General features: G+C 68.3%; 59 protein-coding genes, 1 tRNA gene and 1 pseudogene (1 of these 61 only partly in view). 8 read left to right on the top strand and 53 right to left on the bottom strand.

Annotated elements, in window-relative coordinates:
* The 3 genes from ACIRPX_RS32545 to ACIRPX_RS32535 form a co-directional block, all read right to left on the bottom strand.
* On the bottom strand, positions 1-331 hold the beginning of the coding sequence (locus ACIRPX_RS32545) for an ATP-binding protein (protein WP_404201962.1). The gene continues 2,234 nt to the left of window position 1, outside the view; 331 of the gene's 2,565 nt are visible here — the first part of the coding sequence; it begins with the start codon at positions 329-331; the stop codon falls past the left edge of the window.
* A gap of 267 nt (positions 332-598) precedes the next feature.
* Positions 599-922: an STAS domain-containing protein gene (locus ACIRPX_RS32540; RefSeq protein ID WP_404201960.1), complete on the bottom strand. Its 324-nt coding sequence runs from the start codon at positions 920-922 to the stop codon at positions 599-601.
* 170 nt (positions 923-1,092) lie between these two features.
* On the bottom strand, positions 1,093-1,941 hold the full coding sequence (locus ACIRPX_RS32535; protein WP_404201958.1) for a 3-hydroxyacyl-CoA dehydrogenase family protein: 849 nt from the start codon (positions 1,939-1,941) through the stop codon (positions 1,093-1,095).
* A gap of 304 nt (positions 1,942-2,245) precedes the next feature.
* On the opposite strand from ACIRPX_RS32535, the gene ACIRPX_RS32530 reads away from it, so the two are divergent.
* Positions 2,246-2,818, top strand: a complete 573-nt coding sequence (locus ACIRPX_RS32530) for a cob(I)yrinic acid a,c-diamide adenosyltransferase (RefSeq protein WP_404201956.1) — start codon at positions 2,246-2,248, stop codon at positions 2,816-2,818.
* Between the two features lie 56 nt (positions 2,819-2,874).
* Here the strand turns inward: ACIRPX_RS32530 and ACIRPX_RS32525 are convergent, their stop codons facing one another.
* From ACIRPX_RS32525 to ACIRPX_RS32510, 4 genes are read right to left on the bottom strand one after another with little or no spacing between them, the layout of a single operon-like run.
* A complete protein-coding gene (locus tag ACIRPX_RS32525; protein ID WP_404201954.1) occupies positions 2,875-3,099 on the bottom strand; it encodes a hypothetical protein in 225 nt (74 codons plus the stop codon).
* Entirely contained in the window at positions 3,099-3,533 is a 435-nt protein-coding gene (locus ACIRPX_RS32520) for a hypothetical protein (RefSeq protein WP_404201952.1), read from the bottom strand. Before ACIRPX_RS32520 ends, ACIRPX_RS32525 begins: the two co-directional genes overlap by 1 nt.
* Positions 3,534-3,587: 54 nt before the next feature.
* The gene (locus ACIRPX_RS32515; RefSeq protein WP_404201950.1) at positions 3,588-5,051 is read right to left on the bottom strand and encodes a sensor histidine kinase; all 1,464 of its coding nucleotides are present in this window, start codon (positions 5,049-5,051) and stop codon (positions 3,588-3,590) included.
* The gene (locus tag ACIRPX_RS32510; RefSeq protein ID WP_404201948.1) at positions 5,048-5,740 is read right to left on the bottom strand and encodes a response regulator transcription factor; all 693 of its coding nucleotides are present in this window, start codon (positions 5,738-5,740) and stop codon (positions 5,048-5,050) included. The genes ACIRPX_RS32515 and ACIRPX_RS32510 overlap by 4 nt, the downstream gene beginning before the upstream one ends.
* A 150-nt stretch (positions 5,741-5,890) precedes the next feature.
* Between ACIRPX_RS32510 and ACIRPX_RS32505 the strand changes: the two are divergent.
* Both ACIRPX_RS32505 and ACIRPX_RS32500 read left to right on the top strand, forming a co-directional pair.
* A pseudogene (locus ACIRPX_RS32505) lies at positions 5,891-6,004 on the top strand (DNA-binding response regulator); the annotation flags it as partial.
* Between the two features lie 122 nt (positions 6,005-6,126).
* A complete protein-coding gene (locus ACIRPX_RS32500; protein ID WP_404201946.1) occupies positions 6,127-7,953 on the top strand; it encodes a glycosyl hydrolase family 18 protein in 1,827 nt (608 codons plus the stop codon).
* A 401-nt stretch (positions 7,954-8,354) separates the two neighbouring features.
* Here the strand turns inward: ACIRPX_RS32500 and ACIRPX_RS32495 are convergent, their stop codons facing one another.
* The 25 genes from ACIRPX_RS32495 to ACIRPX_RS32375 form a co-directional block, all read right to left on the bottom strand.
* Entirely contained in the window at positions 8,355-8,801 is a 447-nt protein-coding gene (locus tag ACIRPX_RS32495; protein ID WP_393870144.1) for a DUF2550 domain-containing protein, read from the bottom strand.
* 142 nt (positions 8,802-8,943) lie between these two features.
* On the bottom strand, positions 8,944-9,318 hold the full coding sequence (locus ACIRPX_RS32490) for a F0F1 ATP synthase subunit epsilon (protein WP_404201944.1): 375 nt from the start codon (positions 9,316-9,318) through the stop codon (positions 8,944-8,946).
* 113 nt (positions 9,319-9,431) lie between these two features.
* Positions 9,432-10,868: a F0F1 ATP synthase subunit beta gene (atpD, locus tag ACIRPX_RS32485; RefSeq protein ID WP_404201942.1), complete on the bottom strand. Its 1,437-nt coding sequence runs from the start codon at positions 10,866-10,868 to the stop codon at positions 9,432-9,434.
* Entirely contained in the window at positions 10,868-11,809 is a 942-nt protein-coding gene (locus ACIRPX_RS32480) for a F0F1 ATP synthase subunit gamma (protein WP_404201940.1), read from the bottom strand. Before ACIRPX_RS32480 ends, atpD begins: the two co-directional genes overlap by 1 nt.
* A gap of 21 nt (positions 11,810-11,830) precedes the next feature.
* The gene (gene atpA, locus ACIRPX_RS32475; protein WP_384264140.1) at positions 11,831-13,423 is read right to left on the bottom strand and encodes a F0F1 ATP synthase subunit alpha; all 1,593 of its coding nucleotides are present in this window, start codon (positions 13,421-13,423) and stop codon (positions 11,831-11,833) included.
* A gap of 149 nt (positions 13,424-13,572) precedes the next feature.
* A complete protein-coding gene (locus ACIRPX_RS32470) occupies positions 13,573-14,388 on the bottom strand; it encodes a F0F1 ATP synthase subunit delta (protein WP_404201938.1) in 816 nt (271 codons plus the stop codon).
* A complete protein-coding gene (locus ACIRPX_RS32465) occupies positions 14,385-14,933 on the bottom strand; it encodes a F0F1 ATP synthase subunit B (protein WP_404201936.1) in 549 nt (182 codons plus the stop codon). Before ACIRPX_RS32465 ends, ACIRPX_RS32470 begins: the two co-directional genes overlap by 4 nt.
* 34 nt (positions 14,934-14,967) lie before the next feature.
* Positions 14,968-15,213, bottom strand: a complete 246-nt coding sequence (atpE, locus tag ACIRPX_RS32460; protein ID WP_232652291.1) for an ATP synthase F0 subunit C — start codon at positions 15,211-15,213, stop codon at positions 14,968-14,970.
* Positions 15,214-15,300: 87 nt separating this feature from the next.
* Complete coding sequence (gene atpB, locus ACIRPX_RS32455) at positions 15,301-16,107, bottom strand: F0F1 ATP synthase subunit A (RefSeq protein WP_404201934.1); 807 nt, start codon at positions 16,105-16,107, stop codon at positions 15,301-15,303.
* Positions 16,108-16,401: 294 nt separating this feature from the next.
* Entirely contained in the window at positions 16,402-16,854 is a 453-nt protein-coding gene (locus ACIRPX_RS32450) for a hypothetical protein (RefSeq protein WP_404201932.1), read from the bottom strand.
* Positions 16,855-17,185: 331 nt separating this feature from the next.
* On the bottom strand, positions 17,186-18,502 hold the full coding sequence (locus tag ACIRPX_RS32445; protein WP_404201930.1) for an MraY family glycosyltransferase: 1,317 nt from the start codon (positions 18,500-18,502) through the stop codon (positions 17,186-17,188).
* Between the two features lie 150 nt (positions 18,503-18,652).
* Positions 18,653-19,894: a serine hydroxymethyltransferase gene (glyA, locus tag ACIRPX_RS32440; protein ID WP_404201928.1), complete on the bottom strand. Its 1,242-nt coding sequence runs from the start codon at positions 19,892-19,894 to the stop codon at positions 18,653-18,655.
* A 137-nt stretch (positions 19,895-20,031) separates the two neighbouring features.
* Positions 20,032-20,712, bottom strand: coding sequence for a protein-tyrosine-phosphatase (locus ACIRPX_RS32435; protein ID WP_404201926.1), 681 nt, complete (start codon positions 20,710-20,712; stop codon positions 20,032-20,034).
* On the bottom strand, positions 20,709-21,356 hold the full coding sequence (locus ACIRPX_RS32430) for an L-threonylcarbamoyladenylate synthase (RefSeq protein WP_404201924.1): 648 nt from the start codon (positions 21,354-21,356) through the stop codon (positions 20,709-20,711). Before ACIRPX_RS32430 ends, ACIRPX_RS32435 begins: the two co-directional genes overlap by 4 nt.
* Positions 21,357-21,408: 52 nt before the next feature.
* Positions 21,409-22,254, bottom strand: coding sequence for a peptide chain release factor N(5)-glutamine methyltransferase (prmC, locus tag ACIRPX_RS32425; RefSeq protein WP_404201922.1), 846 nt, complete (start codon positions 22,252-22,254; stop codon positions 21,409-21,411).
* Between the two features lie 155 nt (positions 22,255-22,409).
* The gene (gene prfA, locus ACIRPX_RS32420; protein ID WP_404201920.1) at positions 22,410-23,486 is read right to left on the bottom strand and encodes a peptide chain release factor 1; all 1,077 of its coding nucleotides are present in this window, start codon (positions 23,484-23,486) and stop codon (positions 22,410-22,412) included.
* A 105-nt stretch (positions 23,487-23,591) separates the two neighbouring features.
* Complete coding sequence (rpmE, locus tag ACIRPX_RS32415; RefSeq protein ID WP_019753312.1) at positions 23,592-23,816, bottom strand: 50S ribosomal protein L31; 225 nt, start codon at positions 23,814-23,816, stop codon at positions 23,592-23,594.
* A 171-nt stretch (positions 23,817-23,987) separates the two neighbouring features.
* Entirely contained in the window at positions 23,988-25,127 is a 1,140-nt protein-coding gene (locus ACIRPX_RS32410; RefSeq protein ID WP_404201918.1) for an LCP family protein, read from the bottom strand.
* Positions 25,128-25,531: 404 nt separating this feature from the next.
* A complete protein-coding gene (gene rho / locus ACIRPX_RS32405; RefSeq protein WP_404201916.1) occupies positions 25,532-27,556 on the bottom strand; it encodes a transcription termination factor Rho in 2,025 nt (674 codons plus the stop codon).
* A 414-nt stretch (positions 27,557-27,970) separates the two neighbouring features.
* Positions 27,971-28,888, bottom strand: coding sequence for a homoserine kinase (gene thrB, locus ACIRPX_RS32400; protein ID WP_404201914.1), 918 nt, complete (start codon positions 28,886-28,888; stop codon positions 27,971-27,973).
* 249 nt (positions 28,889-29,137) lie between these two features.
* Positions 29,138-30,196, bottom strand: coding sequence for a threonine synthase (gene thrC, locus ACIRPX_RS32395; protein WP_404201912.1), 1,059 nt, complete (start codon positions 30,194-30,196; stop codon positions 29,138-29,140).
* Between the two features lie 6 nt (positions 30,197-30,202).
* Entirely contained in the window at positions 30,203-31,495 is a 1,293-nt protein-coding gene (locus ACIRPX_RS32390; RefSeq protein WP_404201910.1) for a homoserine dehydrogenase, read from the bottom strand.
* Positions 31,496-31,778: 283 nt separating this feature from the next.
* Positions 31,779-33,170, bottom strand: coding sequence for a diaminopimelate decarboxylase (gene lysA / locus ACIRPX_RS32385; RefSeq protein WP_404201908.1), 1,392 nt, complete (start codon positions 33,168-33,170; stop codon positions 31,779-31,781).
* Positions 33,171-33,195: 25 nt separating this feature from the next.
* Positions 33,196-34,440, bottom strand: coding sequence for an ArgS-related anticodon-binding protein NrtL (gene nrtL / locus ACIRPX_RS32380; RefSeq protein WP_404201906.1), 1,245 nt, complete (start codon positions 34,438-34,440; stop codon positions 33,196-33,198).
* 321 nt (positions 34,441-34,761) lie between these two features.
* Positions 34,762-35,214: a response regulator gene (locus ACIRPX_RS32375; protein WP_404202054.1), complete on the bottom strand. Its 453-nt coding sequence runs from the start codon at positions 35,212-35,214 to the stop codon at positions 34,762-34,764.
* Positions 35,215-35,800: 586 nt separating this feature from the next.
* On the opposite strand from ACIRPX_RS32375, the gene ACIRPX_RS32370 reads away from it, so the two are divergent.
* The 3 genes from ACIRPX_RS32370 (at position 35,801) to ACIRPX_RS32360 (ending at position 37,816) form a co-directional block, all read left to right on the top strand.
* Positions 35,801-35,872 (top strand) — tRNA-Arg (locus ACIRPX_RS32370).
* A gap of 308 nt (positions 35,873-36,180) precedes the next feature.
* Entirely contained in the window at positions 36,181-36,993 is an 813-nt protein-coding gene (locus ACIRPX_RS32365; RefSeq protein WP_404201904.1) for a hypothetical protein, read from the top strand.
* Entirely contained in the window at positions 36,962-37,816 is an 855-nt protein-coding gene (locus tag ACIRPX_RS32360; RefSeq protein ID WP_404201902.1) for a hypothetical protein, read from the top strand. The genes ACIRPX_RS32365 and ACIRPX_RS32360 overlap by 32 nt, the downstream gene beginning before the upstream one ends.
* Before the next feature lie 75 nt (positions 37,817-37,891).
* Here the strand turns inward: ACIRPX_RS32360 and ACIRPX_RS32355 are convergent, their stop codons facing one another.
* From ACIRPX_RS32355 to ACIRPX_RS32290, 14 genes are all read right to left on the bottom strand, one after another.
* The gene (locus ACIRPX_RS32355; RefSeq protein ID WP_404201900.1) at positions 37,892-39,346 is read right to left on the bottom strand and encodes a tyrosine-type recombinase/integrase; all 1,455 of its coding nucleotides are present in this window, start codon (positions 39,344-39,346) and stop codon (positions 37,892-37,894) included.
* Positions 39,343-39,534 (bottom strand): AlpA family transcriptional regulator, encoded by a 192-nt coding sequence (locus tag ACIRPX_RS32350; RefSeq protein ID WP_229840836.1) that lies wholly within the window; start codon positions 39,532-39,534, stop codon positions 39,343-39,345. Before ACIRPX_RS32350 ends, ACIRPX_RS32355 begins: the two co-directional genes overlap by 4 nt.
* Positions 39,531-40,691, bottom strand: a complete 1,161-nt coding sequence (locus ACIRPX_RS32345) for an AAA family ATPase (RefSeq protein WP_404201898.1) — start codon at positions 40,689-40,691, stop codon at positions 39,531-39,533. The genes ACIRPX_RS32350 and ACIRPX_RS32345 overlap by 4 nt, the downstream gene beginning before the upstream one ends.
* On the bottom strand, positions 40,688-41,587 hold the full coding sequence (locus tag ACIRPX_RS32340; RefSeq protein ID WP_404201896.1) for a bifunctional DNA primase/polymerase: 900 nt from the start codon (positions 41,585-41,587) through the stop codon (positions 40,688-40,690). Before ACIRPX_RS32340 ends, ACIRPX_RS32345 begins: the two co-directional genes overlap by 4 nt.
* Positions 41,588-41,676: 89 nt before the next feature.
* Entirely contained in the window at positions 41,677-42,186 is a 510-nt protein-coding gene (locus tag ACIRPX_RS32335; protein ID WP_404201894.1) for a hypothetical protein, read from the bottom strand.
* Positions 42,187-42,189: 3 nt separating this feature from the next.
* The gene (locus ACIRPX_RS32330) at positions 42,190-42,798 is read right to left on the bottom strand and encodes a hypothetical protein (RefSeq protein ID WP_404201892.1); all 609 of its coding nucleotides are present in this window, start codon (positions 42,796-42,798) and stop codon (positions 42,190-42,192) included.
* A 14-nt stretch (positions 42,799-42,812) separates the two neighbouring features.
* Positions 42,813-43,007 carry a hypothetical protein gene (locus ACIRPX_RS32325; RefSeq protein WP_393870116.1) on the bottom strand — a complete coding sequence of 65 codons (195 nt, stop codon included), beginning with the start codon at positions 43,005-43,007 and terminating at the stop codon, positions 42,813-42,815.
* A 16-nt stretch (positions 43,008-43,023) separates the two neighbouring features.
* Positions 43,024-43,278 (bottom strand): hypothetical protein, encoded by a 255-nt coding sequence (locus ACIRPX_RS32320; RefSeq protein WP_404201890.1) that lies wholly within the window; start codon positions 43,276-43,278, stop codon positions 43,024-43,026.
* A 24-nt stretch (positions 43,279-43,302) separates the two neighbouring features.
* Positions 43,303-43,560, bottom strand: a complete 258-nt coding sequence (locus tag ACIRPX_RS32315) for a hypothetical protein (protein ID WP_404201888.1) — start codon at positions 43,558-43,560, stop codon at positions 43,303-43,305.
* A 140-nt stretch (positions 43,561-43,700) separates the two neighbouring features.
* A complete protein-coding gene (locus ACIRPX_RS32310) occupies positions 43,701-45,932 on the bottom strand; it encodes a cell division protein FtsK (RefSeq protein WP_404201886.1) in 2,232 nt (743 codons plus the stop codon).
* Positions 45,933-46,012: 80 nt separating this feature from the next.
* Positions 46,013-46,396 (bottom strand): RRQRL motif-containing zinc-binding protein, encoded by a 384-nt coding sequence (locus tag ACIRPX_RS32305; protein ID WP_404201884.1) that lies wholly within the window; start codon positions 46,394-46,396, stop codon positions 46,013-46,015.
* Entirely contained in the window at positions 46,396-47,046 is a 651-nt protein-coding gene (locus ACIRPX_RS32300) for a GGDEF domain-containing protein (protein ID WP_404201882.1), read from the bottom strand. Before ACIRPX_RS32300 ends, ACIRPX_RS32305 begins: the two co-directional genes overlap by 1 nt.
* Positions 47,043-48,035: a DUF2637 domain-containing protein gene (locus tag ACIRPX_RS32295; RefSeq protein WP_404201880.1), complete on the bottom strand. Its 993-nt coding sequence runs from the start codon at positions 48,033-48,035 to the stop codon at positions 47,043-47,045. The genes ACIRPX_RS32300 and ACIRPX_RS32295 overlap by 4 nt, the downstream gene beginning before the upstream one ends.
* Entirely contained in the window at positions 48,032-48,331 is a 300-nt protein-coding gene (locus tag ACIRPX_RS32290; RefSeq protein WP_404201878.1) for a hypothetical protein, read from the bottom strand. The genes ACIRPX_RS32295 and ACIRPX_RS32290 overlap by 4 nt, the downstream gene beginning before the upstream one ends.
* Positions 48,332-48,657: 326 nt before the next feature.
* Between ACIRPX_RS32290 and ACIRPX_RS32285 the strand changes: the two genes are divergently transcribed.
* Together ACIRPX_RS32285 and ACIRPX_RS32280 are read left to right on the top strand one after the other, a co-directional pair.
* Positions 48,658-49,404 carry a helix-turn-helix domain-containing protein gene (locus tag ACIRPX_RS32285; RefSeq protein ID WP_393870108.1) on the top strand — a complete coding sequence of 249 codons (747 nt, stop codon included), beginning with the start codon at positions 48,658-48,660 and terminating at the stop codon, positions 49,402-49,404.
* Positions 49,401-49,874, top strand: coding sequence for an NUDIX domain-containing protein (locus ACIRPX_RS32280; RefSeq protein WP_404201876.1), 474 nt, complete (start codon positions 49,401-49,403; stop codon positions 49,872-49,874). Before ACIRPX_RS32285 ends, ACIRPX_RS32280 begins: the two co-directional genes overlap by 4 nt.
* Here the strand turns inward: ACIRPX_RS32280 and ACIRPX_RS32275 are convergent.
* The 7 genes from ACIRPX_RS32275 to ACIRPX_RS32245 all read right to left on the bottom strand — a co-directional run bounded on the left by ACIRPX_RS32275 (position 49,867) and on the right by ACIRPX_RS32245 (position 55,656).
* Entirely contained in the window at positions 49,867-50,430 is a 564-nt protein-coding gene (locus ACIRPX_RS32275; protein WP_404201875.1) for an HD domain-containing protein, read from the bottom strand. The two genes, ACIRPX_RS32280 and ACIRPX_RS32275, sit on opposite strands and share 8 nt — an antisense overlap.
* Before the next feature lie 29 nt (positions 50,431-50,459).
* Positions 50,460-50,897 (bottom strand): GntR family transcriptional regulator, encoded by a 438-nt coding sequence (locus ACIRPX_RS32270; protein ID WP_404201873.1) that lies wholly within the window; start codon positions 50,895-50,897, stop codon positions 50,460-50,462.
* A gap of 483 nt (positions 50,898-51,380) precedes the next feature.
* Positions 51,381-51,767 carry a hypothetical protein gene (locus ACIRPX_RS32265; protein WP_404201871.1) on the bottom strand — a complete coding sequence of 129 codons (387 nt, stop codon included), beginning with the start codon at positions 51,765-51,767 and terminating at the stop codon, positions 51,381-51,383.
* Between the two features lie 196 nt (positions 51,768-51,963).
* On the bottom strand, positions 51,964-52,878 hold the full coding sequence (locus ACIRPX_RS32260; RefSeq protein ID WP_404201869.1) for a CBASS oligonucleotide cyclase: 915 nt from the start codon (positions 52,876-52,878) through the stop codon (positions 51,964-51,966).
* An 8-nt stretch (positions 52,879-52,886) separates the two neighbouring features.
* Positions 52,887-53,861, bottom strand: a complete 975-nt coding sequence (locus ACIRPX_RS32255) for a hypothetical protein (RefSeq protein WP_404201867.1) — start codon at positions 53,859-53,861, stop codon at positions 52,887-52,889.
* A 46-nt stretch (positions 53,862-53,907) separates the two neighbouring features.
* A complete protein-coding gene (locus ACIRPX_RS32250; RefSeq protein WP_404201865.1) occupies positions 53,908-54,471 on the bottom strand; it encodes a 7-cyano-7-deazaguanine synthase in 564 nt (187 codons plus the stop codon).
* Positions 54,472-54,606: 135 nt separating this feature from the next.
* A complete protein-coding gene (locus tag ACIRPX_RS32245; protein ID WP_404202052.1) occupies positions 54,607-55,656 on the bottom strand; it encodes a hypothetical protein in 1,050 nt (349 codons plus the stop codon).
* Positions 55,657-55,779: the final 123 nt, after the last annotated feature.

Below are 55,779 nucleotides of genomic sequence, written 5' to 3'. Positions count from 1 at the left end.
CCGGACCGGGCGGGACGGGCGGCCTGGCCGCGCGTTCCACCTCGGCGCGCCCGGCCGCGGTGAGCTTCTCGGGCCGGCCCGGGCGCTCGCCCGGCGGGCAGGTCTCTATCTCGCTGCCGTCGACCGGATTGACGGTGAGCAGGTAGTCGCCCGTGACGAGCTGCACCGTGCGCGCGAGCGCGGGCGTGTGCTGTCCGAAGTCGGGTGTCAGCGGGTCCCTGGACGGGCGCTGGCGCGGCGGACCGCCTCCCTCACGCTCGAATGCGCTCGCGTGGGAGGTACCTCCGTCGTCATGGCCGTACTCCTCGGGTCCCCGGTTGTTCGGGTCCATAGGTTTCAAGCCCCCCAAAAGCGTCGTGTGTGCCTCGAGCCCCTCCCGGCCTTGCTGCACACCGCGCTGTCGCTTCTGGTCCGGGCCCGCTCGCAGGGACATAGGGCAGCGGGCGACCGAACCCTAAACCTTCGCTCAGTATCTACGACAGCCCGGGGTACCGCTCCGTGCGAGACGTCACAGTCTCGTGAGGATCGCACCTGGCCTGGGCGGCGCCGACGTGCGGCCGGGGCTCCCCCGCAACCCGGACCACACCAGGACGAAGGGTCACACGCGGGGCAGTGACTCGACCCCGATGCCGCCCTCGATCGCCAGGATCCGGTGCAGCCGGGTGGCCACGAGCAGGCGCTGCATCTGCGGCGGCACCTCGCGCAGCACCAGGCGCCGCCCGCAGCGGCCGGCCCGCCGGTGGACACCCATGATCACCCCGAGTCCGGTGGCGTCCCAGGAGGTCAGTTCGGACAGGTCGAGCACCAGGTCGCCGACTCCGTCGTCGACGGCCGTGTGCAGGACCGTACGGGCGTCCGCCGCGCTGCGGACGTCGAGGCGGCCCCCGACGACCAGCTCGGCGTGGTCGCCCCTGATGTACATATGTCGCTCCCCGTGAGTGCGGTGGCGTACTCCGTGACGGTGGCTGTGCAACGTCTGACTGCTTCAGCGGCAACGAGGTTGCCGTCTGTAAGCGAACCGATACCGAATTCACCCCGGCGGGTGATGTTCCAGGGGTCTGTGCGGTCTCAGTGGCTGTACGTACGGGCGTTTCAGTACGTGTAGAAGCCCTGCCCGCTCTTGCGTCCGATGTCACCGGCGTCAACCATCCGGCGCATGAGCTCCGGCGGCGCGAACTTCTCGTCCTGCGACTCGGTGTAGATGTTGCTGGTGGCGTGCAGCAGGATGTCGACGCCGGTCAGGTCCGCCGTGGCCAGCGGGCCCATCGCATGGCCGAAGCCCAGCTTGCAGGCGAGGTCGATGTCCTCGGCGCTGGCGACGCCCGACTCGTACAGCTTGGCCGCCTCGACGACGAGCGCCGAGATGAGACGGGTCGTCACGAAGCCGGCGACGTCGCGGTTGACGACGATGCAGGTCTTGCCGACGGACTCGGCGAACTCCCGCGCGGTGGCGAGGGTTTCGTCACTGGTCTTGTAGCCGCGGACGAGCTCGACGAGCTGCATCATCGGCACCGGGGAGAAGAAGTGCACGCCCACGACCCGCTCGGGGTGCTCCGTGGCCGCCGCGATCTTGGTGATCGGGATCGCGGAGGTGTTGGAGGCGAGCACGGCGTCCTCGCGCACGATCTTGTCGAGCGTGCGGAAGATCTCGTGCTTGACCTCGAGCTTCTCGAAGACGGCCTCGACGACGACATCGGCGTCGGCGACCGCGTCCAGGTCGGTGGTCGTGGTGATGCGGGCGAGGGACGCGTCGGCGTCGTGCGCCTCCAGCTTGCCCTTGCCGACGAACTTCGCGTACGAGGCCCGGATGCCGCCGACGGCACGGTCCAGTGCCTCGTCGGTGACGTCGCGCAGGACGACGTCCCAGCCCGCCTGGGCGGAGACCTGGGCGATGCCGGAACCCATGAGGCCGGCTCCGATGACGGCAAGCTTCCGTGCCACGTCTGCGACTCCCCTTTGAAACGCCTTACACGCTGTTTACGTATGCCTCTTCGGCGGACCTTAGCGCTCCGTCGGTGCTGTGTGACCGGTAAGTAATGCGCGTCACGTCTCATCTGACGGACATCACACCGGCACGGGTCATTCCATGCCTCGGACGGCCTAGTTGAGCGCCCTGACGCCCCACGCCGAGCAGCCCGCCCGCCGGTCGGCGCCCCGACCGTGCCGGCCGTCGGCCCCGCGGCGCCCGCCGTGACGGTGGGCACACGTGTGTTCCGGACGGCCGCGGCGTAACTACGCTGGTCACATGGTCAATCTGACGCGTATCTACACCCGGACCGGCGACCAGGGCACCACCAACCTCGGTGACATGAGCCGGGTCGCCAAGACCGACCTCAGGATCTCGGCGTACGCCGACGCCAACGAGGCCAACGCGGTCATCGGCACCGCGCTCGCGCTCGGCGGCCTGGACGAGGAGGTCGTCACGGTCCTCACCCGCGTCCAGAACGACCTGTTCGACGTGGGCGCCGACCTGTCGACGCCGGTCGTGGAGAACCCGCAGTTCCCGCCCCTGCGGGTCGAGCAGTTCTACGTCGACAAGCTGGAGGCGGACTGCGACCGGTTCAACGAGCGCCTGGAGAAGCTGCGCTCCTTCATCCTGCCCGGCGGGACCGCGGGCGCCGCCCTGCTGCACCAGGCCTGCACGGTCGTTCGGCGGGCCGAGCGCTCGACGTGGGCGGCGCTGGAAGCGCACGGCGAGACGATGAACCCGCTGACCGCGACGTACCTGAACCGCCTCTCGGACCTGCTGTTCATCCTGGCGCGGGTCGCCAACAAGGACGTGGGCGACGTTCTGTGGGTGCCCGGCGGCGAACGCTGAGCACGGTGAGGGCGGGGAGCGCCGGTCCGTGCGCTCCCCGCCCTCACCCGCTCTTCTCAGCGGCCCGTGCCGTCCGTGCCGTCCGAGTCGTCCTGGGCCGCGTCCTTGTCCGCCTGTGCGAGCGCGGACTCGGCCGCGGCCACCTTCTGCTCCATCTCCGGGTAGCCGGAGGGGCTCGCGGACGAGGAGGGCGCGGTGGCCGCCGGTGCGTGCTCCCGGGCGCAGCCCGCGAGGAGCCCCACGGCCAGCAGGGCCGCGGCCGCCGCCGCCCGGGCACGCATCACTTGCCCCCCGCGCCGTTGCCGTTGTCCGCGCACCACGTCTTCACGTCGGCCAGGTCCGTCTCGCGCTGCTTGAGCGTGGTGACCAGGGACGTGCGGAAGGTCAGCCGGTCCTGCAGGAACGTGGCGATCTCGTCGTGGCCCGCGCTCTTGGCGTTGTCCACGCGCTGCTGCAGCCGCGCCACCGAACCGCGCCTGCCCACACCGGCGTTGAGCCGCTTCAGGGCCCGGTCGAGGCGGTGGTCGATCTTCGGCACCCGCCGGCACAGCTGCCGCGCGCCGTCACCGGTCGGCCCCGGCGCCGGCGACGCCGTGGACGTCGCAGCGGTCGTGGAAGTCATGTTCTCGGCCATCGCCACACCGGTGCCGGTGGCCAGGACCGCCGCCGTGGCCACCCCCACCAGGAGCGTGCGCCTGTGTCGTCGTACGTCCATCTCAGCCTCCGTAGACGCGGACGGCCCCCTTCGTCCGTCCGTACGCCGTGCAGGCTAGGAAGGCTCTTTGGGGAAACTCTGTGACCGGTTTGTCCCGGCCGTGGTGATCAGCCAGTCGCGGTGGGCCGGCAGCGTGCCGCCCGTGGACGGCAGCCGTACCTCGAAGCGGGAGCCGGTCCCCCCGGGGCCGCCGGCGACCGTGACGGTGCCCCGGTGCAGCGCCGCCTGCTGGGCCACGAGCGTCAGGCCGAGGCCGGTGCCGGAGCTGCCGGGCCCGCGCTCGAAGCGCTCGAAGACGCGGGCGCGGGCCTCGGGCGGCACCCCGGGGCCGCGGTCGTCGACCGTCACGACGACCTGTTCGCCCGCGCGTCGCACCCCCACCGCCACACGCGCACGGCCGGTCCCGTCCCGTCCGTGCGCCAGGGCGTTGGCCACCAGGTTGTCCAGAAGCAGCCGCAGCCCGGGCTCCCAGCCGTGCACGGTGAGCCCCGGCGCCGCGTCCAGGGTGATCCGGGCGTCGGGCGCGCGCCGGCGGGCCTCGGCCACCGAGGCGTCCGCGGTCTCGGCGACGTCGACGGTCCGGAAGGCCTCGGCCTCCACCAGGTCGCCCCGGCCCAGGTCGCGCAGCATCACCAGCAGGCTCAGCAGCCGGGCGTGCTCGCCGCGCAGATCGGCCAGCACCTCGGAGCGGTCCGGTTCCGGCAGGTCGGGATGGCCGGCGAGGATGTCGAGGTTGGTGCCCATGCTCATCAGCGGGGTGCGCAGTTCGTGCGAGGCGGCCGCGGCGAAGGAACGGGCGGTGTCCAGGGCCTCGGCGGTGCGGGCGGCCTGCTCGTCGTAGCGGGCGAGGGCCTTCTGCAGGGTCGCCGCCAGCTCGTCGACCTCGGTCACCCCGGTCGGCTCGTGGTGCAGCCGGGCGCTGCTGGTGCGCGGGTCGAGTCCGGCGGTACGTCGGCCCAGACGGCGCAGGGGGCCGGTCGCTCCGGTGGCGATGCCCCAGGCGAGCAGGCCGGACAGCGGCACGGCGAGCAGCGTCGTCCACACCACCCGCCGTCGTACGAGGCGGAGTTGGGCCTGGTCGGCGGCGTCGGGCGAGAAGACCCACAGGGTGCCCGGACCGCGTCCCGTCCTGACCGGCAGGGACAGCGCGCGCCAGCTGGTGCCGCCGTCCCGGACCGTGACCGGGGTGTTCCTGCGCGCCGGGAGCGGCACCGAGGCGTCCGGCTGCGGGCCGCCGCTGAAGGTGCCGCCCGGGCCGACGACGCGGACGCCGACGTCGAGGGCGGCGGTGTAGAGCTGCCGCTCGCGGGTGTCGGCCGCCTTGGGCCGGCCGTTCGCACTGGCCCGCAGCAGGGCGCGGGCGTCCGGGGCCACGGCGGCGGCGCGGGCGCGCAGATGGTCGTCCTCGGCGCTGTGCAGGTCGTGGTCGACGAGCCGGAGCAGCAGCCAGCCGGAGGCCAGCACCAGCAGCGGCACGGTGACGCCGACGGCGATCCCGATGCGGGTGGACAGCCTCACGTCTCGTCCCGCAGCACGAAGCCGACGCCGCGCACGGTGTGCACGAGCCGGGGCCGGCCGCCGGCCTCCAGCTTGCGCCGCAGATAGCTGACGAAGGTGTCGACGGCGTCGGTGCGCACCTCGAAGTCGTAGCCCCACACCCGTTCCAGGAGCTGGTCCCGGGTGAGGACCAGCCCGGCGTTGCGGGCGAGGACCTCCAGGAGTTCGAACTCGCGCCGGGTCAGCTCCAGCGGCCGGCCGTCCCGCTGCGCGGTGCGGGCCGCGGGGTCGACGACCAGGCCCGCGACCCGCAGCACCTCCCCGGCGAGCGGGCGGCGGCGCAGCAGCGCCTGCAGCCGCAGCACCAGTTCCTGCAGGGCGAACGGCTTGACCAGGTAGTCGTCGCCGCCCGCCTGGAGCCCGGCGATGCGGTCGGCGGTCTCGTCGAGTGCGGAGAGCATCAGCACGGGAAGGTCCTGGCCGTCGCCGCGGAGCCGTTCGCACACCTCGATGCCGCTCATGTCCGGCATCGACACGTCGAGGACGAGGACGTCGGGCGGCGTCTGCCCGATCACCGCGAGCGCCTCGCGGCCGCCGTCCGCCGTGCGCACCCGGAAGCCGCTGAGCCGCAGCCCGCGCTCCAGGGAACGCCTGATGGCCGGGTCGTCGTCCACGACCAGTACCGCTCCGGGACTGCCGGTCTCTCCCATGCGCCCTCCCCTCATCGCCCGGTCAGGGTACGGCCCTCCTCCCCGGCTCGTCCGGCGGCGTCGGCCGGGGGCCTCGTCGGCGGGATCGGATACGTCAGGTCGTCGCGGAGCGTCTCGCGGACGTTCTCGTGCCGACCACCTTCGGCCTCGCCGCTGAACATGGCCGAGGCGACGGTGAAGGCGCACGTCAGCCGCCGTCTGGGCAAGCCGGAGCTGCGCGGCCGGGTGCAAGCGGCGGTGCTCGCGCAGGAGTTGGGGATCTGAACGATCCGGTCACCCAGTGGTACAGACCTATTGACCGGTGGTCCAGACCTTTCTATTCTCGCGGCACCGTGGGTGCGAAGGCTCAGTCGCGCCCTCATCCCCTTAGACGAGGGAGGCGCCGCATGCGCTTCAGACACAGAGCCGCGGCAGGGTTCGCGACCCTGTTGCTCCCCCTGGCCGGCCTGGTCGGCCTCGCGAGCCCCGCCCAGGCCGCGACGAACGCCACCGCCACCTATACCAAGACCCAGGACTGGGGAACCGGTTTCGGCGGTCAGTGGACCATCAAGAACACCGGGGCCAGCAGCATCAGTTCGTGGACCGTCGAGTGGGACTTCCCCTCCGGCACCTCCGTCACCTCCGCGTGGGACGCGGACGTCACGAGTTCCGGCACCCACTGGACCGCCAAGAACAAGTCCTACAACGGCACCCTCGCCCCCGGCGCCTCCGTATCCTTCGGCTTCAACGGCGCGGGCTCCGGCTCCCCGTCCAACTGCAAGCTGAACGGCGACAGTTGTGACGGCACCACGGTCCCCGGCGACGCGGCACCCTCCGCGCCGGGCACCCCCACCGCCTCCTCCGTCACCGACACCTCGGTGAAGCTCTCCTGGAGCGCGGCCACCGACGACAAGGGTGTCAAGAACTACGACGTCCTGCGCGACGGCACGAAGGTCTCGACGGTCACCACGACCTCGTACACGGACACGGGCCTCACCGCCGGCACCGACTACTCCTACACCGTCCAGGCCCGTGACACGGCCGACCAGACCGGTCCCGTGAGCGGCGCGGTCGCGGTGCACACCACCGGCGGCACCACCGACCCGCCGCCGACCACCGGCGGCAAGGTCAAGCTCGGCTACTTCACCGAGTGGGGCATCTACGGCCGCAACTACAACGTCAAGAACCTGGTGACGTCCGGCTCGGCCGCGAAGATCACGCACATCAACTACGCCTTCGGCAACGTCACCAACGGCCAGTGCGCCATCGGCGACTCCTACGCCGACTACGACAAGGCGTTCACCGCCGACCAGTCGGTGAGCGGCGTCGCGGACACCTGGGACCAGCCGCTGCGCGGCAACTTCAACCAGCTGCGCGAGCTGAAGGCCAAGTACCCGAACATCAAGGTCCTGTGGTCCTTCGGCGGCTGGACCTGGTCCGGCGGATTCGCCCAGGCCGCGGCCAACCCGGCGGCCTTCGCGCAGTCCTGCTACAACCTGGTCGAGGACCCGCGCTGGGCCGACGTCTTCGACGGCATCGACATCGACTGGGAGTACCCGAACGCCTGCGGTCTGAGCTGTGACAGCAGCGGTGCGGCGGCGTACAAGAACCTGATGCAGGCGCTGCGCGCCAAGTTCGGCTCGAACAACCTGGTCACGGCGGCCACCACCGCCGACGCCTCGGCCGGCGGCAAGATCGAGGCCGCGGACTACGCGGGCGCCGCCCAGTACGTCGACTGGTACAACGTGATGACGTACGACTTCTTCGGCGCCTGGGACGCGCAGGGCCCCACCGCCCCGCACTCCCCGCTCACCTCGTACTCCGGCATCCCGAAGGCCGGCTTCACCACGGCCGACGCGATGGCCAAGTTCAAGGCGATCGGCGTCCCGGCCAAGAAGCTGCTCATCGGCATCGGCTTCTACGGCCGCGGCTGGACCGGCGTCACCCAGGACGCCCCGGGCGGCACGGCCACCGGCCCGGCGGCCGGCACGTACGAGCAAGGCATCGAGGACTACAAGGTCCTCAAGACGTCCTGCCCGGCGACCGGCACGGTCGGGGGGACGGCGTACGCGCACTGCGGCAGCAACTGGTGGTCCTACGACACCCCGTCGACCATCGCCGGAAAGATGAGCTGGGCCAAGTCCCAGGGCCTCGGCGGCGCGTTCTTCTGGGAGTTCAGCGGTGACACCAGCAACGGCGAGCTGGTGAGCGCCATCAGCAGCGGAATGAGCTGATTCCCCGCCGCGTCACACGTCCGCCGCGGGCGGCCCACGGGCCGTCCGCGGCGGACGTCTTTTCGCGCCCCGTACGCCCCCCGCGTGCGCTGTGGAGGGACATTCGGCCCCTCGCGGCGGGTCCGAACGGCAGGTGGAGGGCGCCCCGCGACCGGGAAAGATGGACATCTCAGCCGGCAAGTGGAACCGCTCGATCAGGGGGATGAGATGTCACGGGGGAAGCAAATGAGGCGGAGGACCAAGAGGCCCAACAGGGCGATGGCAACAGGCGTGTTCACGGGAACCGCGGTCACCGCGGTGGCGGCCGTCCTCGCCGCGCTGCCGCTGCACGTCACGGTGAGTCTGAGCCCCGATCCCGGCCCCGTCGTGGCCGGCCAGGGCGATACCCCGAATCCGGAATGTCAGGCGACGTTGACGCGCTGACCGGGCGGGGCGGCCTCCAGCCAGGCGAGGAAACCGGTCAGCGCGTCCTCACTCATGGCGAGTTCGAGACGCGTGCCCCGGTGCAGGCAGGTCAGGATGACGGCGTCCGAGAGCAGCGCCAGCTCCTCCTCGCCCTCGGGCAGACGGCGGCCGGCGACCTCGATCGCGGCGCGCTCCAGGGTGCGCCGCGGCCGGTAGGCGTAGGAGAAGACGCGGTACCACTCGATCCGGTCGCCGTTGTAGCGGGCGACGCCGTAGCTCCAGCCCTTGCCGCTGGTGTCGGCCTTCTCCGGGACACCCCAGCGCAGCGAACAGTCGAAGGTGCCGCCGGAGCGCTGGATGAGTCTGCGGCGCAGGCCGAAGACGAACAGTCCCAGCACCACCAGGGCCACGACGATTCCGCACACAGTCAGAGCGAGGACCATCGACACCGACCTCCTCGTCTCCTAGGTACCGAAAACAGGTAACGGAACGGAAAAAACATCCAGATCTGCCTCAGCCGCGGTCGGCTCCGGATTGCTCCGGTTCCGACCGCGGCTGAGTGACGTCATCACGCTCCGCGCGGGTTCAGCTCGTCGTCGCCGCACGCAGTCGTACGTCCGCGCGGCGCTCGGCGGAGGCGTCGGCATCCGACTTGGCGCGATCCCGCGCCCGCTCCGCCCGCTGGACGTCGATCTCGTCCGCGAGCTCGGCGATCTCCGCCAGCAGCGACAGCTTGTTGTCCGCGAACGAGATGAAACCGCCGTGCACCGCGGCGACAACCGTTCCACCATCACTCGTACGGATGGTCACCGGGCCCGACTCCAGCACGCTGAGCAGCGGCTGGTGACCGGGCATGACGCCGATGTCGCCGGACGCGGTGCGAGCGACGACCAGGCGGGCCTCACCGGACCAGACCTGGCGGTCGGCAGCGACCAGCTCGACGTGCAGCTCAGCAGCCAAGGGTGGCTCCTCGGGTCACCACCCGGCCCTCTCGCCGGGTGTTGGTTACAAGTCTAGTAGGCGTGGCAGAGGGGGCGGGACGCGCCCGCCCCCTCACGCCACGAGCACCGGGGTCAGGAGACGCCCAGCTCCTTGGCGTTGGCCTTGAGGTCCTCCAGGCCACCGCACATGAAGAACGCCTGCTCGGGGAAGTGGTCGTAGTCGCCGTCGCAGATCGCGTTGAACGCGGCGATCGACTCGTCCAGCGGAACGTCCGACCCGTCGACGCCGGTGAACTGCTTGGCGGCGTGGGTGTTCTGGGACAGGAAGCGCTCCACACGACGGGCACGGTGGACGACGAGCTTGTCCTCCTCGCCGAGCTCGTCGATACCGAGGATCGCGATGATGTCCTGGAGGTCCTTGTACTTCTGCAGGATCGTCTTGACGCGCATGGCGGCGTCGTAGTGGTCCTGCGCGATGTACCGCGGGTCCAGGATGCGGGACGTGGAGTCCAGCGGGTCCACGGCCGGGTAGATGCCCTTCTCGGAGATCGGACGGGAGAGAACCGTCGTCGCGTCGAGGTGGGCGAAGGTGGTGGCCGGGGCCGGGTCGGTCAGGTCGTCCGCGGGGACGTAGATCGCCTGCATCGAGGTGATCGAGTGACCACGCGTCGAGGTGATGCGCTCCTGCAGCTGACCCATCTCGTCGGCCAGGTTCGGCTGGTAACCCACCGCGGAGGGCATACGGCCGAGCAGCGTGGAGACCTCGGAGCCGGCCTGCGTGAAGCGGAAGATGTTGTCGATGAAGAACAGCACGTCCTGCTTCTGGACGTCACGGAAGTACTCGGCCATGGTCAGGCCGGCCAGCGCGACGCGCAGACGGGTGCCCGGGGGCTCGTCCATCTGGCCGAAGACCAGCGCGGTCTTGTCCAGAACGCCGGACTCTTCCATCTCCGCGATGAGGTCGTTGCCCTCACGGGTGCGCTCACCGACGCCCGCGAAGACGGAGACGCCCTCGTGGAGGTTGGCGACACGCATGATCATTTCCTGGATCAGCACGGTCTTGCCGACACCGGCACCACCGAACAGACCGATCTTGCCGCCCTTGACGTACGGGGTCAGCAGGTCGACGACCTTCAGGCCGGTCTCGAACATCTCGGTCTTGGACTCGAGCTGGTCGAACGCCGGGGCCTTGCGGTGGATGGACCAGCGCTCGCCGTCGTAGGACTCGTCGACGTTCAGCACCTCACCGAGGGTGTTGAACACCTTGCCCTTGGTGAAGTCGCCGACGGGGACGCTGATGCCCGTACCCGTGTCGGTCACCGTGGCCTGGCGGACCAGACCGTCGGTGGGCTGCATGGAGATGGTGCGGACCAGGCCGTCGCCCAGGTGCTGGGCGACCTCCAGGGTCAGCGTCTTCTTCTCGCCGGCCTTGGCCGGGTCGGCCACCTCGACGTGCAGCGCGTTGTAGATCTCCGGCATCGCGTCGACGGGGAACTCCACGTCGACGACCGGGCCGATCACCCGGGCGACGCGGCCCGTGGCAACGGCCGTCTCAACAGTGGTCGTCATTACTTGTCACTCCCCGCGGTCGCGTCGGCCAGGGCGCTCGCGCCACCGACGATCTCGCTGATCTCCTGGGTGATTTCGGCCTGTCGGGCCGCGTTGGCAAGGCGGGAGAGCGTGTTGATCAGCTCGCCCGCGTTGTCGGTGGCCGACTTCATCGCGCGGCGGGTGGCGGCGTGCTTGGAGGCAGCCGACTGGAGCAGCGCGTTGTAGATACGGCTCTCGACGTAGCGCGGCAGCAGGGCGTCGAGGACGTCCTCCGCCGACGGTTCGAACTCGTAGAGCGGACGGACCTGGCCCTTGGCGGGCGCGTCCGTGCCGGTGGCCGCCGACGACTCGGTGGCCACGTCCTCGAGGCGGAGCGGCAGCAGGCGTCCGTCGACCGCCGTCTGCGTCATCATCGAGACGAACTCGGTGTAGACGATGTGGAGTTCGTCCACCCCGCCGTCCGCCGTGTCCTTCTCTATGGCGTCGATGAGCGGCCCCGCGATCTGCTTCGCGTCCGCGTACGAGGGCTCGTCCGTGAAACCGGTCCACGAGTGCGAGATGGTGCGCTCGCGGAAGTTGTAGTGGGCGATGCCGCGGCGGCCGACGATGTACGTGTCGACCTCCTTGCCCTCCGCCTCCAGGCGCGCGGTCAGCCGCTCCGCCGCCTTGATGGCGTTCGAGTTGAAGGCGCCGGCCAGACCACGGTCGCTCGTGAGGAGCAGCACCGCGGCACGGGTCGCCGACTCCACCTCGGTGGTCAGCGGGTGCTTGGTGTTCGAACCGGTACCGACGGCCGTGACCGCGCGGGTGAGCTCGGTCGCGTAAGGGGTGGAGGCCGCCACCTTGCGCTGCGCCTTGACGACGCGCGAGGCGGCGATCATCTCCATCGCCTTGGTGATCTTCTTGGTCGCGGTGACGGATCGGATGCGACGCTTGTAGACCCGGAGCTGGGCTCCCATGAGTCAGGTCCCTTCCTTACGTCACTTGGCGGCAGCGGCCGGAGCGTCCTCGCCGAGCAGCTTGCCGTCGGCGGTCTCGAACTGCTTCTTGAACTCCGCGACCGCGTCGGCCATGGCCTGCAGGGTGTCGTCCGACATCTTGCCGCCCTCCTTGATGGAGGTCATGAGGCCCTGCTCCTTGCGGTGCAGGTACTCCAGCAGCTCCTTCTCGAAGCGGCGGATGTCGGCCACCGGGACGTCGTCCATCTTGCCGGTGGTGCCGGCCCAGATGGAGATGACCTGGTCCTCCGTGGCCATCGGCTGGTACTGCGGCTGCTTGAGCAGCTCGACCATGCGCTGGCCGCGCTCCAGCTGGGCCTTCGAGGCGGCGTCCAGGTCGGAACCGAAGGCGGCGAACGCCTCCAGCTCACGGAACTGGGCGAGGTCGACGCGGAGCCGGCCGGAGACCTGGCGGATCGCCTTGTGCTGGGCGGAACCACCGACACGGGAGACCGAGATACCGACGTTCAGGGCCGGGCGCTGGCCGGCGTTGAACAGGTCGGACTCCAGGAAGCACTGGCCGTCGGTGATGGAGATGACGTTGGTCGGGATGAACGCCGACACGTCGTTGGCCTTGGTCTCGACGATCGGCAGACCGGTCATCGAGCCCGCGCCCATCTCGTCGGAGAGCTTCGCGCAGCGCTCCAGCAGGCGGGAGTGCAGGTAGAAGACGTCACCGGGGTAGGCCTCACGGCCCGGCGGGCGGCGCAGCAGCAGGGACACGGCGCGGTAGGCGTCGGCCTGCTTCGACAGGTCGTCGAAGATGATGAGGACGTGCTTGCCCTCGTACATCCACTGCTGGCCGATGGCCGAACCGGTGTACGGCGCGAGGTACTTGAAGCCGGCCGGGTCGGACGCCGGGGCGGCGACGATGGTCGTGTACTCCAGGGCGCCGGCCTCTTCGAGGGAGCCACGCACGGAGGCGATCGTGGAGCCCTTCTGGCCGATGGCGACGTAGATGCAGCGGACCTGCTTCGACGGGTCGCCGGTACGCCAGTTGTCGCGCTGGTTGATGATCGTGTCGACGGCCAGGGCGGTCTTGCCGGTCTGACGGTCACCGATGACCAGCTGGCGCTGGCCGCGGCCGATCGGGGTCATCGCGTCGACGGCCTTGTAACCCGTCTCCATCGGCTCGTGCACCGACTTGCGCTGCATGACCGTGGGGGCCTGCAGCTCGAGGGCGCGACGACCGCTGGTCTCGATCTCGCCGAGACCGTCGATCGGGTTGCCGAGCGGGTCGACGACGCGGCCGAGGTAGCCCTCGCCCACGGCGACCGAGAGCACCTCACCGGTGCGCTGCACCGGCTGGCCCTCCTCGATGCCGCTGAACTCGCCGAGCACGACCGCACCGATCTCGCGCTCTTCCAGGTTCAGCGCAAGACCGAGGGTGCCGTCCTCGAACTTCAGCAGTTCGTTGGCCATGGCCGAGGGCAGGCCCTCGACCTTCGCGATGCCGTCGCCGGCAAGGGTGACCGTACCGACCTCCTCGCGCGAGGCCGCGTCCGGCTTGTACGACTGGACGAAGTTCTCCAGCGCGTCCCGGATCTCCTCCGGCCGGATCGTGAGCTCCGCCATCTGGGTTCCCTGCTCTCCTTGTTGGGCCCGAAGTCTTTGGGGGTCTGGGGCTGTTTCCCTCAGCGGCTGTGCCGCGGGCCCCCAGCAATCTTCTGCAATTTCTGCACGACCCAACCGGGCCGCTGTTCTTCTTCTTGGCCGGGTGGCCGTCAGCCGGCAACCCGCCGGGACGCCTCCGCGAGGCGCTCCGCGATCGTGCCGTCGATGACTTCTTCACCGACCCGTACGGAGATCCCGCCGAGGACCGTGGGGTCCACGTCCAGGTTCAGATGCATCTGGCGTCCGTACAGCTTCGCCAGCGCAGCGCCGAGACGCTGCTTCTGTCCGTCCGTGAGCGGCACCGCCGAGGTCACGACGGCCACCGCCCTGTCCCTGCGTGCCGCGGCGAGCCGGGACAGGGCCTCGAGGCCTGCCTCCAGGCTACGTCCCCGCGGCCGTGTCACAAGGCGCACGACCAGCCGCTCCGTGACCGGGTTGGCCCGGCCGCCGAGCAGGCTGTGCAGCAGCTCGCTCTTCGCCTCGGTCGAGGCCGCCCGGTCGGTCAGTGCGGCGCGCAGCGCGGCACTGGACTGGACGATCCGGCCGAACCGGAACACCTCGTCCTCGACGTCGTCGAGCGTGTTCGCCTGCTGAGCCGCCGTCAGGTCGGCGGTGGCCGCAAGCTCCTCCACCGAGTCGACGAGGTCGCGCGAACGCGACCAGCGCGACCGGACCATGCCGGTGACCAGGTCGAGGGCGGAGCCGTCGACGTGTCCGGTCAGCAGGCGGCCCGCGAGCTCGGCCCTGGCCTCACCGGACTGCACCGGGTCGGTGAGGACCCGACGCAGGGTGACCTCGCGGTCGAGGAACTCGGTGACGGCCGCCAGCTGCTCGGCGAGCTGCCCGGCGTCGACCGACGAGGAGTCGGTCAGCGCCTCGAGACGCTCCCGCGCGGCTGCGTGCGCTTCGCGGCTCGCTCCGTTCATGGCGTGGCCTCGGCCTTCGCCGCGCTCTCCTCGAGCCCGTCGAGGAAGCGGTCGACCGTACGGCTCTGGCGGGCGTGGTCCTCGAGGGACTCACCGACCAGCTTGCCGGCCAGCTCGGTGGCGAGCTTGCCCACGTCCTGGCGGAGCGCGGTGACCACGGCCTTGCGGTCCGCCTCGATCTGGGCGTGGCCGGCGGCGATGATCTCCTCGCGCTGCCGCTGACCTTCCGCCCTCATCTCCTGGATGATCGTGGCGCCCTGCTCGGTCGCCTCCTGGCGCAGGCGTGCGGCCTCGTGCCTGGCTTCGGCGAGCTGAGCCCGGTACTGCTCGAGGATCTGCGTGGCTTCGGCCTGCGCCTCCGCCGCGCGCTCCAGGCCGCCCTCGATCGCGTCGTGCCGCTCCTCCAGGGTCTTCTGGATGTTGGGCAGGAGCTTCTTGCCGAGGACGCCGAAGACGATGAAGAAGCAGATCAGGCCGACGATCAATTCCGCTGTTTCGGGAATGAGAGGATTCTCAGCCCCCGCCTCAGCCAGGAAGGCCATCATGTCTGAACCTTTCGTCGAGAATGGCTACTGGTCGTCAGCTGCTGAAGACGAAGGGAACGACCAGGCCGAGCAGCGCCAGCACCTCACAGAGCGCGAAGCCCAGGAACATGTTGGTGCGGATGATCGGCATGGCCTCGGGCTGACGGGCCATGGCCTCGATGGAGTGACCGAAGACCAGACCGATGCCGACGCCGGGGCCGATGGCGGCGAGACCGTAGGCGATCGCGCCCATACGACCCGCGACGGTGGAGGCAGCAAGGTTAACGAGCTCGGCAGACATTTCCCTGTCTTCCTTTTGTGATGTGTGCGATGCGGTCCGTTGGGAGGGCTTCCCAGCGGCGGTGATGCGGGAGGGGTGCAGTGCGGGTCAGTGACCCTCTTCGAGCGCTCCCTGGATGTAGATCGAGGCGAGGAGCGTGAAGATGTACGCCTGAAGGAACTGGATCAGTACCTCCAGGGTGGTCATGGCGAGCGCCAGCAGGAACGAGCCACCGGCGACGGCCGACATGATCGACGGAGTGAGCAGGTACCAGGTCGCCACGCTGAACATCACGATCAGCATGTGGCCGGCGAACATGTTGGCCCACAGCCGCACCGCGAGGGTGAACGGGCGCAGGATCACGTTCGAGAAGAACTCCAGCAGGACGATCAGCGGAATGAGGGGCTTGGGCAGACCGTCCAGCCAGACCAGGTTCTTGACGCCGCCCCTGAACCCGTGCGTCTTGAACGTCAGGAACATGTAGGTGATGTACACCAGGGCGGCCAGTGCGACCGGGTACGCGAAGCGCGAGGTCGCCGGGAACTGTGCCACCGGGATGATGGACATCACGTTCATGATCCACACGAAGAAGAAGATCGACGTGAGGAAGGGCACGTACTTGCTGCCCTTCTTGCCGATCACTTCCAGCGCGATGCTGCGCGCGACGAAGTTGTAACCGATCTCGCCGACGAGCTGCAGCTTCCCGGGCACCAGCTTCGGCTTGCGGAAGGCCGCGAAGAAGAAGCCGACGATGACGAGCATGCAGATGATCGTCAGAAGCATCGGCTTCGTGAAGTCGAAGCTGCCGACGCTGAAGATCGGCTTGAAGTCGAACGAGTGGAGGCCCGGCGCGGGAAAGGCACAGTCAGCATTGATGTGGCAGCCGCTTTCAGCGAGCAGCATGTGGGCACTCACCCGTGACTCCTTCGTCGTGACGCATAAGTAACGGCAACCTTGTGTGTCAGCGCGGCTGGTGAGGCCGCTGATCGGCACTGGGGACGTGGTGGTGTGACGGTGCCGCCGCAGTCCGTGGGCCGCATCCGCCGAGGGCCCGGCCGCTCGGATTCCGTGCTGTGATCACAGCTCTCGGTCCGAGTGCGCCGGCAGCCGTGGAGGCGATGTCCTGCCCCGCTCGAGAAGCGGAAGGAACCCCCACCGGAAGCGCTTCCGGACGATAGCAGATAGGCATGTATCGCCTTTACGTGCCCCCTACGCCGCATCACGGGACTCCGCCTTGGCCGGGTCCGCCTCCTTGGCAGGCACGGACGGCACGGGGTCCACGTAGAGCATGCGGCTGGTGAGACTCTGCTTCACCTGGCCACCGACCCACGCCAGAGCGGTGACCAGCAGGCTGAGAGCGAAGGCCCGGCCGTTGAACAACGTGGTGTCGCTGAAGGCGATGACGAAGATGCCGATGAGCAGCATCTGCACGGTGTAGACGAGCAGCCCGGCCGTCATCGCCACCTGCGGCTTGTCCTGCGTGAGGCGCATCAGCGCGGCGGAGCCGAGTCCGAAGAAGCCGGCGACCACCGCGAGGGCCACCACTCCGCCGACCAGGCCCTTCTCACCGGCGACGACCGCGCTGACAACGGTGGCGACGATGCCCACGGGGGCCGCGATGATCGCTGCTCCCCGGAGGATCCGGACGTCGTTTGGCTGCATGCGGACGGCTCCAACGGAAGTGGGGGTCGAGACGTGGTGACCGGGTGTCACCGATCGGTGCCCCGGTGCAGTGCAGAGGTTAACGCGAGGAGGTGTGGGCGCTTCGGGCCAATGGACCGTTCCGCCAGGGCCTTTCGGCGCTTCACTCAACTGGTAGTGAACGCTATCACAAACTATTTGATGCGGTCTTTACCTACTTGGTGTGCTCGCTGTCACACATGAGAGTGACAGTGCGCGTCTGTGCGGAATCCAGGCCTGTATGTCTGGTATTGGGGCACTTTACTCCCCCACGACTTGGCAATGCTCTAGTCAGATTCTTACCTTGCCGGCGTCAGCGGGACGTACCGGCGTTCCGCCGGTCCACGAGCTGCGGGCGGGCGTTCACAGCGGTCGCTCCGTTGACTCCCGCCACACCGGCCGCGACCGGGGCCCGCTCCTCCTCGACGGCGTCCTGCGCGAGCGCCGCTTCGGCGGCCGCGCCGCGGCGGCGGTAGCGCGGCGGGACGAGGTGCTCGGCCCACCCCGGGGCGCGTGGGGTGAAGCGCGGCAGCAGGAGCAGGGCGAGCCCGACCGCGCTGAGGATCACGATGCCCAGGACGATCCACATGGACGCCGAGTTGACCGAGTAGGCGAGCGCGCCGAACGCGATGAGCGCCGACCAGAAGTACATGATCAGCACCGCCCGGCTGTGCGAGTGCCCGATCTCCAGGAGCCGGTGGTGCAGATGCCCGCGGTCGGCGGCGAACGGCGACTGGCCCCGCCAGGTCCTGCGCACGATGGCCAGCACCAGGTCCGCCGTCGGCACCGCGATGATCGTCAGCGGCAGCAGCAGCGGGATGTAGACGGGCACCGTCTGGTGCACGGCCGCCTTCTCGGACCCGACGAACAGCTTCAGCGCGTCCGGGTCGACCTGCCCCGTGATGGAGATGGCGCCCGCGGCCAGCACCAGGCCGATCAGCATCGAGCCGGAGTCGCCCATGAAGATCCGCGCGGGGTGCATGTTGTGCGGCAGGAAGCCGATGCACATGCCCATGAGGATCGCCGAGAACAGCGTCGCCGGGGCGGCGGCCTCGATGCCGTACGAGTACCAGATCCGGTAGGCGTACAGGAAGAACGCCGCGGCCGCGATGCAGACCATGCCGGAGGCCAGGCCGTCGAGGCCGTCCACGAAGTTGACCGCGTTGATGGTGATGACGACGAGCGCCACCGTCAGCAGCGTGCCCTGCCACTGGGTGAGCGCCACGCTGCCGACGCCCGGGATGGGCAGCCACAGGATCGTCAGACCCTGCATGACCATGACGCCGGCGGCGATCATCTGGCCGCCCAGCTTGATCAGGGCGTCGATCTCGAACTTGTCGTCCAGGACGCCGATCAGCCAGATGAGCGCCGCTCCGGAGAGCAGCGCCCGCGGCTCGTTCGACTTGTCGAAGACCTCACTGAGGTTGGTGAGATGGTCGGCGACCAGCAGGCCCGCGCACAGGCCGAAGAACATGGCGATACCGCCGAGGCGCGGAGTCGGTTCCCGGTGCACGTCACGGGCCCGGATCTCCGGCATGGCTCCGGCCACGATCGCGAATTTCCGTACCGGTCCTGTCAGCAGGTACGTCACCGCGGCCGTGATGCAGAGCGTCAGCAGGTATTCACGCACAGGCTTCCCCACAGGTCTCGCTGGCCATCTCAGCCCCACACCCTAGCGACGGACGCATATGAGTGAGGACTTCCGGGTAGCGACGATGGTTGCACGCGTGCCTGTGCACGCAGAGCGCACCCGGGTGCACAGGGGTGCGAGTACCCCCGCTCACCCTGGGTACGGCTGAAATCTACCGGTCAGCTCGCGCACCTCGTCACGTGCCTTCTGGCTGTCGGCCACGCCGCGCAGCACCTCCGTGAGCAGGGCGGCGATCCGCTCCATCTCCTCCTCTCCCATGCCCTGGGTGGTCAGCGCGGCCGTGCCGAGCCGCAGGCCGCGGGCGTCGCCGTGCGGCAGCGCGCAGCAGTCGAGCACCATTCCGGCCGCGGCGAGCCGGCCGCGCGCCGTCCGTCCGTCGACGCCGAGGGGCGCCGGGTCGGCGGTGATCAGGTGGGTGTCGGTGCCGCCGGTGGTGACGGCCAGGCCCTGCTCCGCCAGCCCGGCCGCGAGCGCCCGCGCGTTGGTGACCACCTGATGGGTGTACGCGGCGAAGGCCGGCGTCGCCGCCTCGCCGAAGGCGACGGCCTTCGCCGCGATGGTGTGCATCTGCGCGCCGCCCTGGGTGAAGGGGAACACGGCGCGGTCGACCCGCTCCGCGAGCTCGGCGCCGCACAGGATCATGCCGCCGCGGGGGCCGCGCAGCACCTTGTGCGTGGTGGCGCAGACGACGTCGGCGTACGGCACCGGGCTGGGCGCCGCTCCCCCGGCGACCAGCCCGATGGGATGCGCCGCGTCGGCGATCAGATAGGCGCCCACCTCGTCGGCGACCTCGCGGAAGAGGGCGTAGTCGATGTGCCGCGGGTAGGAGATGGAGCCGCAGACGATCGCCTTGGGGCGGTGCGTGAGGGCGAGCGTGCGCACCTGGTCGTAGTCGATGAGCCCGGTCTCGGCGTCCACCCCGTACCCGACGAAGTCGAACCAGCGGCCGGAGAAGTTGGCGGGCGAGCCGTGCGTGAGGTGGCCGCCGTAGGGCAGGCCGAGAGCGAGGACGGTGTCGCCGGGGCGCAGCAGGGCGGCGTACGCGGCGAGGACGGCGGACGAGCCCGAGTGGGACTGCACGTTGGCGTGCTCGGCGCCGAAGAGGGCCTTCGCCCGGTCCACGGCCATGCGTTCGGCCATGTCGACGATCTCGCAGCCGCCGTGGTGCCGGGCGCCCGGATATCCCTCGGCGTACTTGTTGGCCAGCGGCGAGCCGAGCGCGGCGAGGACGGCGGGCGAGGTGAAGTTCTCCGCGGCCACGAGCTGGAGCGTCGTGGACTGCCGGTCGAGCTCCCCGAGCAGGATCTCGGCCAGCTCGGGATCCTGCTGCCGCAGGGCGTCGGCGGTCTGAGGGGCTTGGATGACCGGCATGGTGGGCTCCGGGCGTCGACGATGACGTACGACCAATGTAGGCCCGGGACATCCGAGGTGCGCGGTTCTTGCCTCCTTGCGGGGGCCCGGCCCGCGCCGTCGCCACCGGAACCGGTGCCGTCGCTCGGGGTGCCCTCTCAGGCGCGCGCGGCGACGCCCGTCAGCGCCGTCACGACCGGGTCCAGCGCCTGGTGTATCTCGTCGCCGATCGAGCGGAAGAACGTCAGCGGGGCGCCGTAGGGGTCGTAGACCTCGTCCGCCTCGGCCGTGGGGGCCAGGAGCCACCCGCGCAGGGCGGCGGCCGCACGGACCAGGGCGCGGGCGCGCGTGACGATGCCGTCCTCCAGCGGGGGCAGCGTCGCGGGGTCGATCGCCCGGACCAGGCGGGTGAACTCCTTCAGGGTGAAGGTGCGCAGGCCCGCCGAGTGGCCCATGGAGATGACCTGGGCACGGTGGTCGCGGGTCGCCGTCAGCACGAGGTCGGCCATGATGACGTGCTCGTCGAGCAGTTCACGGCCGGTGAAGCCGGAGGCGTCCGCGCCGAAGTCGGCGAGCACCCGCTCCGCGTTGGCCTCCATGGGCGCGCCCTCGTGGCCCCAGGTGCCCGCGCTCTCCACGATCAGCGCACCGCCCAGGACGCCCAGCCGCTGCATCACGAAATGGCGGGTCAGCCGCTCGGTGATGGGTGAGCGGCACACGTTGCCGGTGCTGACGTGGAGGATGCGGAAGCAGTCGCGTGGAAGCCCGACAAACGTTGTCGTGATCTCCGTCGCCCGTTCCCCGTTGCCTATGCCACGCCCCGCGTCAGGGGCTGTCAATTGGCCACCTCGAGGTCGGGTACGACCTTGCGCAGCTCCTCCGGCGACAGCGCGCCCTCGCGCAGCAGCACCGGTACGCGGCCGGTGACGTCCACGATGGAGGACGGGACGTTGCCGGGCGTCGGGCCGCCGTCGAGGTAGACGGAGACGGAGTCGCCGAGCATGTCCTGCGCCGCGTCACAGGTCTCCGGCGCCGGGTGCCCGCTGAGGTTGGCGGAGGAGACGGCCATCGGGCCGACCTCGGTCAGCAGCTCGATGGCGACCGGGTGCAGCGGCATGCGCACGGCGACCGTGCCCCGGGTCTCGCCCAGGTCCCACTGGAGCGAGGGCTGGTGCTTGGCGATGAGGGTGAGCGCGCCCGGCCAGAAGGCGTCGACGAGCTCCCAGGCCATCTCCGAGAAGTCCGTGACGAGACCGTGCAGCGTGTTCGGGGAGCCGATCAGCACCGGCGAGGGCATGGTGCGGCCCCGGCCCTTGGCCTCCAGCAGGTCGCCGACGGCCTCCGAGGAGAACGCGTCCGCGCCGATGCCGTACACCGTGTCCGTCGGGAGGACCACGAGCTCGCCACGGCGGACGGCGGACGCGGCCTCGCGCAGACCGGTCGTGCGGTCGGTCGCGTCATTGGTGTCGTATCGCCGAGCCATGTCTAGCGGGCCTCCTCGTGCACGTACGTCCGGGAAAGGGTGTGCGGGGCGGTCACGGCAGCGCCTTGCGGGCGGTCGCGAACCGGGGGCGGTTGTTGAGGTCCGGGTGGTCGGCCGCGTCGGCCCAGCCCCGCTCCTCGGTGAAGATCCACGGCACCTGGCCGCCCTGGGTGTCGGCGTGCTCGATGACGACGACGCCGCCCGGGCGCAGGAGCCGGTGCGCGGTCCGCTCCAGACCGCGGATGAGTGCGAGGCCGTCCTCGCCCGAGAACAGGGCGAGTTCGGGATCGTAGTCCCGCGCCTCGGGCGCGACGTACTCCCACTCGGTGAGCGGGATGTAGGGCGGGTTGGAGACGACCAGGTCGACCTGGCCGTCGAGGTCGCGGAAGGCCTCCAGGGCGTTGCCCTGACGCAGGTCGACCCGGGAGCCGGCGACGTTCTTGCGGGCCCACTGGAGCGCGTCCTCGGACAGCTCCACGGCGTGCACGCGCGAACGCGGGACCTCCTGGGCGAGGGCGAGCGCGATGGCGCCGGAGCCGGTGCACAGGTCGACGATGCAGGGCTCCACGACGTCCATGGCCCGCACGGCGTCTATGGCCCACCCGACCACGGACTCGGTCTCCGGGCGCGGCACGAACACACCCGGGCCCACCTGGAGTTCGAGGTAGCGGAAGTAGGCCCGCCCGGTGATGTGCTGCAGCGGCTCGCGCTGCTCGCGCCGGGCGATGACCTCCCAGTAGCGGGCGTCGAAGTCCGCGTCCTTCACGGAGTGCAGCTCGCCCCGCTTCACGCCGTGCACGAACGCGGCGAGCTCCTCCGCGTCGTTGCGCGGCGAGGGCACGCCGGCGTCGGCCAGCCGCTGGGTGGCCTGTGCCACCTCTGCGAGCAGCAGGTTCACGCAAGTCCTCCGTGTCGTACTGGGTCGTGCGTACGGCCTCAGGGGGTGTCTCATGGGTCGGGCCGGGGTCGCGGGGTCTGGCACGCACCAGACCCCGCTCGGCTCAGCTAATCAGTCACCGCACATCTCCTCCGGCCCGACCCATGAGACACCCCCTATGCGGCGGCCAGCTTCGCCGCCGAGTCCGCGTCGACGCAGGCCTGGATCACCGCGTCGAGGTCACCGTCCAGGACCTGGTCAAGGTTGTACGCCTTGAAGCCCACGCGGTGGTCCGAAATACGGTTCTCCGGGAAGTTGTACGTACGGATCTTCTCGGAGCGGTCGACGGTGCGGACCTGGCTGCGGCGGGCGTCGGCGGCCTCCCGCTCCGCCTCCTCCTGCGCCGCCGCGAGCAGCCTGGAGCGCAGGATACGCAGTGCCTGCTCCTTGTTCTGCAGCTGGCTCTTCTCGTTCTGGCAGGAGGCGACCACTCCGGTCGGAATGTGCGTGATGCGCACCGCGGAGTCGGTCGTGTTGACGGACTGGCCGCCGGGCCCGGAGGAGCGGTAGACGTCGATGCGGAGGTCGTTGGGGTTGATCTCCACGTCGACCTCCTCGGCCTCCGGGGTGACCAGGACACCCGCGGCCGAGGTGTGGATACGGCCCTGGGACTCGGTCGCCGGCACGCGCTGCACGCGGTGCACGCCGCCCTCGTACTTCAGGCGCGCCCAGACGCCCTGTCCGGGCTCGGTGGCGCCCTGGCCGCCCTTGGTCTTCACGGCGACCTGGACGTCCTTGTAGCCGCCCAGCTCGGACTCGGTGGCGTCGATGATCTCGGTCTTCCAGCCGACGCGCTCGGCGTAGCGCAGGTACATGCGCAGCAGGTCGCCGGCGAACAGCGCCGACTCGTCGCCTCCCGCGCCCGCCTTGATCTCGAGGATGACGTCCTTGTCGTCGCTGGGGTCGCGCGGGACGAGCAGCAGGCGCAGCTTCTCGGTGAGCTCCTCGCGCTGCTTCTCCAGCTCCTTGACCTCGGCGGCGAAGTCCGGGTCGTCCGCGGCGAGTTCACGCGCGGTCTCGGTGTCGTCGCCGGTCTGCTTCCAGGTGCGGTACGTGGCGACGATCGGGGTGAGCTCGGCATAGCGCTTGTTCAGCCTGCGCGCGTTGGCCTGGTCGGCGTGGACCGACGGATCGGCGAGCTTCGTCTCCAGGTCGGCGTGCTCGGCGACGAGTTCCTCGACGGCCTCGAACATCTTGGGCTCCTGAAATGCGGAAAGGGAGGGAAGGCGGACGACCAAAAACGCCGGTCCCGGCGCGCCTGTGAAGGGCGCGGCCGTGGACCGGCGAATGGGAGCCCGCTACTTCTTGGAGCCGGCTGCAGCCTTGCCGAAGCGGGCCTCGAAGCGGGCCACACGGCCACCGGTGTCGAGGATCTTCTGCTTGCCCGTGTAGAACGGGTGGCACTCGGAGCAGACCTCGGCGCGGATGGTGCCGCTGGAGATCGTGCTGCGGGTGGTGAACGACGCGCCACAGGTGCAGCTGACCTGCGTCTCGACGTACTCGGGGTGGATGTCGCGCTTCAAGGTGTCTCCTAGTTTCGGGAGGGCACCGGGTCGCTTCCGCGGGATACGGAAACGTGAACCGGGGCCGACGTACCAGTCTGCCAGGACTGGGGCCATCCCCCAAAACCGGGGGTTCGCCTGTTCTATTCCGGGAAGGTCGCGGGCGGCCTCCGGCCGGGGCCTGCCGTACCGCTAACCGGCGCTGACGACGCCCTTCGCCTCGCCCGTGGCCGTCCCGGTGGTCGCCGACGCCGGGACGGCCCGGTCGTTCTTCAGGGCCGTCCAGACCTGCTCGGCCTTGCTCTTCTCCACGACGACCCGGTTCGGGTTGGCCGGGTCGTACCGGACCGGCATGGTGATCATGGTCATCTTCGAGGAGCTGATGCCCTTGAGACCGTTGGCGAACGACATCAGGGAGTTCACCGACCCCAGGTCGGAGTCGGCGGTCACGGCCTTGGTGGCGGTGTCGGCGAGGTCGTAGAGCTTCTTCGGGCTGGTGAAGACGCCGAGGTGCTTGACCCGGTCGACCAGTGCCTTGACGAAGGCCTGCTGGAGCTGGATGCGGCCGAGGTCGGAGCCGTCGCCGACGCCGTGCCGGGTGCGGACCAGGCCGAGGGCCTGCTCGCCGTCGAGGGTGTGCGTGCCGGCCTTGAGGTGGAGGTGGCTCTCGCGGTCGTCGATGGCCTTGGTGGTGGTGATCGGGACGCCGCCGAGCTCGTCGATGAGCTTCTGGAAGCCCTTGAAGTCGACCTCGAGGTAGTGGTCCATGCGGATGTGCGTCAGGGACTCCACGGTCTTCACGGCGCAGGCGGCACCGCCCGTGGAGTAGGCGGAGTTGAACATCACGCCCTGCGCGGCGGGATGGCTGCCGCCGCCGGTGTCGGTGCACGCGGGGCGGTCAACGAGGGTGTCCCGCGGGACGGAGACCACGGCGGCCCGCTTGTGGCCCTTGTACACGTGCACGATCATCGCGGTGTCGGAGCGGGCGCTGCCGTCGTCGGCGCCGCCGCCGAGCTTCTTGTTGCCGCCGGCGCGGGAGTCGGAGCCGAGCACGAGGATGTTCTCGGAGCCGTTGTCGACCTTCGCCGGCCGGGAGGTGCCGAGGGCCGAGTCGATGTCGACGCTCTTGATGTTGCCGTTGAGCTTGAAGTACAGGTATCCGGCTCCGGTGCCGCCCAGGACGACGATGCCCGCGGCGGTCCAGGCCGTGATCAGAAGACCCTTGCGGCGCCCGCTGCGGGGCTTGCGGCGGCGGCCCTTGGCGCTGTCGCGCGGGCCGCTGGTGCCGGAATCCCCCGGTATGCCGGGGTCCGGTGTGCTCTCGGCAGTCATGTGCTCCTCGTCGTCCTCGTCCGGTCGGATACCCCCTGATGTCAGGGACAGGCCTGTCGATACGGGTCGTACCGCACCATCGTCACTCCATCCGGTCAGACGGAGAAACCCGGGAAAGGGTTGCACGACGCGACGTGGCCACAGCGTGGACACCCGGGCACACCGCGTCACATTCGTGGACGGGCGCACCGCGCTCACCTGCGGCATCGGCCGAAGAGGCCGTACGGCCGGAAACCGGCACCGAACGGGACTCTCGTGGCAGGGATCTCGCTCCTGACCCCGCCGGCGCCCTCGCACGTGCGCGGCCCGGTCCCGCACAGCGCCGAAAGGCCCCCTCCCGTCACCGAAGCGAGCGGGAGGAGGCCTTTTCCGGGAGGCTCCCGGAACTCTCCTGGGGCCGGGCGTCAGTCGCCGTTGCCGGGCGTCGGCGTCGTCTTCTGGATCTGCATCAGGAACTCGACGTTCGACTTCGTCTGCTTCATCTTGTCGAGAAGCAGCTCGATCGCCTGCTGCTGGTCCAGCGCGTGCAGGACACGGCGGAGCTTCCAGACGACGGACAGTTCCTCGTTGCCGAGCAGGATCTCTTCCTTGCGGGTGCCGGACGCGTCCACGTCCACCGCCGGGAAGATGCGCTTGTCGGCGAGCTTCCGGTCGAGCTTGAGCTCCATGTTGCCGGTGCCCTTGAACTCCTCGAAGATCACCTCGTCCATGCGGGACCCGGTGTCCACCAGGGCGGTGGCGAGGATGGTCAGCGAGCCGCCGTCCTCGATGTTGCGGGCCGCACCGAAGAAGCGCTTCGGCGGGTACAGCGCGGTCGAGTCGACACCACCGGAGAGGATGCGGCCGGAGGCGGGCGCCGCCAGGTTGTAGGCACGGCCCAGTCGCGTGATGGAGTCGAGCAGCACGACGACGTCGTGGCCCAGCTCCACCAGGCGCTTGGCGCGCTCGATGGCGAGCTCGGCGACCGTGGTGTGGTCCTCGGCCGGGCGGTCGAAGGTCGAGGAGATGACCTCGCCCTTGACCGACCGCTGCATGTCGGTGACCTCTTCCGGACGCTCGTCGACCAGGACGACCATCAGGTGGCACTCGGGGTTGTTGTGCGTGATCGCGTTGGCGATCGCCTGCATGATCATGGTCTTGCCGGTCTTCGGCGGGGCCACGATCAGACCGCGCTGGCCCTTGCCGATCGGCGACACGAGGTCGATGATGCGGGTCGTCAGCACGCCCGGGTCGGTCTCCAGACGGAGCCGGTCCTGCGGGTAGAGCGGCGTCAGCTTGTTGAACTCCGGGCGGCCACGGCCGTGTTCGGGCGCCATGCCGTTGACGGAGTCGAGGCGGACCAGCGCGTTGAACTTCTCGCGCCGCTCGCCCTCCTTCGGCTGACGGACCGCGCCGGTGATGTGGTCGCCCTTGCGCAGGCCGTTCTTGCGGACCTGGGCGAGCGAGACGTACACGTCGTTCGGGCCCGGCAGGTAGCCGGAGGTCCGGATGAACGCGTAGTTGTCCAGGATGTCCAGGATGCCCGCGACCGGGATCAGGACGTCGTCCTCGGTGATCTGCGGCTCGCCCGCAATGTCGTCACGGCCACGACGGCCACGACGGTCGCGGTAGCGGCCGCGACGGCCACGGCGGCCGCCCTCGAAGTCGTCGTCGTCCTGGGGGCCGTTGTCGCGCTGCTGGCGGTCCTGACGGCCACCGCCCTGCTGGTTCTGCTGACCGCGCTGGCCCTGCTGGTCGTCGCCCTTGTTGCCGCGGCGGTCACCGCGGTCGCGGCCGCGGTCGCGGCGGTCGCGGCGGGCACGGCCCTCGCCGTCACCGGCGTCGCCCTTGGCCTCGTTCTGGCCCTGGCCCTGGCTGTGGCCCTTGGACTCGTTCTGCGCGGCGGGCGTCTCCGCCTTCGGCTCGCTCTTCGCCTCGGCGGCGACCGTCTCGGGGCTGCCCGCCTCGGCGGTGGCGCGACGGCGGCGGCGCTCGGCGGGGGCGTCCTCCGCGGCCCGCTCGGCGTCGCGGGAGGCGCTGCCGGCCGGCTGGCCGGGAATCTCGATCTGCTGCTGGGCGACGGCCTTCTCGGCCGGCGCGGCCGCCTTCTTCTCGGCGGCGGCCTCGTCACCCGTGCGGGACCTGGAGGTGGCGCGGCGCTTGGGCTTGGTCTCGGTGGCGCCCTCGGCGGGCTTGGCCGGAGCGGCGGCACCTCCCCCGGCCTGCGCCTCCTTGATGACCTCGATCAGCTGGCTCTTGCGCATGCGCGCCGTGCCCCTGATGCCGAGGCCGGATGCGACCTGCTGCAGCTCGGCCAGCACCATGCCGTCGAGGCCGGTACCGCGGCGTCGCCGGGAGCCTGCACCGGTGGCAGGCGCGGCGGCGTCCGTGGCGGGCGCGGCAGCAGTCTCCTCGACTCGTGCGCCCATCAGATCGGTGGTGTCGCTCACGAAGGGTCCTTCCCTGGAGCGGACGTCGGCCTGTCTGGCTCGGCGACCGGTTGTGCTTCCGGCTGCGGTCCTTGCTCTCCGGACCGCGCCGGGGCGGTGGTCCGCCAAAGGTGGCGGAGGCAATATCTTGGGATGGCGCTTCCCGAAGCCGTGACCGTGGCACCCAGTGTCGGTGTCACGTGGCTCGGTCGCACCGATTCCGGAGCGTGCCCGGCAAGTCGCTCAGTGCTCGCGTACGAGGTACTGCCCGCGTACGTCGTACGGAACACAGTGCGGCTTGGGAGGCTCCCGGAAGAATGTCTGTCCCGAACTGGGACACGAGGCACCTCGCCATGGTGGGGTCGGGTGCAGACTTGAGGTTAACACTACCGGATCCAACAAACATTCCCCCTCTCGAAATCCGGCAACCGTGTGTCAGGTCGCAAGCGGCAGCACGCTCGCTCCCTCGGCATCGAGCTCGAGCCGGTTCGCGGCCCAGCCCTCACCTGCCACATCGGCCACCTTGTCGGCGCTGTCGGCGTCGGCCAGCGCGAGCACGGTGGGTCCGGCGCCGGAGATGACTGCCGGGACCCCGTCGGCCCGCAGCCGCTCCACCAGCGCGGCGCTCTCGGGCATGGCGGGCGCGCGGTATTCCTGGTGGAGACGATCCTCGGTGGCGGGCAGCAGCAGCTCGGGGCGCCGGGTGAGGGCCTCGACGAGCAGGGCCGCCCGGCCCGCGTTGGTGGCGGCGTCGACGTGCGGCACGGTGCGCGGGAGCAGGCCGCGCGCGGTCTCGGTGAGAACCGGCTTTCCGGGCACGAAAACCACCGGAACGATGGAATCGGCGGCGTCCATCCTGATCGCACGCGCGGCACCCGCCTCCAGCCAGGAGAGGGTGAAACCGCCGAGCAGACAGGCCGCCACGTTGTCGGGGTGCCCCTCGATCTCGGTGGCGAGCTCGAGCAGGGCCGTGTCGTCGAGCTTCGACTCCCCGCCTATGGTCACGGCGCGCGCGGCGACGATGCCGGCGCAGATGGCTGCCGAGGACGAGCCGAGGCCGCGGCCGTGCGGGATGCGGTTGGCGCACACGATCTCCAGGCCGCGCGGCTGCCCGCCGAGCAGGTCGAAGGCGGTGCGCAGGGACCGTACGAGCAGGTGCTTCTCATCACGCGGCAGCGTCTCGCTGCCCTCGCCCGCGATGTCGATGTGCAGCCCCGTGTCGGCCACCCGGACGACCACGTCGTCGTAGAGCCCCAGCGAGAGGCCGAGGGCGTCGAAGCCCGGGCCGAGGTTGGCGCTGGTGGCGGGGACACGCACCCTTACGGCTGCGGCGCGGAATGCAGGACCGGCCATCTCTCGATGACTCTCCTTAGAGCTGCGTGATGGTCGAAGACATTCGATACGACATCGGATACGTACACGGAGACCCTCGGGCCGCTGAAGCGGCGCGGCACCGTCCACATGCTCCGTGTACGGAGGCATATGCGGCGGGCGGGTTCGGTACAGCCTATCGAAGGAAGCTTCGGTGGCGACATAGGGCGCACAGGAGGCGCACGATGCGTGCCGCAAGCCCCCTGTGCACCCCTTGGCGGGAGTCCCCGGTCAGGCCAGACCGAGGCGCTCGGCGGCGGCCACGGCGTCGACCGGGACGGTGACCGGCTGCGGCGCGCCGGCGACGGCCCAGTCGGGGTCCTTGAGGCCGTTTCCGGTCACCGTGCACACGATGCGCTGCCCCGGGTCGACCTTGCCCTGCTCGGCCGCCTTCAGCAGACCCGCGACGGACGCGGCGGACGCGGGCTCGACGAAGACACCCTCCTGGGCGGCCAACAGCCGGTAGGCGCGCAGGATCTCACGGTCCGTCACCTCGTCGATGAAGCCGCCGGACTCGTCCCGCGCGGCCAGCGCGTACTGCCAGGAGGCGGGGTTGCCGATGCGGATCGCGGTGGCGATGGTCGAGGGGTCCTTGACGATCTCGCCGCGCACGATCGGGGCGCTGCCGGACGCCTGGAAGCCCCACATCCGGGGCGTGTGCGTGGCCACGCCGTCGGCGGCGTACTCCTTGTAGCCCTTCCAGTAGGCGGTGATGTTGCCCGCGTTGCCGACCGGGAGGACGTGGATGTCGGGCGCGTCGCCGAGCATGTCGACGATCTCGAAGGCGGCCGTCTTCTGGCCCTCGATACGCACCGGATTGACCGAATTCACCAGCGCCACCGGGTAGTTGTCGCTCAGCGCGCGGGCGAGGGTGAGGCAGTCGTCGAAGTTTCCGTCGACCTGGAGGATCTTGGCGCCGTGCACCAGCGCCTGGCCCATCTTGCCGAGCGCGATCTTGCCCTGCGGGACCAGAACGGCCGAAACCATACCGGCCCGCACGGCGTACGCGGCCGCGCTGGCCGAGGTGTTGCCGGTGGAGGCGCAGATGACGGCCTGCGCGCCCTCCTCCTTGGCCCTGGTGATGGCCATGGTCATGCCACGGTCCTTGAAGGACCCGGTCGGGTTCGCGCCCTCCACCTTGAGGTGGACCTCGCAGCCCGTGCGCTCGGAGAGCACCTGCGCGGGCACGAGGGGCGTGCCGCCCTCGCGGAGCGTCACGACCTGCGTGGTGTCGGAGACGGGCAGCCGGTCCCGGTACTCCTCGATGATTCCGCGCCACTGGTGGGTCATTGCTGGTTACTCTCCTTCAACCCGCATGATGCTGGCGACACCCCGCACGGTGTCGAGCTTGCGCAGCGCCTCGACGGTCCCGCTCAGGGACGCGTCGGACGCGCGGTGGGTGACGACGACGAGGGAGGCCTCGCCGTTGTTCCCCTGCTGCCGAACGGTATCGATCGACACGCCGTGCTCGGAGAACACGGTGGCGACCTGAGCGAGAACGCCCGGTTTGTCGGCCACGTCGAGACTGATGTGGTAGCGCGTCACGACGTCGCCCATGCCCGACACGGGCAGCGCGGCGTACGCCGACTCGCCGGGCCCCGTCGACCCGCTCAGCCGGTTGCGGCAGACGGCGACGAGGTCTCCCAGCACGGCGGAGGCGGTGGGAGCGCCGCCGGCACCGGGGCCGTAGAACATGAGCTGCCCGGAGGCGTCCGACTCCACGAACACCGCGTTGTAGGCGCCGCGCACGGAGGCGAGCGGGTGGCTCAGCGGAATCATCGCGGGGTGCACGCGCGCGGTGACGGACCGGCCGTCCCCGGCCCGCTCGCAGATGGCGAGCAGCTTGATGGTGCAGCCCATCTCCTTCGCCGAGCGGAAGTCTGCGGCGGTGACCTCGGTCATGCCCTCGCGGTAGACGTCGTCGAGACGCACCCGCGAGTGGAAGGCGATGCCGGCCAGGATCGCGGCCTTGGCGGCGGCGTCGAACCCCTCGACGTCGGCGGTCGGGTCGGCCTCGGCGTAGCCCAGGGCGGTGGCCTCGTCGAGGGCCTCCTGGTAGCCGGCCCCCGTCGAGTCCATCTTGTCGAGGATGAAGTTGGTGGTGCCGTTGACGATCCCGAGCACGCGGTTGACCTTGTCGCCGGCGAGGGACTCGCGCAGCGGGCGGATCAGCGGGATGGCTCCGGCGACGGCGGCCTCGTAGTAGAGGTCCTTGCCGCGCTCGTCCGCGGCGGCGTGCAGGGCCGCGCCGTCCTGGGCGAGCAGCGCCTTGTTGGCGGAGACCACGGAGGCGCCGTGCTCGAAGGCGGTGGTGATGAGGGAGCGGGCGGGCTCGATACCGCCGATGACCTCGACCACGACGTCGATGTCGCCGCGTTTGACGAGGGCGGTGGCGTCGGTGGTGACGAGGGAGGCGTCGATGCCCTCGCGCACCTTGGACGGCCGCCGTACGGCCACGCCCGCGAGCTCCACGGGCGCGCCGATGCGGGCGGCGAGGTCGTCGGCGTGCGTCGTCATGATGCGCGCCACCTCTGAGCCGACAACCCCACAGCCCAGCAGCGCCACCTTCAGCGGACGCGTACGCATCATCCGACCTCGTTTCCTCATACCGGCTACGGTTGGACCAGTCTCACTCACCGGACGGGAGTTTCTATCCCATGTCCGGATCGTGAGACATCGATTTCATTTGTACGGGGCTGGACGACAGGAGATCTTCCAGCGGGCTGCGTCTGTCGCTGCGTCTGTCGCTGCGGCTGCGTCTGTCGCTGCGGCTGCGGCTGCTGTCTTCGGCCCCGACATCTGGCTCGGGCTCCTGCCTACCGTCTCCCGTCCCCTGCCTCCTGCCCCCTGCCTCCTGCCTCCTGCCTCCTGCTCAGCCGACGTCGAGGCGCAGCAGGTCCTCCTCCGTCTCGCGGCGCACGATGACGCGGGACTCGCCGTCGTTCACGGCGACGACGGGCGGCCGGAGGACGTGGTTGTAGTTGCTCGCCATGGAGCGGCAGTACGCGCCCGTCGCGGGCACCGCGATGAGGTCACCCGGTGCCAGGTCGGCCGGCAGGAACGCGTCCTTCACCACGATGTCCCCACTCTCGCAGTGCTTGCCGACGACCCGGGCGAGCATCGGCTCGGCGTCGGAGGTGCGGGAGAGCAGGGCGACGCTGTACTCGGCGTCGTAGAGCGCGGTGCGAATGTTGTCCGACATGCCGCCGTCGACGGAGACGTATGTCCGCAGGCCGTCGAGGGGCTTGATGGTGCCGACCTCGTAGAGCGTGAAGGCCGTCGGGCCGACGATGGCGCGGCCGGGCTCGACGGAGATCCGCGGCGTGAGCAGCCTGGCGGCCTCGCACTCACGGGTGACGATCTCGGTCAGCGCCTTGGCGATCTCGTGGGGTTCGCGCGGGTCGTCGTCACTCGTGTACGCGATCCCGAGCCCGCCCCCCAGGTCGATCTCGGGCAACTCGACACCGTGCTCGTCCCGGATGTCCTTGAGCAGTCCGACGACGCGGTGCGCGGCGACCTCGAACCCGGACATGTCGAAGATCTGGGAGCCGATGTGCGAGTGGATCCCGATCAGCTCGATCCCGTCGAGCTGCAGCGCCCGCCGTACGGCCTCGGCGGCCTGTCCCCCGGCGAGCGGGATGCCGAACTTCTGGTCCTCGTGGGCGGTGGCGATGAACTCGTGCGTGTGCGCCTCGACCCCGACCGTGATCCGGATCTGCACCCGCTGCCGCCTGCCGAGCTCCTGCGCGATGTGCGCGACGCGGACGATCTCCTGGAAGGAGTCGAGGACGATACGGCCGACGCCCTCGGTGACGGCGCGGCGGATCTCCTCCACGGACTTGTTGTTGCCGTGGAAGGCGATGCGGTCGGCGGGCATGCCCGCGGAGAGCGCGGTGGCGAGCTCGCCGCCGGAGCAGACGTCGAGGTTGAGCCCCTCCTCGTGCAGCCACCGCACGACGGCACGGGAGAGGAAGGCCTTGCCGGCGTAGAAGACATCGGCGTCGGCCCCGAAGGCGCTGCGCCAGGCCCGCGCCCGGGCCCGGAAGTCGGCCTCGTCCAGGATGTAGGCCGGAGTGCCGTGGCGCTCGGCGAGCGTCTTGACGTCGACGCCGCCGACGGTGGCCACGCCGTCCTGGTCACGGGTGACCGTGTGGGCCCAGACCTTCGGGTCGAGCACGTTGAGGTCGGTGGGCGGGGCGGAGTAGTGGCCCTCGGGGAGGACGTCGGCGTGACGGGGCCCGGCGGGGTGTGCGGAACGGCTCATTTTCTCGGGTGGCTTTCTGTGTGCGTCACAGGTGATCGGGTGCGTCGATGCCGAGCAGGGACAGGCCGCCGGCCAGCACCGTCCCGGCGGCTTCGGCGAGCGCGAGCCGGGCACGGTGGGCGGCCGAGGGTTTCTCGTCACCGCGCGGAAGCACCGCGGGCAGGACGGCGAGAACGGCATCGGCGACACCGACGAGGTGCCGGGCCAGACTGTCGGGCGCCCGGTGCGCTGCCGCACGGGCCAGGACGCGGGGGTGGTCGGCGAGGAGGTCGGCTAGGTGGGAGAGGGGGGCGTGGGGGGCGCGGGAGAGGGGGGTGTGCGAGGTGTGGCGGGTGTGGGAGGAGAGGGGGGCATCCCCGGGCCCGGACACGGCGCCGCTGGGTTCGGAGCAGACGTCGTCCGTGGACTCGGACGGGAGGTCTCCGGGTTGGGGCTGGACGTCTCCGGGCACGGACGGCAGGACCCCGGGTTGCGACTGGACGTCTCCGGGCACGGACAGCAGGACCCCGCGTTGGGCCTGGACGTCTCCGGGCACGGACAGCAGGACCCCGCGTTGGGCCTGGACGTCTCCGGGTTCGGAGGTGAAGCCCAGATCGGCGGCGTTGCGGCTGACGGCCCGGGTGCGGGCGTAGGCGTAACGGACCCGGAAGAGAGGGTTGCTCTCACGCTGGACCAGGTGGTCGGCGGTGATACGGGGCCGGTCGTGGGCGGCGGGGTGCAGCAGCGCCCAGCGGGCGGCGTCCGGGCCGAGCAGGGCGGGATCGTCCGGGGCCGGCACGGGCCGCAGGTTCACCGGCTCACGGTGGTCGACCTCGACGCGCCCCCCTTGCGAGCCGACGATCCGCACCAACGCGTCCGCGACGACCTCGGCACGGACGTCGTACGGGATACGCAGCTCGACGACCTGCCCTGCGAGCGAGTCGCCGTGGCCGTAGGCCGGTCCGGCGTCGCGGATCTCGCGGACGAGGGCGGCCGCGGAGCCCGCCGCCGACTGGAGGCTGAAGTTGATGAACCCCGGCCCGGTGACGACGACGTCGGCGACACCGTCCGTCCCGGCGAGGTGCTGGCGCAGGATCTCGGCGACCCGCAGCGGCGGCTGCCCGGCCGGCCGTGCGAGCTGGAGGGCGATGCCGGTGGCGTAGTCACCGCACCCACCCGGCCCTGGCGGCGTGACCACGGCCCGCCGCGGCACGGCGACGCTCAGCTCCCCCTCCTCGACAGCACAACGCACCGCGCGCAGCACGGTGCGGGACAGCTCGACGGGGGTCACGGGTCAAGCGTATGGGAGGAGGGGGGCCGGGGGGCGAGTCGGATTGGGGTGGGTCCGGGATGTGGACGGGGGTGGTGGGTGAGGGGTGCGGTGGAGGGGGGTCGTTGGATGCGGGGCCGTGCGGGCCTGCGGGAGGTGCAAGGGTGCGGGTACGGGTACGGGTACGGCGCCAAGCGTGCGGACGTGCGCCCGTCAGCGGGCGGCACTGAGCTGCGAGGCAGGGCCAGGGACCGTGAGACGGGGAGACGAGGAGACGGGGGACAGCAGGCGAGGCACAACGCGAGGAACAATGGACCGGGGAGATGCGAGGGTACTGGCCTGTCAGCCGGCGGCGCCGCGCCCGGCCCGCTCGGCCTCACCGACGCCGAGGACACTCCCGACACCGGACTGACCGCCCTCTCCCCCGTCCCCTTCACCACGGCACCGCTCCATCAACTGCCGTACAAGACGTACGAGTTCGGCAGGCTCGAAGGGCTTGGCGAGGAAGGCGTCGACACCGACGTCCAGCCCGGCGTCGACCTCGTATGAGGTGCAAGCGCTGACGATCGCCAGGGGAAGATCACGCGTGCGGGGGTCGCTGCGCAGCCGGGCGGCGGTACGAAGCCCGTCGAGCCGGGGCATCACGACATCGAGCGTCACCACGTCGGGTCGTACCTGATGCACGACATCCAGACACTCGGCACCGTCAGCCGCGGTCACCACCTCGAAACCCTCCAGCTCGAGATTGACCCTGATCAGCTGCCGAATGACCTTGTTGTCGTCCACAACAAGCACCCGACCCGACGCGCCTGGCACAACTCGAGAGTAGGTCGGGACCGGCCACCGCGTCCGGCATTTCCCTGTTTCTGGCTCGGGTGGGGGACGGGGGTCGGGGAGTGCGGGTGGGCTACGGGGAGGGGAGGAGGGTTGACGACGGCGCGGGTGGGGCTTGGGGCCCGGGGTGAGGTGCGGGAGGTGCCCGCTCGCGGAAACCAGGACGGATTGGTGCGCGCTTTGGGAGCATGCAGGCCATCGGCTCGACGGACGTGCGGGGCGCACGTCCGTGGGCTGACGCTTGAAGGATGCCCACGCGACAGGGCCCGAGGAAGCGCAGCCACGGGGGCAACTCGCCGGGGCGCGAAGGACCGCGCCGACGCTGACGCCCCCGGCTCTGACTGGGACTCTGACTGGCGGAGGGCGGGCGGCACGGGAAGGCGCGGGGCGGCACGGGAAGGCCTCCGATGCGGCAGGATCGACGGCACAACCCGGGCGCGACAGCGAGGCGATGGCACGGCTCGTGTCGCCGGAAAACCCGTTCATGAACACCCTGGATGAGCTGGTAGGGTTCTACCCGTCGCCGCGCACACAGCGCAGCGGACACGCCCCCGTAGCTCAGGGGATAGAGCAACGGCCTCCGGAGCCGTGTGCGCAGGTTCGAATCCTGCCGGGGGCACTTCCTTCTTGGCAGCGAGGTTAGCTCGCTGACCAGCGGAAGTGCTAGACATCGAGAGCCGGATCCAGTCCTACTGGATCCGGCTCTTTGTCGTTGTCTAGCACTTCTCCCGAGTGAGCAGCGAGTGGGCCTCTGACGGCGCCGGACACCACTCGCCTGCCCTAGCCCCTGGCCTCGACGCAGGCCACGTCGACTGAACCGGCGGCAGCGATCTACGCGTAGCGGCTGTGACGGACGCCGGCGTGCGGCACACTGTGGCCTGTCTGCACCTCAGCAACTCGCTACGGGACTCGAATGCTCTTCTCAAAATGACTGACCAAATCGCGGATCGGTTTGACGCCTTCCTCCAGCGCATCACGCTTTCGAGCAGCGAGAAGTCCGCTGCACTTGAGCAGGGGCGGCTCCTATCGCGAAGAATCGAGCAGCGACCCGAGGTGCGAGAATGCCTAATTACGGGATCCATGGCCAGATCTACGGCTATCCGCAAATTCTCGGATGTCGACATCGTGGCCGTAATTGAACCCGGAGACCAGCTCGCTCACTCCGACTCTGCCACTCTTGTTTCTTCTGTCGCAAATATCCTGCGAAAGATGGAACCTGAAGTGCAAGTATCTGAGAACGCCGTTCGCGTTCTACATACAGACGGCTCCGTTGTTGACGTACTTGCCGCAATTCATTCTGGAACCAACAATACGGCCGACGACATCTACAGGATTCCCGCTACCAACCAAGAAGGATGGGAAACTTACGCCCCCGAAGAACAAAACAGAAGAATCAGAGAAGCCACCGAATCGCTTGGTGAAGATTTCAAGAAATTGATCCGCCTGTGCAAATGGTGGAGCAAAACTCACGGTCAACCTATTTCGTCGTACGAAATTGAACTGGTCACCTACGACACATTTCGCGATGGACTTCCTGAACTTCCGCGCGCACTAGTCGAGCTTTTTGACTCCATCAAGCAATCAAGCAGCATCAATCCACTAAAGATGCCGACTTTTTTGGAATCCAAGGCGCTCGCCGAGGAGGCCTACTCAAATCAGCAATTGGGCAATACACAGAAGGCTATCGAGCTATGGGGGAGGCTATTCGGTGACCAATTTGCAGCAACTGTCATCACTTGAGGTAATCGGCCTGGCAGATGGGCAGCTCGAAAAAGCCAGCGAGTGGTACAAGTGGAGTCGTAGGCTACCTATCGCAACTTTCGCTTTAAGTATAGTCTCGATCTTCATTTCAAACCCATACACCTATGTACCTGCACTATTGGCTCTCGGAGTTCAAGTCTGCTCGTGGATTTTCCGGGACAAGGCTGGGAAGTTTCACAGCAACGGTGAGGAAGGCAGAACGCACGGCCTCTCCCTTAACGCTTTGGGGAGCACCGAAGAGCGGCTTGAACTCAACAAATGGCTTAGCCGCGTCACTAGCACGCCAGGCCAGACCCTGGAACCGGCAGCATCGGACTACTTCGCGAGCAACTCACCAATCGGAATGCGAAGGCTTTGCGATCACCTCCAAGAGAACGCATTCTGGAATACGCACCAGTATCAGAAGACAGCTGCACACTACTCCAGAATCCTTGGGATATTCGCTGGTATAACAGTTGTCTCTGTACTAGTAGCGATCCCCTTGGCCTCCGGAGGGGGTAGTCTAATTTTCGCCAGAGTACTCGTGTCCGCCCTGGCGTCTGGCGCGGCATTGACGCAATTTACCGAAGTACGGTCCTGGAGATCGGCCGAAGCGAAGAGCGAACGTCTTGACACCCGCCTCGACTCACTCTCCTCATTCTCTGAAGAGGAGCTAAGACAAAACAAGCTCGGGACAATCTTGGCCGTCTATGGAGACTATCGGGTAACTACGGCCAGCGCACCTCCGATCCCTAAATGGTTGTACGACCGTGAAAAAGGCCATCTGAACGAGCTGTGGGCGAGACGAACAGCCTCCACATAGCAAGGCAGAGAAGGAGATGGCGGCTGACCAGAACGTATATACGTTCTGGTCAGCCGCCATCTTCATTTTGTTACTTCAGTCTATCCACCCCATAGCCTGCTCAATTTTCGTGTTGTTGACTTCCTCGTGACCATCGATGCAACCCTCGTAGCGGCGATGAATGATCTCTGGAGAATTGCCTGCGCGCCGAGCGACCTCGGCTACTGGGACGCCGGCGTTCAGCCAGTTCGTGATGCAGGTGTGGCGCAAGTCGTATGGCCGATGCGCGAGCGGAGATTCCACCCTGTCTGGTGGGAGAGCAATGGGTCGAGCTTCCTGCCACACCCGCCAGTAGCTCGAAGTACCAAGCACCTCGCCACGTTCGTTGGCAAAGACTCGGCCGTCTTTAGCAGTTCCAAATTCACTGATGTGCTCGCGAAGCATCCTGACCAGCAGTGGCGGAATGGGGACCGGGCGGTCGGCCTTGACCTCGCGCGACTTGAGTCCGCGCTTATCGTGCCGCTTCCCAGAGTCCGTCCACTTCTTGCCGGAGACCGGCCGAGTCTCCTTGAGAGTGAGGGTGCCCCAGCCCTTCTCGGGCAGATAACAGTCGCTTTCCCGGAGGCCGACCGCCTCAGCCGGACGCATAGCTGCGTAGAGCTGACAGGCAAAGAAAGCGACCAGTCGACGCCCCCGGTTACGGTGCACTGATCCGACGTAAGAGCAAGCCATGAGGAGCTGGGCTCCCTGCACCGTGTTCACCAAAACACGGGGGTCTACGACGTCACCGCGGGTAGAGCCTGGGCGCTTCACACCCGCAAGAGGGTTCGTCTCCAGGTAGCCGCACTCGATCGCGTACTCCATGGCGGTGTTAAAGCCGCGGCGGCGACGCTTGTACGTCTCACCCGCCGCTGGAGTGTCGTCCAGCTTGAACGAGAGCCGGTACTGGACGTCCCGGACGACCTTAGGGTCGGTAAGCGCCGACAGGCGCAGTGAGCGGTACTGAAGCCACGTACAGGCAGCGGCGAGTCCGTCGGGTGGGTCTTCTTCCTGATGCGCCGGCACGACAGCCCACCGCATCGCCAAGCGGACCTCTTCGAGTGACGGTGCCCTCTTCCCATCGCCCATCATCGCGAGCGCCACCGTGGCGAGGCTATCCGCCACCCCTTCTCGGGTCTTGGCCGCAGATGTACGCCACCGGCTGACCATGTACTCCCGGCTGAAGTCCCACCATGACGGATCGGGCTTAGCGTTCTCCCGTGCAGCAGCCGCCCTGAGTTCAGACTCCGGCAACCCTGACTCGACGTCGAACGCCTCTCCCTTGACCATCGCTTTCCACAGGTCGGACCGGCGACTCTCGGCGAGGGTGACCGTAGCGAAACTGGCGGATTTGACCTTGCCCGCAACGACCCAACGAAGCTGATATGGGGCCCTCTTGCTCCGCACCCGGTTGATCTTCCAAACCCGCACATCCGTGGACAGGGTCAGTTCCTCGATCGCAGATGGGCGCCCGCTTACACGGGCGCCCATCGAGTTGTTCCGATGGTTCACGCGGCTTCCTCCAGCGCCTTAATCCAACGCTCTAGCTCTGATCGCCGAATACGCACTGAGCCGTTGGGGAGCTTGATGGCCTTCGGTCCCTTCCTGAGCTGTCGCCAGCGGTAGAAGGTCGCTCGCGGGACGCCGATCTCTGCGATGACCTGGTCGATGCTGAGCATCTCGTCTCGGGCCACGGTCACTTCCGTCCACTTTCGTCAGCCGTGAGGGAGTCGGACAGGCCGGACAGCTCCTTTTGAAGCTGTCCGGGGTGTTCGTGCTGGCCAGAGGGTGTAACCGGACAGCCGGACAGTGCGGACGCCTCCTGGGCTCCCTGTGTCCGGGTGTCGGTGTCTGGGTAGTACCGGCCGCCGGGATCCTTAGTGAGCTGGCCGACGTCGGCCATGCGGTTGCAGGTGCGCCGGATCGTGTCGAGGTCGACCTGTGGCAACTCGCCCGCCATGTCCTTCGGCTTGGCTCCGGGGTGAGCGCGGACATAGCGCAGGATCGTGGCGCGCGTGTCGCTGACGGTGTGATCGGTGACCGGGCCGTCCAGCAAGTGCCAGGCACCGGAGGCGGGTTGAAAGCTGAGGGCGTACTCGGCTTCGTCGACATCGCGTCCGGTGACGTGCAGGATGCCGTCTGCCTGCCCACGGGCCCGCTTCAGTACGAGCGTGGCGTCAGCAGCTCCGGCGATGCCGTTGGTGCCGGAGACCTCGGTGAGGAAGTCCTCGGAGCCTGCTTTGCGGACGTGGTGGACGAGGACGACGGCTACGCCGTAGTGGTCGGCGAGCCGCTTGGCGTAGCCGACGGCGACATAGTCCGCGTCGTACGCGGACACCCCTTGCGGGGCCTGGCCGCGCATCTTGGCGAACACGTCGATGACGACCATGCGCGCGTCCGGGTTGCGCTCCAGCCACTGAGCGATGGCCTCGGTGCCGCCCTGGGGGAAGGGCGGGCACTCGGTGACCAGGGTCAGCCCGGCGGGCGCCGGCTGGCCGCCGAGGAGTTTGCCCATGCGGGTCTGGAGCCGGCGCGGGGTGTCCTCCAGCGCGAGGTAGAGCACGGGCCCGCCCTCAACGGGTACGGAGTCGAACGCATTGCTGCCGGCCGCGACCGACAGCGCGAGTCCGAGGGAGAGCCAGGACTTGCCGACCTTGGGCGGTCCGGCGAGCACGTTGACCCCCTCGGCGAGGATGCCGGGCACGGCCCATTTCGGCTCGGGGAAGTGCGCGGCCATGAGCTGGTCGGCTGTCCATGCGGTCCTTGGCCGCTCCCGTTTCGGCGGTACCTGCGGGGGCGTCTCGGGGTCGCTGGGCACGGAGTACAAGTGCAGGGGCGGGATGGCGTTGGCGCTCATGCCGCGACCGTCCTCGGGCGCCGTGCTCCGGCCCGGAGTCCGGAAGCGATGGTGCGCCGTGCCTCGCGCTCGCCCTGGCCAACTTGAAGCGCGGCAGCCAACAGCCAGCCGCTCACGTCGACTTCACTGAGCTCGCCTCCGGCAACGAGCTGCCCAAGGGCGACGGCGGCGACGTACAAGGCGTTGTTGTGCTCGTGCGGACCGGAGTTGCTGACTCGCTCCACTTCCCCGTTGACGGCGGAGCGGAGGAACGCGGTGCGTCGGCCATGGCCGGTGAGAGCAACCGTGACGGGCGTCTGCGCGGGCAGCGGGGCCGGGCGCAGGAGATCGGTGAGCCAGCCCGGCAGCGGCGCCACGGGGACGTTCCGGATGACCTCGTACGGGCGTCCGGCGAAGGTACTCCCCGCGCCGACCACGAGTCCGCCCCATGCGCGGGTGTCGACCTTCCAGCCCAACCCACGGGCGCTGTCCCCCGCGGTGTTGCGCAGGGGTTCGCCCTCGGGCGCGAGGTAGTACAGGTGAGTACCGCCGCTCCACGTGCGCACCGTGTAGGTGTCGGCGGGAAGGGGCTGGCCGTGGCGCTCGCTGAGTACGGCGAGCACGTCGGCGCCGTCGGTGACGCCGTGCTCGGCCCAAGCGGCCGGCGGGGTGTCGCCGGGGTGCTTGGGCCGGTCCAGGTCGATGACCACCAGGCCGGAAGGGCCGGTGGCAATGCCGACGTTGAAGACGGCGGTAGACCAGGCGCGGGTGATGCGGTCTGGGTCGGCGGTAGCGCGGGTCTCCCAGTTGGAGACGGCCGGGCGCTTGTCGCCGGGGATGAGGGGGAAGACGCGCCAGTCACGCGACGCTGCGTCAAGCGCGGCGGCGAGCTGGGCAGAGCCGTCGGGGTGCGGCATTCTGGGGCTCTCCTGTTCTGTCTACGGATGGGCAGGGAGAACCGCGGCGGCGGGCGACCTTGCTGGGGAGTCCCGCCGCCGCGGCGTTGCTACTGGTGCTTGGCCCAAGCGGCGTATTCCTGGCGGACGTAGCCGCGCGGGTCGGCGACGGATGCGGGGTGTTCGGGCCAGTACGGGTCACCGCTGTACTGGCCGTCGCCGCTGCAGTCGATTTCCAGGAGGCGGAGCGCTGCGCCCAGGGCGACGACGGGCACGTCGGTGTGAAGGCGCGCGGTCTCGTCGTCCAGGGCCATGCGGTCCAGCAGGGCGGCTTTGCGCAGCCAGTACTCCCGGTCGACGTCGCTGGCGTTGAGGTGCCGGCGGGCGCGGTCGGCGGTCCAGCCGATCTCGCTGATGATGCTCGGGGCGAGTGCGTACGCCTGCTGCGGTGTCGGCCACGCGACCGGCTCGGGCCGGTGGTCGGCAGTGACGTACACGATGTGTCGCTTGCGGTCGCGGGTGTAGGAGTGGCGCACGGCGCCGGTGGCGAACGCCTCGCGCAGTGCTGTGGTGACGCGGTCGGTGTCGGCGGGGTTGCTGATGACGCGGATCTCGAACATGGCTCAGCGCTCCTTGTCGGTGTCGACGGCGGGGAGGGCGGGCAGGCCCGCGCGTTCCAGGGCGGCAGGGTCGAAGCTGGGCAGCGCGGCGCGGTGGACCAGGGCGGCGGCGAGCTGTTCGGCGTAGGCGGCGCCGGTGCGGGCCACCTCAATCTGTGTCGTGGCGCGGAGGGTCTCGACGCGCTCGATGTGGGCGTGTTCCTCGCGTCGCTCGCTCACGTGGCGCTCATACGCGACCGTTTCGCGACGGTCCTTGCGCCAGTAGCGGGCGGCGAGTCCGTAGGCGCCGGCCGTGGCCAGCGTCCACAGCAGCAGTGGCAGCGGCAGCCCGTCGGCGTAGCCGGCCACCCCGGCGAAGGCGAGGGCGCCGGAGGCGGCGAACGCGGTCCCGGCGATCGTGCTGTCTCCCGCGTAGCCGACGCTCGCGCAGGCTCCCGCAGCCGCGGCCCCGGCGGACAGGACGGTCATCAACAGGGCGTTTCCGATGGAGTGTTCGGCGCCGTTGGCATTCCAGATGCGAGCCAGCGCGAGCACGGTTGTGGTGGCGAGGGCGGGCGCTGCTTTGGGCGCGGAGGCGGCGAGCCAGTGGCGCGCGACGATGGGTTCGTTCATGAGGCTGTCTCCCGTCACTTGCCGAGGGCGGACAGAGCGTCGGCTGACGCCTGTACGAGGTTGTGGATGGGCTCGTATGCGCCGGTCCCGGCGACGAAGAAGCCGAACAGGAACAGCACCAGGGCGGCGCCGCCCCCGGCGGACTTGGTCTTGACGGCGAGGACGGATGCGGCGCCGAACAGCAGCACGGCGGAGATGTTCAGGACCATCGGATTCCTTCCGGGGTCAGTGGTGGGTGCAGGTGGGGTAGGCGGAGCCGTGGAAGCAGTGCCGATAGTCGTCGCGGGTGACGCGGAAGCGATGGCGCTGACCGTCGGTGGTGGTGACGGTGAGCCGGTAGCGCCAGCCGCCGGACTTGAAGTAGGCGGCGCTCCGGTCGTTCACAGTCCCGGCCGGCCCAGGGGCGTAGTCGGGGCTGCACGCGCCCAGGGCCAGAACGGCGGCGATGGTCGCGGTGGCAGCCGCGAGTGCCTTGCGCATGGCGGGACTCCTTCGGGCGGACGGTCAGGGGGTGTTGGTGCCGGCGCGGTAGATGCGGGCCCAGCGGTTGTAGAGCCAGCGGCCGACGCGTATGCGCTTGCCGGTCGCCTTGCAGCGGCGGCAGTCCTTGCCGCGCTTCAACCGGCCTTTGCGGTCGTGCTTGAGGGCGTGGCCCATGCCGCGGCACTTGCGGCAATTGCCGAACGGCGAGGCCGCACACAGGGATGCGTAACCGAGGGTGATGAACAGAAGGAAGGCGCTAGCGACGAGCACAGGGGTCATCTGGGGCCTCCTGGGCCGGTTTTGGGGTGTGCGAGGGGGAGGCTGCTAGGCACTAGCGGCCTGATCAGGTGCGATATGGGGTGCTAGCGGTGCCGCTAGACCTAGCGGGGTGGGGTGCTAGGTCTAGCGGTGAGATCCACTCAGCCCGCGTCCCGCTTTCCGTCACGTTCCGCAACAGCGGTGGTGATCCGGGCGCGTTCAATGCCGCGCCGGTTGGCGCCCTTCCCGGACTCCGTCTTGCCCCACACCTGCGCCGTGGCGATGCCGTAGGGCTTGAGTGCGGCGGCGAGTCCTTCGGCGTCCCAGCCGCCGTAGACCTCCGGCCGCAGTTCGGCGAGCCGGGCGACGACGGTTTCGGACCACACCTTGGGCTCCTCGGACGGGACGACGGCGAGGATGTCGGCGAGCAGGTCGTATCCGGCTGACTCGCTCGCCTCCGGCTCCTGTCCCAGGGCGTATCCGGCGAGTGTGCCCGCGGTTTCGCGGGCGGCGCGGGCCCGCAGGGCGATGCGCTCGGCGACCAGCGCGTCGACGAACGCGGACCGGACGATGCGGGCGTCCGCGCCCTCGCCGACGAAGTAGCAGATGCCCTTGTCGGCCCAGGCGAACATCGTGGCTCGCACGCCGCGCTTGTAGGAGGACGTGCCGAGGACCATGTCGTTCTCCAGCTGGCCCATGACCTTCAGGCACCAGCGGGCCGACGCGTTCGCGCTGATCCCGGTGGGCAGCGACTTCGCGTCCGGGCGCTGTGTGGCGAGCAGCAGCACGATCCCGGTGGCTGGGCCCCGCTTGACCAGGTCGGTGCAGATCTCCTCGAACTCCGCCCCGTATTTGGGGTGTTCGAACCACTTCTGGCACTCGTCCACGCCGATCACGATCGGGTGCAGCCCCAGCGACGGCTTGTTGGCCAGGTCCGAGGTCACCTTGGACTCCGGGCACACGTCCCGGGGCAGAGAGCGGATCACCTTCGCGCGCCGGCGCAGCTCACCGCGGACCTCGCGCATGTCGGCGAGCGCGTACTCGAAGTCCTCCTCGTCCTCGCCGGCGCGGTGACGGTAGGAGACGGCGTCTCCCACCGGGTCCAGGTCGCCGGTGCCCTTCATGTCGTAGGTGTGCAGTTCAGCGCGCGGGTCCAGGGCAGCGATCAGCATGAGCAGGCGCAGCAAGAACGTCTTGCCCATGCGCGGGATCGCGCCGATCACCCCGGCGATGTACATGAGCGTGACCGCAACCCAGCGTCCGCGCTGGTCGGTGGCGAACGCGGCGGGCTTGAACAGGTCCACCACACCCGACTTGGCCAGCGGCCACGCGGGCCGGGAGGACTTGGCCATGTCCTGATCACCCACCCACAGCACCAGGCGGCCGGTGTGCTCGTCCGGCACCGCCTCCGGCCACACGCAGCCCAGCGGGCGGCGCAGCCCCGAGGCGAGCCGCTCACGGCGGTCCATCACGTCCGTGACCGTCACGCCGTACGGGAGATCACCCTCCGCGCGCCAGCCGGGCCCGTCGCGGGTGATGGGGGCGGTGAAGGCGAAGCCGTCCCGACCCTTTGCCTGCGCCTGGTTGATCGCCGGAATGCCCAGTGCGCCCAGCGCCCGCAGCACGATGTCACTGGTGAGCTTGGGCGCGTCGGGCAGATCCACAGCCTTGTGGATGACCGGCGCGTCCGCCTTGCGGCCGACGGAGCCGAGCGCCAGGATCACGGCGCTCACCGACAACGCCTGCAGCCAGTCGGGGGCGAGCACGTAGATGGCCAGTGCCGCACCAAGCCCGACGAACAGGGCGAGCACCGTCACCAGGGTGCGCAGCCGCACGCGGCCGTCGCGCTGCCGCGACAGCTTCAGATACTCGGCGGCATCCTCGCGTCGAACTGCGGCGAGGCGGACCGGCTCGCCCTCGCGGTCGGCCATCCAGCGCATGGTGCCGCCCACGAACCGTGCCGTGCCGGTGGGCGCTTGGAGGGTGAGGCGAGCGGCGTAGACCGGGGCACGAAGCGCGTGGTACCCGGCCGTGTGGGCGTAGTGGCGGGCCACCCATGCCGACGCCGTCTTGAGTTCGGTGAGCGAGCGCAGCCAGACCGGGATTACGTCCCGGCGCTTGGCGGCCGCGAGCCGACCGAGGTAGCCCGGACCGGTCGACTTCTGGGTCGGCTGGTCGACCGTCACGCGCACACTCGGGTCGGCGGACTTCGCATCCGACCGGTCGTCGCTGGAGTCGGCCGACTGGTCGGCGCCGGGTCGGGTGCTCGGGTCGGCCGACTCGGTGCGGGCCGACCGCGCCTTGTCGAGGTCGACTACTTCCCCGCCGGGATCGGCGGTCATCTCGGCTTCCAGTCGGTTGAAGAGTTCGTTGTCGTCGTCGGGGTGCTTCACTGAGGCTTCCTTCTCTCGGGAGGGAGGTCGGGGCCCGGCCGCTGCTTTGGTCGGTTGAGACCGGGCCCCGCACTGGTTGTTCAGGCGGCGCGCTGTTCCTCGGGGTAGGCGCAGAGGACGCACATCCCGAGTGATGTCGGGATGCAGTAGCTGTACGTGATCTGGCACTTGGAGCAGGTGCGGCGAGCGAGCATCGCCAGCGCGAGCGCGCCCCACTTGCGGGAGGTCATCGGCCGCACTGGCTTCGCGCGGTCGACGCAGTAGAGATAGGCCACCTGCACTCCGGACTTGCGGCCCCGCTGGTGGCGCATGACCTGAGCGGCGACCGGCTGTCCGCCGGGCCGAAGTCCGGCCGCACGCAGCTGTCGGCGGGTGGCGTAGCCGTCCGGGGCGAATCGCCACGGGAAGGTGGGGACTCCGAACCGGGCGCCGGACGGGTCAAAGCACTTGGCGTAGGCGGACATCACGCGGCCACTCCCCCGGCCGGGGCAGCACTCCGTGCGCCGGCACGTCCGGCGCGCCGTCCGGTGACCGTGGCGAACAGGCGTCCCAGCCCCGCCCGGTGAGCCCCGGCGCGCGCCTGCTTGGCCGCGTACATCGCCTCATCGGCCCGCCGCAGCAGTCGGGACAGGTCATCGCCGGGGAAGTCCGCTGCCCGTACCCAGCCCAGCGAGACCGTTGTGCGTACGGCCGGGTCCTGGCCGTCGACCTGGCGGGCGAGCACCCCGTGCAGCACGGTGAGCAGATCGGCCGCGGTGCCGTGGTCGTCGATCAGGACGGCAGCGAACTCATCGCCCCCGAGACGCCCGGCCACACCGGAGCGGCCGACGTGGTGGGCGAGCCGGTCCGCGGTGGCCTTCAGAAGCGTGTCGCCGGCCGCATGGCCGAAGGTGTCGTTGATGTGCTTGAAGTGGTCGACGTCGGCCAGGACCACAACCGCGCGCGGGTCCCTCAGCAGGGCGGTGGCACGGCGGGTGAACGCCTCGCGCGTCCGCAATCCAGTGAGCGGGTCACGGCGGGCGACGTTCAGGCGCCGCCGCAGCCACAGCGTGTGCGCCGCCCAGCCGGAGGCGACCGGAGCCGCCGCGGCAAGCATGGTCAGCAGAGTGCTCATGCCGCCGCCCCCTCGGTCTCGTCGTCGGCGTCGACGGAGTGCAGGCGGCGCCCCTCGGCCCGGTCGCTGAGCAACTGGTCACGCAGCAAGCGGGAGTTGGCGGCTGAGCAGTGCAGGGTGGTTCGGATGGCTTCCGCGTTGATTGCGTCATCGGCCCAGTCGGCTGTGGCCTCGCGCGCTTCGGTGAGCAGTTCCGCCGTGGTTCGGGGCGCCTTGGCGGTCTTGGCCTTGTTCTTGGCACTGGCCGGCCGCTTGCGCGGCGTCTTGGGTGCCTCCGGCTTCGGCTCGGTCGGCGGCTGCGGCGGCGCGAGCGGCACGTCCTCACTGGCCGGGGCCAGTTCACCCAGCTTCAACAGGACGCGTTCCGGGAGCGGCGTCTGCGACCGCCACCGACGTCCGTGCCGCTCACGCAGCCGTGCGCGGGCCAACTGCCGCTCACGCTCGCGCTTCAGCGCCTCGGGGTATGAGGTGATCTCCCACAACGTCATCCGCCGCCACAGGGCGAAGGTCGACACCGGGGCCAGCACCCAGCGGGAGAACCGCACCTTCTCCATCCGCCGGCCGGTGGCAGCACCGATACGAACGGCGTAGACGTGAGCGCCGATCTCGGCGAACACCACCCACAGCAAGGGCATCGTGCCGTGCGCGACCTGGGCCCACAGCGAGTGTCCGGCGGCGACGTTCAACCCGCAGGTGACCAGCGTCAGTGCCCAGGGGACGAAGCGCACCCACGCCAAGGCCATGTCCATCCGGATCAGCAGCAGGTTGGCCACGGTGAACACCGGGATGGCCATGTCGATGCCGACCGGCAGCATCCAGGGGGCGCCGAAGCCCCAGCGGGTGGCAGCAGAGGAAACCGCGTCGAAGGACGCGATCAGTCCCAGGGCGCCGACCCCGGCCGCGGTCAGCGCGCCCAGTCCGGCAAGGCCCGTCTCCGGCTTCGTCAGCGGGGGCACCGCCGGCCGTGCCGTCTCGGTTGCGGTCGTCATGCCGCCGCCCCCTTCCGGGAGAACCCGCGGCGCCTGGTCGGGCGTGCCAGCGGGACGACGTTGAAGAGCTCCGGGGCGTGCGTCTCGATCACCTCGGCGGCGATGCGGGCCACGTCGTCCGGAAGGCTGCAGTACTCGGGGTCGGCGAGGATGTCGCGCGCCGCATCCAGGCGGGCTGCGCGCTCTTCATCCGTCTCGCCCTCGGCCCCGAGCCACAGCTCAACGGGCGTACCGAGGGCCAATTCCACGAAGTCCTCAGCGGAGACAGCCTGTTGACGGCCGATGTACGTGCGCATGGACGTTCTCCTGAGTCGAGGGAACAGGGAGGACCGCGGCGGCGGGCGACCTTGCTGGGGAGTCCCGCTGCCGGGCAGTGGTCGTGCAGCTCAGGACAGCCACGGCTGTCCCGTTCACCGTTGCGATACATGCTTGAACGTGTATCTCACAGTGGCGCGTCCTATTACGGCTGTCAAGTTCTTCGCTGTTGTCGGATCGCTCTGCGACGTGCCATCAGGTTGCCGCGAGAGGGCGGGACGAAGTGACCACGTCCCTGGACGAGTTGGGACGTCCTCGTTAGCGTTCGGAGGGTCGTGTAGGTCCCTAGACGTCCCTGGGAGTTGGTGTGGCGAACGAGCGCCTACGATCGTCGATGCTCACGCACGGCATCACGGTCGACGCCATGGCGACCCACATCGGGGTGGACCCGAAGACCGTCGAGCGCTGGATCACTCAGGCGCGCGCGCCGTACCGCCGGCACCGTCTGGCCATCGCCGCACTGCTACGGGAAGACGAGACGTACTTCTGGCCGGACGGTCTTCCTGATGGCCAGCGCCAGGACGCGGCCGACGCTGAAGTCCTGAAGGTGTACCCACACCGGTCGTACGTCCCACCGGAACTTTGGTTGCAGCTCTTCGGCCGGGCAGAGCGAGAAATCGGCGTGCTCGTCCACGCGGGCGTGTTCCTGGCCGAGAACCCTCGGTGGCCCCAACTACTTCGACTCAAGGCGTCATCCGGCGTACGCGCCCGCATCCTGCTAGGCGATCCCGAGAGTCCAGAGATCCAGCGACGCGGCGAAGAAGAGGAGATCGGCGAGGGCGTCGCGTTCAAGGTGCGGGAGGTGATGAAGCTCTACCGGCCGCTGTACTCGGTTCCGGGCATCGAGTTCCGCATGCACAGGTCCACTCTTCACAACTCGCTCTATCGCTCCGATGACGAGTGGTTGGTCAACACGCAGGTGTACGGGGTGAGCGCGCCCTTGGCCCCGGTGCTGCACCTTCGTCGCGTCGCCGGCGCCGAGTTGGTCTCGACGTATCAGATGAGCTTCGAGAAGGTGTGGTCGGAAGCTGTCCCCATCGAAGGGTCCTCATGAGTCGCCGTACCGACTACTTCAACGATCCCGCCGCGCCCAAGGCCAACAGCATCGTGCCGGCGGTCACCGCGTTCGTCGTGAACGACGCTGGTGAAGTGCTTCTTGAGCGACGTTCGGACAACGGTCGCTGGGGCATGCCAGGAGGCGTTCAGGAGGTCGGGGAGAACATCGCCGGGACCGTCGTCCGGGAGGTCCTGGAGGAAACAGGGATTCAGGTCGAAGTGATCGGCCTGGTGGGAGTCTTCACCGACCCCGGACACGTCATCGCCTTTGCCGACGGCGAGGTACGCCAGGAGTTCTCGCTCTGCTTCCGGGCTCGCCCGGTCAGCGGCGAGATCAAGGTCAGTTCAGAGTCCTTCGCGGTTCGGTGGGTCGCCAGGGCGGAGCTGGACTCTCTCGACATCTCGCCGACTACGCGCCGACGTCTCGAACAGGGCTTCCGTGACTCCGAGGTCCCTCTGATCAGCTGACCTTCGCCCCCGCTGCCTCGGCACGCTGCCGCACCCGCGCCACCCTCGCGATGAGTTCGGGCCGGGCAGCGGATACCGCCCGGAACACGACGTGCTCGGGACCGTACCGCTCCAGGACTTCTGTGAGCCGCTCGACAGGGTCCACCAGGTCTCCGGCCGGATTACTGGTCAAGTCGCAATAGGTGATGGCGTCCACCAGCTGAGGTTCCGCCGGCCCGAACTCGTTGAGCGCATCCTCCAGCCCGAGTTCGGACGCCTCCCAGGAGGAGGAGGTGTGGAAGGCCACGATGCTGCAGAGCCGAGGGTCTGCCCCAGCGACGTCGCGTAGGTATCGCGCCCCGTCGATCATGTGTTGCCCGGTGTCCACGGCAACCCGGGCATAACCAACGTCATGGGCAATGGCAGCGGCCGCCAACAGCTCTGCATCCTCTTTACCCAACGTCGGCGCCAAAGCCAGAGCCTGGGAATAGACCCCCTGAGAGTGATCCCACCTCCGCGGCAAGCTGTCGGCCAAGAGCGACTCAGCAAGGTCATGGGCCCACTTGGCCAGCTGCATCTTCCAATGCCTCCGAGACAATCGAGAGTTCAGGAGGGAGAACTAACGAACCGGCCGATCCCGTGACGCGCTTCGACGTGGCCGGCCGTCTCCAGCTCGCGCACGGCACGGCGGACGGTGCCGCGAGACACCCCGTACTTCTCAACCAGGGCCGCTTCACTCGGAAGACGCGTGCCGGCAGGCAAGTCACCTTTCCGGATCTGCTCCAACAGGTCCGCCATGATCCGTTCGTACGGCGCGGCCTCGACACCCCCGGCAACACTGCGGCCGACGCCGGCGACGGTCTTGATGTCCCCCGATTCTTCGAGGGTCCGAAGAGCGCGCCTCACCGTCGTACGGGCCACCCCGAACTCTCGCCCGATCTCAGCCTCGGACGGCAGCCCGTGCACGTAGTCCCCAGCAGCGATCCGGTCGCGCAATGTTTGAGAGACCACCTGATACGTCCCGCGTGGACTGGGGGTCGGCACGCTTTCCTCCTTCTGACACGTCGTGTTCCAGCTTCCCATGCGAAGTCGTGTGGGTTTCGTGTCCCGGCTGTCCGGCTGTCCGGTTGCGACATCTACCTGGACAAACGCGCCGGACAGCCAGGAGTCCGTCTGTCCGGCGTGTCCGCTCACCGACGCGACTACTACTCTCGAAAGACTCCAGGGTCGCTCGCAGATCCGACGCAGCCGCAGGAGCTGTAACACCCTGGGGCACCTGGGTGTTACAGCTAGTCGGCAGCGCCGACGCCTGTTTGCTGCAGGAGCCAAAAGTGTCTTCCGGTTGGCTTGGCGAAACCATTCTCCACACTGGCCTCACGAACAACCTGCGGTCAGAAGCTCTGCATACCAGAACGGAGTCGCGGCGCCGTACGAGTCGTGTACCACGACGATCGGCACGCATGGTCCGATCCGTCTCGGCAGTCCAATCACGCTGAAATCACCAACGCACCTATCCGAACTAGATCGTCATGATGAAAACCTTCTGCCCAATTCACGACGCGCTCGCCTCGGCGTCATTCCAGGATTCTGAGAGAGGATCTTACTGATCTCCACTTTCCTCAGGTGTCTTGCCTTAAGGGCAAGAAAATGCCCTTCCGGAATGGGAGGTAGCGCATCCATTACAGCCTGGTACCGCTGGCTCAGCCGATCCTTTTCGGCAACCTCATCGCCTGACGCCGGAGGCGTACGGTATTCCGCTTTCAGCGCCGCAAGTTGCCGTACGGCATCACCATGACTCTGAGCATTGCCGCGCCAATCGACAACCATATCGACCAATGTCATACTGAAAGTCAACACCGCGAACCAGCCCAGCCAAGTGGACCGCAGTGCCTTTACTCCGAAAATGGAGTACACGGAATCACCACTGGCGAAAGCGAAGGCAGTAGCAACCACCGAGGACGCCAAAAGCGTGCATGTCACGACAGTCGAGATACGATGATAACGATCCCGGAGTGATGAATGGGAAGTCGCCATTTGGTCTACAAGTCGACGCTGGCGATCGATTTCTCTTTTTGCGAGCTCTTCGGGAGAGAGCGCCGGGCCTGAGCCGCTAGTCACTGAACATTTCCCTATATTCGCCGATCGTTCCGCTTTCCAACTTGGTTGAAATCCTTCGCAGAGCCGCTGCAAGTCTTTGACGACTACTGGAGTTCGCAGCCCCCAGATCGGAGTCAACATGGACAGACTGCCCGGTAATATCTCCCGTAGGATTGAGTACGGCGGTAGATGCATGTCGGACCAGATGATCCAACATCGCTTCACGACTCTTGGAGCCGTGGTAGCTCCTGAATGCATCTACAGCGATGGCTTCAAGATGGTACCCGCCCAGTTTCATTGTCGAAGGCAGTTGCTTCTCAAGAAGGCTCTTTGCAAGCTTGATGGCAGGAACGACGCCGCCTGAATTATTTTTGTTGACTTCAGTTAGCTTTTCGGCGAACTTACGAGGCCGAATCTGCTGCCAGGTCTGACCATTCCCTGAAGCAATTGCGAGCCGCCCCCCTCGTTCGACCGCAGGAAGCAGCTGCACCTCCAAGCCATCGGCGTATCGAACGGTTACTGCTAACGTTCCGGCGGAGACCTCGGCTAGAGAACTCCCCGGAAGTCGAGCCCTTAGGGTTTCAGCAAAAGAATTCAATAGCTCTGCAGGGGAGTTAGCTCCCGCACTGCGCACGACTACCAATGCGTCGACGTCGCTCAATCCGTCGACATAGGTATGCTTCGCAACGCTTCCCCCAAAAAGCATTCTGTCGATGCCGCCGTCAATGACATCACTAAGCAATTGGGAGATTTGATCCAGTCGGCTTTGAACTCCACTCGTGTCACGATCGTTGTATGCAGTCAGCTGCTCGGCCAGGAAATCGTTGATCTCAGAGAGTCGCCTCTCCTTCTCGACCGCGCTCTCCCTCTGCTGACGTGCGAGTTCGGCATCATATGCCTCTCCCCATCCGCCCGATCCACCGCCCATGTCTCACCTCACGCAAATTTGCTCAGTACATTTTGAATTACCGTGCTCACTGTCTCAGCGCTCACTGGAACGCCGCCCTGGGCTGGCTTCGATTCAAGGGAGGAACGCAGCTCGTTCTGGAGAGCGCGCAACCCTCTCAGATATTCTGCCTGCTGCCGAGCTCTACGAATTGGTTCGCTGTAATGAACATCCCCATCTAGTAGTGAACTTACTTCTCGATAAACCGACCGTCCACCTGCCAACCCATAACGCAGCCATGTCAGGCCATCGAAAATCTCCGCCCCGCAATCAAAATAAAGGCGCATGAAAAGTGGATCCAGAGCACCAAAGACATGTATAGGGGCGCTAATATCGCGGGAATCTAGCGCCGCTCTCAATCGAGCCAAAGTGAGCGCTCGATCAAACAATGTATCACCTAGCTCCTTTTCGGTTAGCCCAATAAAATCGACACTGCGCAGCCCGTTCATCTCAGGCGCAAGGGCGTCAACATTCACATAAAGCTCCCCTTCCTGAGGCTTCACGAGACAATCAATCAGAACTCTTGGGTTGTCGCGCTTAAGAACAGACGCTGCCTCGATCTGCTCTTTGTAGCTAAGTCGATCACTTGCTGTTGCGACATGATCCCAAGTTACAAGAACAATGTTCTGATCCGTCGGCAACCGCTCTACCACAGCAACGTAAGCAGTCCTACTAAAAGCGTTAGGTTGCCGTTCCCCTCGGCGCACCTCGGATCCATCCCAAGAAGTTCCGAGTTCGTATCCGCCGCTATCTACAATTAGCACCTCGGGGGTGGCGTAGAGAGTTTGCCAGTGGTTCCCTGTGAGGAAATCGTGCACGTCTGGGAGCAAGCCATAGTGCAAGTCATAGGCTGAAACGAGCAGGGAGTCCGTAAGTTGATCCTGAACGGCAGGTAGCCACGCTGCGACTTCCGACAATCCATCCTGGCGAATATCAAATCCACGGCTAGAGAGACTCGGCACCATCCACGGAGTTTTCTTGATAGCCCCGCTTGCGAGCACTACTTCCTGACTACGAGCCCACATTTAGAAGCCTCCCCCTATCTTCGCAAGATGGGCACGCACCGCATGGCCCGTTCGCAATTTCGCAACTGTACGTCAATGTAAGTGGGACCCGAAGGTCGACAGCCGTCTTCCAAACTTGCATCTTAGTGAGATTCTGAAGCGGTGCCACGAAGCGCCGCACTCCATCATATTGCGTGTCAATCAGTTGCTGCCAAGCTTCGTGATGTGACCGCGAGCAATCTTTATAGGGAATTCCCGCATGTGTCCCAACGGCTACAAATCGACGCTCACTATAAGCCATTCCCAACGCTACCAAGAAATCGTTCCGCCCGCGAATTTCATGCAGCCCAACAGAAATTCCGGTTACCGTTACGACACTCCACGAACATCCGTAGAACTCTGCAATGGCAGCGCTGGCGCGACGCTCTTCCCCTATGGCGGATTGGCCATAATCAACAAAGAGGCAGTCTGCTGCAATAGTCTGGTCTAGCAGAGTCGCTAGCACCGTCGCGCTGTCTATTCCCCCGCTCAGCAGGACCGTTGCGCCTTCAGTCAGAGGGTCGAGAGCCATACAGAGATCTTGCCACCTGACCTCTGGGAGTGACACGCCGATGCACAGATATGTTGTGGTCGGCCCCTGTGCACTCGGCTCCGCGGCAGCCCTGATCGATCAGCCTGTACCCGCTCAACCAAGTCTGGCTAAGCACTACGGACGGCCCACAGTTGCCAGATGATTCGTGACCACGGCCAGATGGTGCGACGTCCCCCAAGCTCGCCATTCTGTTCCTCCACCCGCCTTGCGCCGCTGTCGCTGGGCACACTCCGCAAGGCGCTCGTCCCCCCACGACGTTGAGGCTCCCGTGGCCGGCCAGTGGGTTGAACTGACGAGGTCCTGACTGAGGACAAAGAAGTCGTCGTTGCCTGTCCGCAGCCGTGGATACACGTAGACCTGCCACTCTGTCCCCGTCGTATAGCGCATGTTGGGGTCGGGCGTGCCACGGCTCTTGGGCTGCACGCGGGGGTACGTCACGCCGAAGTCCCCGAAGTCAGGCTGTGGTCCTCCCCACCTCTCAGCGACTTCTAGCCAGAGGTTCGCGTCTTCCCTCGCGACGGCTGTGGCCACCCCTCGTGGGAAGCCTGCGAGGTTGACGGGGAAGGCGCCGGCCGCCACACAAACAGCTCGCCATGGCCAACGGGCGATGCTGCTCAGGACGCCGATGACCCCTTCTACCAAGAACTTCCTCGCATGAGTCGAGCGCACTGGGCCGGCATCAACCAGCAGGTCAATCTCTTCCGGAGCCAGCCGGACCCTTCGAAGCAGATCACGCATCTGCCTGTTGTCGTGGGGCACGTCGCTGAGATCCACTGCCGTGGTGAGTCGCAAACACGCTCCGTTCTGGTGCGCTTCGGCCACCCTGGCTATCTCGACCAGCGCGTCGCCGGGGTCAGTGCACCTGAAGACCGGTCTCATGGCGATCCCGCGCTGTATGAGGGACTCACCGACTCGCAGCACGGGGCCGCCAACGTCTCCTTCCAGTACACGGACGAAAGGCAGCGCACCACAGTCCACCGTGAGGACCATGCCGTTTGGGACGTGTTCCATCGCGTGGTCGCAGAAGGTCTCCAGCAAGTCACGGAGGTCGAAGTCCGGAACGACCTCCATTACTGGGCGGATTTGCTCCTGGACCTCCTGCGAGGCGTGTCCTAGTGCAAGAAATTCGCCCGCTTTGCCCTTCAAGATCGGAACGTAAGCCACCAGCCACCCCCAAGCGCCCCGCACACTCAGTGCGTTGTGGCAAACCGGATCTTGTTCGAGCGGCAGCGGGTGGTCGTCTGGACTGAGGTTCGGGTGCGGTCGCGGGCATGAGAGAACGGGCCC

Source organism: Streptomyces sp. NPDC101225, assembly GCF_044767585.1.
Lineage (GTDB): Bacteria > Actinomycetota > Actinomycetes > Streptomycetales > Streptomycetaceae > Streptomyces.
This window is presented reverse-complemented; position numbering and strand designations above follow the sequence as displayed.

Coding starts and splice junctions, on each gene's coding strand:
- ACIRPX_RS32325 (WP_393870116.1), bottom strand. CDS start 43,007: ATGGTCCTGAACATCTCCGCCGTGCTGCTGTTCGGCGCCGCATCCGTC.
- ACIRPX_RS32340 (WP_404201896.1), bottom strand. CDS start 41,587: ATGCCGCACCCCGACGGCTCTGCCCAGCTCGCCGCCGCGCTTGACGCA.
- ACIRPX_RS32540 (WP_404201960.1), bottom strand. CDS start 922: ATGTACATCAGGGGCGACCACGCCGAGCTGGTCGTCGGGGGCCGCCTC.
- ACIRPX_RS32480 (WP_404201940.1), bottom strand. CDS start 11,809: ATGGGAGCCCAGCTCCGGGTCTACAAGCGTCGCATCCGATCCGTCACC.
- ACIRPX_RS32320 (WP_404201890.1), bottom strand. CDS start 43,278: ATGCGCAAGGCACTCGCGGCTGCCACCGCGACCATCGCCGCCGTTCTG.
- ACIRPX_RS32495 (WP_393870144.1), bottom strand. CDS start 8,801: ATGGTCCTCGCTCTGACTGTGTGCGGAATCGTCGTGGCCCTGGTGGTG.
- thrB (WP_404201914.1), bottom strand. CDS start 28,888: ATGGCCGGTCCTGCATTCCGCGCCGCAGCCGTAAGGGTGCGTGTCCCC.
- ACIRPX_RS32410 (WP_404201918.1), bottom strand. CDS start 25,127: ATGACTGCCGAGAGCACACCGGACCCCGGCATACCGGGGGATTCCGGC.
- ACIRPX_RS32390 (WP_404201910.1), bottom strand. CDS start 31,495: ATGATGCGTACGCGTCCGCTGAAGGTGGCGCTGCTGGGCTGTGGGGTT.
- ACIRPX_RS32280 (WP_404201876.1), top strand. CDS start 49,401: ATGAGTCGCCGTACCGACTACTTCAACGATCCCGCCGCGCCCAAGGCC.
- atpE (WP_232652291.1), bottom strand. CDS start 15,213: ATGTCTGCCGAGCTCGTTAACCTTGCTGCCTCCACCGTCGCGGGTCGT.
- ACIRPX_RS32315 (WP_404201888.1), bottom strand. CDS start 43,560: ATGACCCCTGTGCTCGTCGCTAGCGCCTTCCTTCTGTTCATCACCCTC.
- lysA (WP_404201908.1), bottom strand. CDS start 33,170: ATGAGCCGTTCCGCACACCCCGCCGGGCCCCGTCACGCCGACGTCCTC.
- thrC (WP_404201912.1), bottom strand. CDS start 30,196: ATGACCCACCAGTGGCGCGGAATCATCGAGGAGTACCGGGACCGGCTG.
- ACIRPX_RS32260 (WP_404201869.1), bottom strand. CDS start 52,878: ATGGGCGGTGGATCGGGCGGATGGGGAGAGGCATATGATGCCGAACTC.
- ACIRPX_RS32250 (WP_404201865.1), bottom strand. CDS start 54,471: ATGGCTCTCGACCCTCTGACTGAAGGCGCAACGGTCCTGCTGAGCGGG.
- ACIRPX_RS32305 (WP_404201884.1), bottom strand. CDS start 46,396: ATGTCCGCCTACGCCAAGTGCTTTGACCCGTCCGGCGCCCGGTTCGGA.
- ACIRPX_RS32295 (WP_404201880.1), bottom strand. CDS start 48,035: ATGACGACCGCAACCGAGACGGCACGGCCGGCGGTGCCCCCGCTGACG.
- ACIRPX_RS32500 (WP_404201946.1), top strand. CDS start 6,127: ATGCGCTTCAGACACAGAGCCGCGGCAGGGTTCGCGACCCTGTTGCTC.
- atpD (WP_404201942.1), bottom strand. CDS start 10,868: ATGACGACCACTGTTGAGACGGCCGTTGCCACGGGCCGCGTCGCCCGG.
- ACIRPX_RS32365 (WP_404201904.1), top strand. CDS start 36,181: ATGACTGACCAAATCGCGGATCGGTTTGACGCCTTCCTCCAGCGCATC.
- ACIRPX_RS32255 (WP_404201867.1), bottom strand. CDS start 53,861: ATGGTGCCGAGTCTCTCTAGCCGTGGATTTGATATTCGCCAGGATGGA.
- ACIRPX_RS32335 (WP_404201894.1), bottom strand. CDS start 42,186: ATGTTCGAGATCCGCGTCATCAGCAACCCCGCCGACACCGACCGCGTC.
- ACIRPX_RS32290 (WP_404201878.1), bottom strand. CDS start 48,331: ATGCGCACGTACATCGGCCGTCAACAGGCTGTCTCCGCTGAGGACTTC.
- ACIRPX_RS32300 (WP_404201882.1), bottom strand. CDS start 47,046: ATGAGCACTCTGCTGACCATGCTTGCCGCGGCGGCTCCGGTCGCCTCC.
- ACIRPX_RS32510 (WP_404201948.1), bottom strand. CDS start 5,740: ATGGGAGAGACCGGCAGTCCCGGAGCGGTACTGGTCGTGGACGACGAC.
- ACIRPX_RS32520 (WP_404201952.1), bottom strand. CDS start 3,533: ATGGACGTACGACGACACAGGCGCACGCTCCTGGTGGGGGTGGCCACG.
- atpA (WP_384264140.1), bottom strand. CDS start 13,423: ATGGCGGAGCTCACGATCCGGCCGGAGGAGATCCGGGACGCGCTGGAG.
- ACIRPX_RS32450 (WP_404201932.1), bottom strand. CDS start 16,854: ATGCAGCCAAACGACGTCCGGATCCTCCGGGGAGCAGCGATCATCGCG.
- ACIRPX_RS32530 (WP_404201956.1), top strand. CDS start 2,246: ATGGTCAATCTGACGCGTATCTACACCCGGACCGGCGACCAGGGCACC.
- ACIRPX_RS32525 (WP_404201954.1), bottom strand. CDS start 3,099: ATGCGTGCCCGGGCGGCGGCGGCCGCGGCCCTGCTGGCCGTGGGGCTC.
- prfA (WP_404201920.1), bottom strand. CDS start 23,486: ATGTTCGAGGCCGTCGAGGAACTCGTCGCCGAGCACGCCGACCTGGAG.
- glyA (WP_404201928.1), bottom strand. CDS start 19,894: ATGCCGGTCATCCAAGCCCCTCAGACCGCCGACGCCCTGCGGCAGCAG.
- ACIRPX_RS32275 (WP_404201875.1), bottom strand. CDS start 50,430: ATGCAGCTGGCCAAGTGGGCCCATGACCTTGCTGAGTCGCTCTTGGCC.
- ACIRPX_RS32430 (WP_404201924.1), bottom strand. CDS start 21,356: ATGGCTCGGCGATACGACACCAATGACGCGACCGACCGCACGACCGGT.
- ACIRPX_RS32345 (WP_404201898.1), bottom strand. CDS start 40,691: ATGAGCGCCAACGCCATCCCGCCCCTGCACTTGTACTCCGTGCCCAGC.
- ACIRPX_RS32330 (WP_404201892.1), bottom strand. CDS start 42,798: ATGAACGAACCCATCGTCGCGCGCCACTGGCTCGCCGCCTCCGCGCCC.
- ACIRPX_RS32465 (WP_404201936.1), bottom strand. CDS start 14,933: ATGATGGCCTTCCTGGCTGAGGCGGGGGCTGAGAATCCTCTCATTCCC.
- ACIRPX_RS32470 (WP_404201938.1), bottom strand. CDS start 14,388: ATGAACGGAGCGAGCCGCGAAGCGCACGCAGCCGCGCGGGAGCGTCTC.